This is a genomic window from Paraburkholderia strydomiana, assembly GCF_031456815.1.
Classification (GTDB): Bacteria; Pseudomonadota; Gammaproteobacteria; order Burkholderiales; family Burkholderiaceae; genus Paraburkholderia; species Paraburkholderia caledonica.
Window position 1 is genome coordinate 172,526 of the sequence record NZ_JAVDVL010000001.1, and the last position, 56,152, is coordinate 228,677.

Here is a 56,152-nt window from a genome sequence, read left to right on the forward strand (position 1 = left end):
CATTCTGGCTGTAGCGTGCGGAATTGCACTTCGTCGGTGATGATGTCGTAGCGCCGCGTACGATGCGTGGTCTCGTTCATGCGGTCTCACAGAGTGCCCGATACGGTTGGCGCTTTTGCACCCGTGTTGCTGAGCGCTGTACGGAGCGGGCGCAAGCGGCCATCCGGGCTCAAGCAGGTATGGCGGTTATGGCGGGTATCGCGCTGGTATTGCGAGCATGCACCGCACGCCTCGCAGCGTGTGTGCGGGGCCGCACGCTGCGTGGGTCGTGAGTGCGCCGCGAGCATGGGGACTACGCGAACCATCAGGACGAGTACGGACCATACGGGCCATGCAGCAGGAATGCGACCGATCCATTTCTCTCCCGCTGCTAAGAATCGGCCAAATGCTTCGTTGCTCGCAGCGCGTGTCATGCCGTACCGTTGACGGATTGCGCATTGCGCGCCTCACTACGGAGAATCCATGTCCGCGCCCACATCGCATGCCGAGCCGGCCTCTGCGGCCGGCATTGCCGACGCCGCCCAGCTTTTCGACGACAACGCGCTGACCCGCCGTTTCGCGCCGGTCTTCGCACGCATCGCGCAAGGCGCGGTGCATCGCGAACGCCATCGCGAGCTAGCCTACGAACCCGTGCAGTGGCTGCGTGAAGCCGGCTATACGAAGCTGCGCGTGCCGGAACAATATGGCGGCGAAGGCGTGTCGCTGAGCGAATTTCTCGCGCTCGTCACACGCCTTGGCGAAGCCGACTCGAACCTGCCGCAGATTTTGCGCGTGCACGGCGGCTTCATCGAATCGCTGCTGGAATACGGCGACGACGCGCTACGCGACCGCTGGCTCACCCGCGTCGCGCAAGGGCAGATAATCGGCGGCGCAGTGGCCGAGCGCACGGCCGGCACGAACAACAGTGTGCGGTTGACGCAATCCGCCGGCGCGTGGCATCTGGACGGAGAGAAGTACTACACCACGGGCACGCTATACGCGGATTGGGTGGACGTGACCGCGTACGACGGACAAAGCGACGTGCGCGTGCTGGTCGCCGCCGACACGCCGGGCCTCGAGCGTATCGACGACTGGGACGGCTTTGGCCAGCGTCTGACGGGCAGCGGCACCGCACGCTTCAATCATGTACCTGTCACGCGAGAAAACGTGTACCGGCGCTACGACGCGTCGGCGCCGCGCCGCAACAGTGTGCTCACCTCGTACTACCAGGCCCTGCACGTCGCGAATCTGGCTGGCATCAGCCGTGCCGCGCTGCGCGATGCAGTGGCCTTTACGCAGGCTAAGACGAGAACCTTCGGTATCCCAGGCGAATCGAGTCCGCGCGACAATCCACTCGTGCATCGCGTGGTCGGCCGGCTTGCGAGTCTCGCCTATTCGACGCAAAGCGTTAGTGCGTCGCTCGCGCGGGCCATCGACGAAGTATTGGTCGCGCGACAGGAAGGACGCACCACCGAAGACACCTACATTCGCCTCGACATTCAGACCTTTCAGGCGCAGCAGATCGCGATCGAGCAGACCTTGCAGGCCGCCACGCTGCTGTTCGAAGTAGGCGGCGCATCCGCGACCAGTGAAACGCGGCGCTTCGACCGCTACTGGCGCAATGCGCGAGTGCTCGCGTCGCACAACCCGGCGATCATTCGCGAGGCCGCCATCGGCGACTTCTACCTGAATGGCAACGCGCACAACGAGCGCTTCGCCGTTGCCCGGCCGACAGCCGTGGCCGCATGACCGGCAGCGCGCCAGGCCGCGCTTTCATGTGGCACAGTAGCGTCAGTGCATGCGCGCGGCGCGCGGCACGCAACTGCCCTGACGAGCCCCATGAAGAATCTGCCAGCCTATGAGCCGCCAGTCGATGAACAGCAACTGTTGCTGAAATGGATCCGGCGAGCGCGCGAATCGCAAATGAGCCACTACGACATGGCCGATCTGTTGTCCGCACGCGACCGTAAGCTGGGCTGGCTCGTTACCGTGCTGGCCGCGTTCGTGGGCACGGCGGTGTTTGCATCGCTGAACACGAACGCGGTCTCACTGGAGATCAGGATTCTGGTCGGCCTCGTGAGCGTGATCGCCGCGGTGTCGTCGGCGTTGCAAACGTATATGCGTTATGCGGAGCGCGCAGAAAAACATCGCGCCGCAGGCGCGCGTTATGGCGCGGTGCGGCGGCGGCTCGAATCGGTTTTTGCAGGCGACGCCGACGCGCGCGACGGCCACTATCTGACCGCGATTCGCGACGAACTCGACCGGCTTGCGCAAGACTCGCCCAATGTGCCGCCGCGCAACTTCTACCGTACTCAGCGAGCGTTATCCGCAGATCCGCGGCGCGGCGCCGAAACCTGAACGGCCGGCGTCAGGCGTCGAGATCGTTCGCGTCGATGCCTAGCTCGGCTGCCATGCGCCGTACCACTCCCTGGAGACGGTTGACCTGATCGGCAAGCCGTTTCTGCTCGGCCTTCACCGCTTCGAACGTGGACAGCGGCACGGTTTCGTCCTCGCCGCCGCCCGACTGCGCGAACTCGCTCAGGTTCACTTCGCCGCATAGCAGATGCATCCATCTGTTTTCGCGCTCGCCCGGCGTGCGAGGCAGTTTGACAACACGCGGCGGATCGTTCGCGGCGAGTTCGTCGAGAAACGCCTCGACCGACGAGATATCGGCAAAGCCATGCAAGCGCGCGCTGTTCAGGCGCAACTCCGCCGCCGTCTGCGGGCCGCGAAGCAACAATGTGGTCAGCAACGCCGCGGACTGGCTCGGCAGACCGAGCACGCGATTCATGTTGTGCTCGAAGCGCGGCACACGGCTGCTACTGCCTTCCATCACGAGGCTTAGCCGTTTCAGACCGTCGAGCGCCGTTAGTACTTCTGCCTCGGTCGCGTTCATGACGGGCGAGCGGCCGGTCTTCTGATTGCAGCCCAATGTCAGCGCATTGAGCGAGAGCGGATAACTGTCGGGCACCGTGTGCTGTTTTTCGACGAGCACGCCAAGCACGCGCCCCTCGAGCAGGGTCAATGCGCGGATGGCAGGACGGGACGGAGCGTCGGGAGTCGAGTTCATTTGATGTAGCGGCATGTGCCGGTGTGGTCGTGGATAACACGCCTTACCATCGCTCTGCGAGGCGGCACTTTTCTCCTGGTGGGCACTATGATAAACGGCCCGCGCCTTGACGGCGTATGGAATCGCCGCGACGGACTGCGGCGCGTAAGCGGGCGCTGGGCACGAGGCCTGCTTTCTCATCGTCTTTCTCGACACGGAGTGTTTAATGCCAATGCGTTCACAGTCGGTCCTGCGCGTGAGCGCTATCTCCCTCGCGGTGGGCGCCGTGTGCCTGCTCGGCGCCTGTGCGCTAAACCCAGGCGGCAAGAGCGGCAATGCACGTGTGCCCGAGCCCGCCAAGCCGGTCGACCTCGGGCGCTATCTGGGCCGCTGGTACGAACTGGCGCGCTACGAAAACCGCTTCGAAAAAGGCTGCGAGGCGGTGACCGCCGACTACGCCGCGCGTGAAGACGGCCTGATCGACGTAACCAACAGTTGCCGCAAGGGTGGCGTTGAAGGCCCGCTCGACGCCTCGAAGGGGCGCGCCAAGGTGGTAGCCGGATCGAACAACGCGAAGCTGAAGGTGTCGTTCTTCGGCCCGTTCTTCGTCGGCAATTACTGGGTGCTGGATCACGCCGACGACTACAGCTGGTCGATCGTCGGCGAACCGAGCGGACGCTACCTGTGGATTCTGACGCGTGAAGCGAAACCGGCCGCCAGTGTGAAAGACATGTTGATCGAGCGAGTGCGTGCGCTTGGCTACGACACGTCGATGTTGCGCATCACGCAGCATACGTAACGCGCCAGAAAACACTTGCCGGAAGAAATTTTGCCCGGTATCGTCGTGGCGTTCTGCAAAGCAGCGCGGGAGAGATCGTCTGAAGCCAGGGCGACGCCGACGGAGCAACCGCCCCGGAAACTCTCAGGCAAAAGGACCGCGCAGCAGGAACATCTGGAGAGCGGCGCCGCGCGCGCCCACCGAAGGGGATTCCCGCGCACATACAGCGCTTTCGCGCAGCGCGGGAAGAAACTCTCAGGTACATGGACAGATGGGGCATCGGCACCGGTTTCGCACGAAATCGAACCCGGTGATGCTCAACTACTCTGGACCATGTCATGTCACGAATCGCCATTATCGGCGCCGGCATTACCGGCGTCACGACCGCGCACGCCCTCGCCCAATGCGGCCACCACGTCACCGTGTTCGAACGTCACCGCTATGCAGCGATGGAAACCTCGTTCGCCAACGGAGGCCAGCTGTCCGCCAGCAATGCAGAAGTTTGGAACAGCATGGCCACTGTTCTGAAAGGCCTGCGCTGGATGTTCACGCGCGACGCCCCGCTGCTGCTCAATCCCGTGCCCACGTGGCACAAGTATTCGTGGATGGGCGAATTCCTGCGGCAGATTCCTCACTACCGCGCTAACACCGTCGAAACGGTGCGGCTTGCCATCGCCGCGCGCGAGCATCTGTTTTCGATCGCCGAACAGGAAGGCATCGACTTCGATCTCGAACGGCGCGGCATTCTGCACATCTACAAGACGCGCAAGGAGTTCGATGCGGCGGCCAAGGTGAATGACCTTCTGCGCGAAGGCGGACTCGAACGCAGCGCGGTGACGGCGAGCGAAGTGCAGCGCATCGAGCCCACGCTGCACGGCGATTTTTACGGCGGCTTTTTCACGCCGTCCGATTCGACTGGCGACATCCACAAGTTCACGCGCGGTCTCGCCGATGCATGCGTTCGCCACGGCGTGCAGTTTCATTACGATGCGGAAATCATGTCGATCGAGCAACCCGCCGAAGGTCGCTTCTCGCTCACAGCCCACCTCGAAGGCGAGACACAGCGCTTCGGATTCGAGCGGATCGTCGTGTGCGCGGGCGTGAAAAGCCGTGACTTTGCTGCGATGCTCGGCGATCACGTGAACGTGTATCCGGTCAAAGGCTATTCGATCACCGTGTGTCTCGACGATGCAACGAGCAGGCAGCGTGCGCCGTGGGTCAGCCTGCTCGACGACAGCGCGAAGATCGTGACGAGCCGGCTCGGCGCCGACCGTTTTCGCGTCGCGGGCACGGCGGAGATCAACGGCTTCAATCGCGATATCCGCTCCGCCCGGATTGCTCCGCTAGTAGACTGGACGCGGCGGCATTTCCCCGAGGTATCGACCGCGCGTGTCATTCCGTGGGCTGGATTGCGGCCGATGCTGCCGAGCATGTTGCCCAAGGTCGGACGCGGAAAACGGCGCGGCGTGTTCTACAACACGGGGCACGGCCACCTCGGCTGGACGCTGTCGGCCGCAACGGCACAGGCGGTGGCGCGCGCGATTGAGTAGCGTGCCGCCACGAAGACGCGGCATCTGCTAGTGTTGTGCAATCCGCGTCTTGACCTTGAAAACCATGGCTCATTCGGGCTTTCCCAATCCGGACAGCGCCGTCCCCGACGGCGCGGACGGCGCGCGTCTGAGCGACGAGCAGATTGGCGCAGAGGCGACGCGGCGGCTCGCATGGGACGCCGCGGTTCCTGAACGTACGATCACGGTGGAAGTCAGCAACGGGCGCATCGTGCTCAACGGCGAACTCGAACACGACGCCCAGCGAATCGCGGCGCTCGAAGACGTGACGCGCCTGTTCGGCGTCGCAGGCGTATGCGATCGACTGGTCGTGAAGCATTCGTGAGCAGATCAAGATCCAACCCGCTCAACCTCGATCTGCACGCAGCAACGCGCGGCAATGCCTCGCAATCTGCTTCTCTTCTTCGGTATGAAGCACCCTCACCTTGCCCGAGGCGTCGCCTTCATGAAGGCCAAGAAACGACAGCCCTTCGCAGATCCGTTTGCGCATCTGCACGCTGTGTTCGCCGATGCCGCCGGTGAACACCAGCAGATCGATGCCGCCCAGCAAAGCCGCATATCCGCCAATGGTTTTGCGCACCGCGGTCGCGAACGCGTCGAGCGCCAGTGACGCATGCGGGTCGCCCGCCGCCGCGCGTTGTTCGAGCGCCTGCATGTCGCTCTCGCCATCGGCGTAACCGGCCAGGCCGCTGTGCCGGTTCAACAGCGTTTCCAGCCCCTTTGCGTCCAGTTTCTCGACTCGCATCAGATATAACAGCACGCCCGGGTCGAGGTCGCCGCAACGCGTTCCCATTGGCACGCCGCCGGTCGGCGTCATGCCCATCGACGTATCGACCGAGCGGCCGTCGCGCAATGCGCACACGCTCGAACCGTTCCCGAGATGCGCACACACCACCCGCGCCGGCAACGTGGCGCCAAGCTGGGCGACGAGCGATTCATACGACAGCCCGTGAAATCCGTAGCGAATCACGCCGGCTTGCGCATAGCGCCGCGGTAACGCGAGTTGCGCGGCACGCGGAGGCAGCGTCGCATGAAAAGCGGTGTCGAAGCAGGCGAAGTGCTGCGCGCCGCCGAAAATCTTCTGCGCTTCATCGATCAGATCGAGCGCGGGCGGAATATGCAGCGGCGCGAAATGCACTGCATCCTGCAAGCGGCGGCGGACCTCCGGCGTCAGCCGCTGATGCGAGCGTAAGTGCGGGCCGCCGTGCACCACACGGTGACCCACCGCCGTGGGCTGCTCATGACGTTGCTGGGCGAGCACGGTGGAGAGCTTTTGCAATGCGTCGGTTTGCGACTCCAGCACATGCTCCTCCTGGACGAGCACGCGCCCGTCGGGAGCCGCGATCCGCAAGCGGCCGTCGCGGCGGCCGATGCCTTGTGCGCTGCCTTCGAGCAGCAGCGATTCGTCGCCGCCGGAATGTTCGAACAACCCGAACTTCAGCGACGACGATCCGCTGTTCAGCACGAGAATGGTATGCGGCGAAGCGCCGTCCTGAGTGGTCATAACGGGCCTCGCTCAGCTTTTCCAGGTCCAGTTGCGGATCTCTTCCTTGTCGATGCCCTCGGCATGCGCGTAATTCAGATGCTCGATAATCTGGCCGCGCAGCCATTCCTTCGCATGGTCGCCGACACCGCGCAGCTTCGGCACACGGTCGATCACGTCGATAGCCAGCGAAAAACGGTCCACCTGATTGATGATCGCGAGTTCGAGCGGCGTGTTGATGTTGCCCTTCTCGTGATAACCGTGCACATGCAGGTTCTCGTGGTTCGTCCGGTTGTAGGTCAGCTTGTGAACCAGCGACGCGTACGAATGGAAATTGAAGATCACCGGCTTGCTCGTCGTGAACAGCGAATCGAAGTCGCGGTTCGTCAGCCCATGCGGATGCGCATGCTCGGGCATCAGCCGGAACAGATCGACCACGTTGACGAAACGGATTCTCAGATCGGGGAAACGCTCCTTGAGAATCTCCACGGCGGCGAGCGCTTCCATCGTTGCGATGTCGCCCGCGCAGCCGATCACCACATCCGGCTCGGCACCCTGATCGGTCGACGCCCAGTCCCAGATGCCGATGCCCTTCGTGCAATGCGTAACGGCTGCATCCATGTCGAGATACTGGAGGTGCGGCTGCTTGTCGGCGACGATCACGTTCACGTAGTCGCGCGAACGCAGGCAGTGATCGGCCACGCTCAGCAGGCAGTTCGCGTCGGGCGGCAGGTAGATTCGCACCACGTCCGGGCTCTTGTTCGTCACCACGTCGAGAAAACCGGGGTCCTGATGCGTAAAACCGTTGTGATCCTGGCGCCATACGAGCGACGTGATCAGCAGGTTGATCGACGGCACCGGCTGACGCCAGGCCAACTCGCGCTTCGCTTTTTCCAGCCACTTCGCGTGCTGGTTGAACATCGAATCGATCACGTGCACGAAGGCTTCATAAGTGGCGAAGAGCCCATGCCGCCCTGTCAGCACGTAACCTTCGAACCAGCCTTCCAGCGTGTGTTCGCTGAGCATTTCCATCACGCGGCCGTCCGCCGACAGCGCGCCGCCGTCCGCGTCGCCGGGGTCGCCCGCCGCGAGCCACGTCTTGCCCGATGCTTCGTAGATGGCAGTCAGCTTGTTGCTTGCGGTTTCATCCGGCCCGAACACGCGGAAGTTCGTCATGTTGTTGCGCATGACATCGCGCAGAAACTCGCCCAGCACCTGAGTCGGCGACGTGTATGCGGACGCGGGCTTTTTCACGGCGACCGCATAGTCGCGAAACGCGGGCATATCGAGCGTCTTGCATAGCGCGCCGCCGTTCGCATGCGGATTGGCGCTGATGCGGCGCGCGCCCTTCGGCGCGAGTTCGCGCAATTCTTCAACGAGGCGGCCGGAAGCGTCGAACAGCGCTTCAGGCTGGTAACTGCGCAGCCAGGCTTCTACCAGTTTGAGGCTCTTGCTGTTCGTCACGGGATCGGCAATCGGCACCTGATGCGCGCGCCATGAGCCTTCCACCTTGTGGCCATCGACTTCCTTCGGACCCGTCCAGCCTTTCGGCGAGCGCAGCACGATCATCGGCCAGCGCGGCCGCGTCGGGTCGTTGTTATCGCGTGCATGCTGCTGGATCGCGCGGATTTCGCCGACGCACTGTTCGAGCGTGGCTGCCATCTGCTGATGCATGACCTCGGGATTGTCGCCTTCGACGAAATACGGCTTGTGTCCGTATCCGGTAAGCAGCGCTTCGAGTTCTTCGCGTGGAATCCGCGCGAGCACGGTCGGGTTCGCAATCTTGTAGCCATTCAGATGCAGAACCGGCAGCACAGCGCCGTCGCGGATCGGATTGAGGAACTTGTTCGAATGCCACGACGTGGCGAGCGGACCGGTTTCGGCCTCGCCGTCGCCGACCATTACCGCGACGATCAGGTTCGGGTTGTCGAATGCGGCGCCGTAACCGTGCGACAGGCTGTAGCCCAGTTCGCCGCCTTCATGGATAGACCCGGGCGTTTCGGGCGTGCAATGCGAGCCGATGCCGCCGGGAAACGAAAACTGACGAAAAAAGCGCCGCATTCCGGCTTCGTCTTCACTGCGGTCCGGATAGATCTCCGAATAGTGTCCTTCCAGATAACAATTGGCGAGCGTGGCAGGCGCGCCATGGCCTGGACCCGAGATGAAGATCACATTCAGGTCGAGCTTCTTGATCAACCGGTTCAGATGCACGAGCAGAAAGCTCTGCCCAGGGTCTGAGCCCCAGTGTCCGAGCAAACGATTCTTGATGTGCTCGGGCTTCAGCGGCTCGCGCAGCAACGGGTTGTCGCGCAAATAGATCATGCCGGCGGACAGATAGTTGCACGCGCGCCAGTAGCGATCCATGTTGCGCAACGTATCGGGGTCTAGCGTTTGCGGCGGGGTGGGACGGGAGGTTGTCTCAGCCATGGCGTCACTCCTCGTAAGGACTGTCAGGCAGGTTGACGGAGGTTGCGAAGCTTCGCGGATGAGCGTCATGCGTTTGACATGACAGCCGCGTGGTGCGTAGAGCGCTAATGGAGGATAGTTTGCCGTTGCGCGCCGGTCGCCAGCGGTGTGACCGGATGCACGCATCATCGTTCGGGACTCTTTGCGAAAGCTTGATGCTGGTCAAGACTCGCCGTCGCCGCGCATCGCGCTGCAAGTCTTACGCCAGCCTTGCTGCAGGTATTGCGCGAAACGCTTAAGCTGTGGACCGCGACGACCACATCTCGTTGTTCCCGTCACACTGCAGTGTCGTCTGTTCGCTTATTCGTTCTTAACCATACACATTGATCATGCCGACACCCAACCGTTTTAAAGCGCCGCTCGTTCTTCTTGTGACGCTTGTGCTGCTGTGCGCGGGCGTGGCCGTTCTGGTTGGCGTGTTCGGCTTGCTGGTCAAACTTTTCGGCGCCGTTTAGCAACGCGCCGTGCCTGCACAATCTGTGTATGCTGCCGATGTTCATGCGCCGAGGCGCGCGGCATTTTTGCAAGGAGATTTCATTGACTAACCCAGCCGACCCGTCCCCTCCTTCCCCGCAACCCATCGACCCGCAGTTGCTCGAAGTCGCGCAGCAGGTGTTTGATCTTGCCCGTGCCGGCGACGCCGCGATGCTCGCAGCGGTGATCGAAAAAGGCGTGCCGCCGAATCTGCGCAATGACAAAGGCGACAGTCTGTTGATGCTCGCGAGCTATCACGGACATGTCGATGCCGTGCGCACGCTGCTCGAACGCGGCGCAGATCCCGACCTGCGCAACAATAACGGGCAGACCCCTCTCGCAGGCGCAGCTTTCAAGGGCTTCGACGCTGTGGTCGAAACCTTGCTCTCGCACGGCGCCGACGTCGAAGGTGCATCGCCCGACGGACGCACTGCACTGATGGTGGCCGCGATGTTCAACCGCACGGCGATCATGGACATGCTGATCGCGCACGGAGCAAACCCCAATGCACGCGACGCCAGCGGAACGAGCGCACTCGATGCGGCCGGCAGAATGGGCGCCGCGGATGCGCAAGCGAGGTTGAAAGCGCAAGACTCGTGATGCTCGATTAACCGCGCTTCACGATATCCGCGGTGCGCCGCGCGCGATCGCTGACCAGATAACGGACAGCGCATTCGCGACGCTTAGGTCTTCCCGGCCAGCAGCGTTTCCACATCGAGTTGCGCGAGATCGCCGATCCGCTCGATAGTCACATCCGCGGGCGGGTTGCTCGATATCTCCTTGGGGTCAAAAGCGTAATGCCCCTGGCGCGGGAACACCGTGGTCAATCTGCTGCCCCAGACTTTCTTCATTGCCGTGAGAATGCGCAACTTGTCGTCGACCATTACGTAGTGGCGCGCCGGGTAGCACTCCATCACCTGATCGAGCATCAGCTCTTTGTGGATGTAGATCAGCACGCGGCCCTCCACCTCTTCCCACAAGCCGGAACGCGCGACCTTGCGCGGCTGGAACACAACGTCGCCATCCGACAGAATCACCGTGGGCCCGCGTTTGGCGACGTGCTGCAAGGCATCCAGCGCGCCTGGATAGAGCCGGTTGGCGAACGGATAGTCGATCAGGAACGACGACATCAGCAAGAGTCGTGTGTCTCTTGGATGCTCGGTGCGGTAACGCTGCAACGCGCCAAGATAGTCCGCGTAGCCGAGCTCGCCGCGCAATTGCTCGAAAATCTCCCAATAGCGGCTACTGTTCTCAGTGCCGAACTCGCGCATCATGTGGGCGCGCAAATCCGATAGCACGTGGTCGTTGTCGAGCAACGTGTTGTCGCAGTCGAACAGGAACACGACGTCGTGCGGCGCGCTTTCAGTGGGTTGTGTGGCTTGCATGTGCGGCTCCATGAGATCGGCTGTGCTGTGAGCCGGAGGGTCGGGACGATCAGCCCTGCTGGCTGCCCGACGGCGCAGGCGGTTTTTCGGCGTGACCGCCGAAGTCGTGGCGCATGGCCGACAACACGCGGTTTGCAAAGTCCGCTTCGCCGCGCGAACTGAAACGCCCGAAGAGCGCCGCGCTCAGCACCGGCGCAGGCACGCCCTCGTCGACGGCCGCCGCCATCGTCCAGCGTCCTTCGCCCGAATCGGATACGCGTCCTGCGTAGTTCTTCAGATCGGCGTCGCCAACCAGCGAACCGGCGATCAGGTCGAGCAGCCACGAGCCGATCACGCTGCCGCGCCGCCACACTTCGGCAATATCGGCCAGGTTCAGATCGTACTGATAAAGCTCCGGACGCCGTAGCGGCGAAGTCTCGGCATCTGCGTCGCGAGCGTGCTTACCGGCGTCGGCATGACGCAGAATATTGAGGCCCTCGGCATAGGCGGCCATCAAGCCGTATTCAATGCCGTTATGAACCATCTTGACGAAGTGCCCCGCGCCTATCGGGCCGCAATGCAGAAAGCCCTGCTCGGCCGTGCTGCTGCCCTCGGTGCGTCCCGGTGTGGCAGGCGCGGCCCCTGCGCCTGGCGCAAGCATCGAGAAAATCGGCTGGAGCCGTTGAACGACCTCCGCTTCGCCGCCGATCATCAGGCAGTAGCCGCGCTCGCGTCCGGCGACGCCGCCACTGGTGCCGACGTCCACATAGTGCAGTTTGCGCTCGGCCAGCTGGGCGCCCCGGCGGATGTCGTCGTGGTAATAGGAATTGCCGCCGTCGATCACGATGTCGCCCGGTTCCAGCAACGGCAGGAGCTTGTCGAGCGTGCCGTCGACCACGGCGGCGGGCACCATCAGCCAGACCGCACGCGGCTTCTCGAGTTTCGCCACGAGATCTTCGAGCGACGATGCGCCCATTACGCCTTCCTGCCCGAGCCGCTCGACGGCAGCGGGCTGTACGTCGTAGGCGATGCATTGTTGACCGCCCTTGCTCAGCCGCCGCACCATGTCGGCGCCCATACGTCCCAATCCAATCATGCCTAGCTGCATTTCACCGCTCCCGAAAGTGCTTCGTGACGCTGCCTGGTTCAGTTAGATGATCATGATGCGATTGCTGCAAGTTCCGGCGATTCCGCATTGACTGATCCGGTTGCGGTAACGACAGCAACCGCTGTCCATCGCAAGAACGATACGCCTCATTGCAGAGGTTTTGTGCGGCGTAAAGTTCCTCGCGTTCAGCTCGATGCAAGCTTCGGCTGCGCGTGCGATGCGTGGCACCGCAGATCAACGCTCACGGCCGCCGCGCAGCGAGCGCGCAGATTGAAGCTTGCCGTATTGCGTACGAGCGAAACGCCGCACCGCTCGCCACATCAGCGGATAGCGATAACCGGGTACGGCAAACAGCACGAGCGCGCACAACGCCAGCAAGCCGCAGAAAAGGAAGGTTCCTCGATAGCTGAAAGCCTGCACCAGCAAACCGGACAACACGCCCGACAGAATCGAGCCTACCCGCGCCGCGTTGAAGAAAAGCGCCGTGGCACGTCCCGGCGAATGCGGCATCAGATCCTGCACGTACGTCATGCCGAGGCAAGAAGTCACGGCCACCACGAACGCGTTGAGAATCTGCATCGGTATCAGCACATGCACGTTTCCAGCGAGCGACATCGCGACGAAATACAGAGCGTGAACCGCCGCGCATGCCGCCAGCCAGTTCGGCTTGTGCAAGCGGGAAGACTTCGCGCCGAGCGCGAGCATCATCGGAATTTCGGTCAATGCGCCGAGGCCGAGCATCACCGACACGTCCAGATGCGTGCCGCTCAGACCATGCACGATGTAAAGCGGCAACACGATCATCGTGGCGTTTGCGGCGAGCCCCAGCAACGTCAGCGCCGCGACCGCGCGGCCAATATCGTTCGCCGATGCTACGCCCGGCAAGTCCTCGTGCGCGTCTTCGCCCGGCTCGGTCAGCGGCGGTACCGTGATCGACGAAGACGGCTCCGAGGCCGTGTCCTGCACCGTGTGATCGCCGAGATGGCCCTGCGGCTCGCGCATGCGCCAGACAATGGCGGCGCACGCGGCGAAGCTGGCTGCGGCGAACAGGAAGAGCCCGTAGAAACTCGTTGCCGCCAGCACCAGCGCGCCCACCGACGGCCCGAACACCCACGCCGCCGAGAGAATCGTGCGTAGCGTCGCGCTGGCAAACACGCGCTCGGCCGCGTCAGGCACGGGCAGCGCGGCGCGGCTGAACGAGAACACCATTGAAATGGCCGAACCGCCCGCGCCTATGAAGACAATGCCGACGACGAGCAACAGCCGGTAGTCGCGCACCACGCATAAACACAGGTAACCGAGGGCGGCGAGCACCAACGCCGCCAGCAGCAAAGGCCGATGCCGGCCGCTCGCGTCGCTCCAGCGGCCGGCGAAGGTACTCGCCAGCACGCCGCTTGCCGCGATTAGCGTCATGAACACGCCAAGGCGGAACGGCGTCATACCGGCGCGCTCGACACCGAATAGCGACAAATACGGAGCGGTGAACGACATGGCCACGCCCAGCATCAGCGTGGCGGCGGCGAGCGGCTTGAAGCCGGGAATGTGCAGCAGGCCAAAAAAACGTGAGGTTTTCAACACGGGCGGCTGTGGGCTCAGAGCAAGCAAGCCTGCAAGGCGCGGCGCGCGCGACAGGCTTCGTGGCGGGAATGACGGGGCATTATCGGCCGCGCGTGAGGGCGCGTAAAGGCGCGGGGATGTATCCCAAATTTGTGACAGCGACCGTTATGCCGGATAGCGAGCTTACCGGGCCGCCCGCGCAAGTTACTTGCCGTCGTTCGCGCGCATCTGCTGCGCGAGCGCCTTGTAGTCGTAGGTCGGATAGAACTCGGTGCGGTAGCCGCCCCACGCCGTCGTCTCAATCGCGCGATTGACCTCGCGCAAGCGGCTCGCGGGCACACGCAGGGTAACCACCTGACCGATGCCCATCATCACGTACCACGACACCACTTCTATGCCGGGCGGCGGGAAAGTCTTGAAGAAACCCTGTGCGCGCAATTGCTCGTTGATCTTGGGCAGCGGCCTGGATTCGTCGTGGCGCAAAAAGATCGTCAGCAGAAAAGTGTCGTCGGGTGCGTTGGCGGCGCGCGCGGCGGAGGCTGCAGCCGGTGTCTCCTGCGACGCGGCCGAAGGCGCAGACGTTACATCCGCGCCGTAGCCTGGCAGCGCGGCCGCGAGCGAGCATGCGAGCATCGCGCACTTCACGCCGCGGCGTAACTTTGCAGGGAGTCCGACGGACCGCTTGACGATCAATGCTGATGGCATGACATGCCTCCATGACGGTTGAACCTGCGCGTCCACGCGTTGGCGGCCGCTCACCGGCCCCATGCGTGGTAGTCGAGGCCAGACGGTAGCAATATCTACTCCCGCAGGACCCCCTCACCCGGTTCGGAGCATGACATAGCCAGCTTTTGGGGCGCCCGCCCAGCTTGCGCGGTTGTGCCAATGCCCGCCCCGCCGACTCCCGAACCAATAGCTGGTACTCTTATCAAAATCAGAGTGCGGCGCGTGTCCGCGGCAGCGGAGGCGCCTTTCCAACCCTGTAGCGCATATTTGAACCCGCAGCGGAGCATGCATGGCAATCCGGACGCCTTATTCCACCAAAGCCCCATCAAGAGCCGAACTCGACGCGCTGCCAGGCGCCACCGTCATCGAATTCGGCACGGACTGGTGTGGCTACTGCCAGGGTGCGCAGCCGTCCATTGCAAAGGCGTTCGAAGCGCATGCCGGCGTCAGGCACCTGAAGATCGAGGACGGTCCCGGCCGCCCGTTAGGCCGCTCGTTCAAGGTCAAGCTATGGCCCACGCTGATTTTCATGCGCGACGGCACTGAAGTAGCGCGCGTCGTTCGCCCGGGGAGTGTGGAACAGATCGCCGACGCGTTCGCGTCGCTCTGAACCGGAGTCGAGCGCTTTCATCATGCGACAGGCCATCCACCATCTGAGCGTCAAGGCGCCCACTCGCGGACTCGTCGAATTCACCGATGAAGCCCGCCGCTTCGTCGCGGCGCAGGACATCGACACCGGACTGCTGACGCTGTTTTGCCGTCATACGTCGGCATCATTGCTGATCCAGGAGAATGCCGACCCGTCGGTGCAGCGGGATCTCGAGCGCTACTTCGCGAACCTCGCGCCCGAAGACAAGCAACGCTACGAGCACGACGCCGAGGGCCCCGACGACATGCCTGCGCATTTGCGCACCGCATTGACACAGGTTCAATTGAGCATACCGGTCGAGCATGGGCAGATGGTGCTCGGCACGTGGCAAGGGCTGTATCTGTTCGAGCATCGGCGTCACACGCAGCATCGCGACATCGTGCTGCATCTGATAGGCGAATAACGCAGGTCATGCAGCGGCCGCCAATGCGCCGCGGCCGCAGTTTTCCTTCCGCAACCGGAACAAAGGGAGCACATCTCATGGACACCCGTAGCGAACTGCAAGCCACCGTCGACGCAATGGTTCCGCCCGGCAAGGGCCTGCTCGCCGCCGACGAAAGCGGCCCCACCATCGCCAAACGCTTCAAGACGATCGGACTCGACTCCACCGAGGAAAACCGCCGTGCGTATCGCAATCTGCTGCTCACCACGCCGGGCCTCGGCGAATTTGTGAGCGGCGTGATTCTCTACGAAGAAACGCTCGGCCAGAAAGCGGACAACGGCACGCCGTTCCCCGAGGTCGCCACGAAGAACGGGATCGTGCCGGGCATCAAGGTGGACCTCGGCAAGGTCCCGCTTGCTCATGCTCCAGGCGATGAAATCACGGAAGGCCTCGACGGCCTCGCGCGCCGCTTCGTCGATTACAAAAAACAAGGCGCGCGCTTTGCAAAGTGGCGCGCGGTCTACAACATCACGGCCAATCTGCCCAGCCGTCTCGCGATAGAAGCGAATGCGGACTCGCTCGCGCGTTACGCCGCGATCGCGCAGGAAGCGGGCATCGTGCCGATCGTCGAACCGGAAGTGTTGATGGACGGCGACCACACGATCGAGCGCAGCGCCGAAGTGACCGAGGCGGTTTTACACGAGGTGTTCGTCGCGCTGCAACGGCATCGCGTCGTGCTCGAACATATGCTGCTGAAACCGAGCATGGTGATCGCCGGTTCGGAGAGCGCGCGGCAATCGTCCACTGCGGATATCGCCGCTTACACGGTGCGGATTCTGAAACGCACCGTGCCCGCGGCCGTGCCGGGCATCGTGTTTCTGTCTGGCGGGCAGTCGCCCGAAGAAGCGACCGCGAACCTCGACGCAATGAATCGCCTCGGGCCGCTGCCGTGGAATCTGAGCTTCTCGTATGGACGTGCGTTGCAGGAGCCGCCGTTACAAGCCTGGAAAGGCGCAGCGAGCAACGTCGAGGAAGCGCAGCAGGCATTACTGAAGCGGGCGCGCCTGAACAGCGCGGCGGCACTCGGCAAGTACGACGCGTCGCAAGAAAAAAATTAGTCAGTCAGGCCGCGCCGGTAAAGCATTCGATTCGTGAGGCGCCCGTAGCGCATTCGCGCCACGGGCCCTCATTCTGAACGCGGCGGGTTATTGCCCTTTCGTGTCGCTGCTTGCGTTCGCGCCCGGCATGTTGGTCGTGTCGGTCGCGGGCTTCGTGGCCTTCGACTTCGACGAGTGCTTCTTCGACTTCGAATGCGACATAGCGCCCGATGACGTAGCGTCGCCGCCTTCGCGCGTGGAAGCATTCGCGCCGCCGGTCGTGGCCGGGTCGTTGCCGGCCGGCCCGCCGCCAGCCCCACCCGAGCCGCCCGCACCTTGTGCCATGGCAAGCGTGGAAGCCGTGAGCAATGTGGAAATAAGCAGTGCCTTCTTGATCTTCATGACTGTTCTCCTGTCGGAATGGACGCGAAAAAGAAGCGGATTGCGCGCGTAGGCGAGCCAGGCGCGCATGCCTCGTCAGGAGTTCAGCAAGGTGTGTGCCTCAAGATTGCAACGCATTACGGTTCGCAGGCCACCAGCGCGTGCAGTTCCTCGATGTTGAATGGCTTCGCCAATATGGCTACGCCCAGGCGCCGCGCGCGTTCGAGTTCGTCCGCGTAGCCCGTCATTAAAGCGATCTTCTGCGTGGGCCATGCACTGCGCACTTTTTCAGCCAGGTCGATGCCGTTCAGCTTGCCTGGCATCTGAATGTCCGACAGCACGAGTTCAAAGCGCTCGCCACCGGTCAGTACGTCGAATGCCTGATCGGCGGTGGGCTCGTGACGCACTGCGCAGCCGAACGTTTCCAGCACGGCTGCGACGCCCGCCGCGACGTCTTCGTTGTCTTCCACGAGGAGCACCATGCCCGCGTGCTGCAGTGCTGCCTGTTCCACCACCTCTTCTTTCACGGCGCGCGCCTGGCGGCGTTCGCGATAGCGCGGCAGATACATGCGCACCGTCGTGCCGCTGCCGGGCACACTGTCGATCTTCGCGGTGCCGCCCGCCTGTTCGCACATTGACAGAACCTGCGCCAAGCCGAGGCCCGCTCCCGAGCCGCTCAGTTTGGTTGTGAACAGCGCCTCGAACGCGCGCCGCGCGACTGATTCGGGCATGCCTTCGCCGTCGTCGGAACACGCGATCAGCACGTACTCGCCATCGGGTAGCAAGGTATCGCTGCCAACCAGCCGATTGTTCTGGCAACGAATCACGAAGCGTCCGCCGCGCGGCATCGCGTCGCGTGCATTCACCGCCAGGTTCATGATCGCGAGTTCGAGATCGGTCGGATCCGCGAGCACGTCCCATACGTCGTCGACAATGCTGAGCGCCAGTTCGATCTGATCGCCGAGCGCCGCCTCGATGAGCGGCGCCGCGCCCGGAATCCACTTTTTCAGGTGGATCGGCTCCTGCTTCAGCGGCTGCTTCTTTGCGACGCTCAAAAGCCTGCGCGTGAGCGATTCCGCAGTCGCGGTGGCGCGCTGAACCGCCGTCATTTCCTTTTCGAGGTTGTTGAACCGCTTGAGACGGGCAAGCTCGATATTCGCGGAGACGACCATTAGCAGATTGTTGAAATCGTGCGCGACATTCGCGACCAGATTGCCGAGCGCGCCCATGCGCTGCAATTGCCGGCTCGAAGCTTCCGCCGAAAGCCGCATCGCAACCTCGCCCTGCCAGCGCTCCCATGCGACGCGCTCGCCGTCGAGTTGACGCAGCGAGTAAAGCACGAGGATCCAGATCGCGATACACGGCACCGCGGTCAACGCGGCGATCACCATGAAGTGCTGGCGCCACGCGTCGACGATCGCGCCTGTTGCATAGGCGCTGGACACATACAACGGATAGTCGCCGACCCGGCGAAACGCGACGAGCCGCTCGCCGCCGTCTTCCGCCGATTTGACGCGTACGTGGCCGGACAACTGCTTGTCGCGCAACGCGGAGGCAAATGCGTCGGACGCACTATCCGCCACGCCTGCCGGCAACGGCGGATAGCGCACGAGCAGATTGCCGTCCTGACGATAGAGCGCCAACGCGAGCGATGAGTCGCCGTTAGTGAGCTCGCGATAAAAGCGCGAGAAGTACTCGTTGCGCAACGCGACCGACACGACGCCGAGGAAGTTACCGTCGGTGTCCGTGCGGGCGATGGTGGTGTTGAACACGTCCGTTTGCGATAACGGACCGAACATGGGCAACGAAAAGTACGGATGCGGGCGCATCGCTCGCGCGGAGACGAAGTCTTCGCGATGACCGATGGAGATGCCGGTTGCCGGATACGCGCGGCTCGACACGAGCAGATCGCCGTTCACACCGATCAGGTTGATGGACGCCACTTGCGGAAAGTCCCCGCCGATTTCGCGCAGGGCTTTGTGCAACTGCGCGTCACGCGCACGAAGCTGCTGATCGTCTTCGTCGCCGATCAGCTCGACGATGCGCGAAGCCATCTGCTGGTTCAGGTCGAGCACCTTGACCGCCTGTTCCTCGGTCACACGCACTAGCCGGTCGATCATGTCATTCGAATCGGCTATGCGCCGCTGGTAATCGAAATAACCGTAGCCGGCGAGGCATGCAAGCGGGAAGAGAATCGAAACAGCAAGCACAACAAGTAACACACGCCGCGTCGCCGCAAAATTGCGCGACGGCATTGGGACATCAACTGCAACTCGCTCCGCACGCTGCACGGCCAACATCTCCACAAAAGTCTGGGGAAGTCATCTGATTCGTCGCACGTATCGTGCCTTCTGATCGTGCGCTATTTCCTCAAAAGGAATCTAGCGTACTTTCCGACCATTCACATAGCGAGAAGCGAAGAAACGAGAAATGTTTTTGCACGGCCTGGATTTAGCCGATGTCGGGCACGGCAATTGCTCATTCATGTAGCACTTTTCTCATTCTGGTCCTGCGGCCTCGGCGCGCGATCCCTACCGCTGCGGGCCGCATCAGACAACGCCTCAAGGAACCCGCATGCCCACGACCGCAGTACACGTCGCCCAGCTTTCGCAGCTACGCGAGGACCGGGCACAACGCGTCGTAGTGGGTGACGAAAAAATCCTGCTGGTCCGCGACGGCGACACCGTGCGCGCCTATTCCGCCGATTGTCCGCACGCAGGCGGACCGCTCGAGAAAGGCGCGTTGTGCCGCGGCCGGATCATTTGTCCGTGGCATAAGGGCACGTTCGACGCATCCACCGGCCAGGTGCTGGAGCCGCCGCCGCTCGTGCCGCTCGAACGCTATGCGGTGATCGTCGACGGCGATGACGTGATGGTGACACCGGGCAAGCTGCCGAACGAAACAGAGCTTGCCCGCACACAGGAGCCGCATTTCGCGGTAATCGGCGCGGGCGCGGCCGGCGCCGCGGCTTGCGCGGCGCTGCGCGAGTATGGCTTTAGCGGTCGCATCACGCTGATCGGCGACGAACCGCACGCGCCCTACGATCGCACGTCGCTCAGCAAGTTTGTCCCTTCCGCGGAGATGTCCCCCGCCGATGTGCCGCCGCTTCTCGCTCACGAGTGGTTCGAGCAGCACGGCGTGGAACGGATCGTCGCAAAGGTGGTGCGCCTCGATGTTCCCAACCGCACCGTTCATCTGGAACCCGGTGGCGCATTGACCTACGACACCGCATTGCTCGCGACCGGCGGTGTGCCGAAGGTCCCTTCTATTCCTGGCTGCGAGCTTGGCGGCGTGTATGTGCTGCGCAATCTTGCCGACGCCACGGCGATCGTCGACGCGCTTGGCGACGGGCCGACCGACGAACTCGCGACCGACGCCCCGTCTACCGCCGCGACCACCTCCACTCGGGTAGCGATTATCGGCAGCGGTTTCATCGGACTCGAAACCGCCGCATCGCTGCGCAAACGCGGCGTCGAAGTCGCCATTATTTCGCCGGACAAGGTGCCCTTTGCGAAGCAGTTCGGTGAAAGCATGGGCGCGATGTTCCGCGCGCTGCACGAAAGCAATGGCGTGAAGTTTTATCCGGAAGCGAAGGTCGCCTCGCTCGAAGGGGAAGAAGGCAGCGTGCATGAAGTAATGCTGGAAAGCGGCGAGCATATCGCCGCCGATGTCGTGCTGTTAGGCACAAGCGTGACCCCGGCCACCGGCTTTGTCGAAGGATTGCCATTGCAAAAGGACGGCGGCGTGATCGTGAATGCAGGTATGCAGGCCGCGCCCGGTCTTTACGCCGCCGGCGACATTGCGATGTTCCCGCTGCGCGAGAACGAGGAGCCGCTGCGGATCGAGCATTGGCGAGTAGCGCAACAGCACGCGCGCATCGCCGCGCAAAACATGTGCGGTGCACGCAACCGTTATGACGGCGTGCCGTTTTTCTGGACCTACCACTTCGGCAAGACGTTTGAATATCTCGGCCATGCAAGCGACTGGGACGAGCTGGTGATAGACGGCGACCTGGACAGTTACGAGTTCGCTGCGCTTTACGTGAAGGACGACAAGGTTCTCGCCGTGCTCGCGTGTGAACGCGACGCGCAGACCGCGCACCTGATCGACGCCATGCGCCGAGGTCCGCTCACGCGGGCCGACGCATTGCAGATTGTCGGGCGCGAGTCGTGCGGGTCAGTCTGACGCGAGCCGATGTTTAGCTCATGGAGCGCTCACCTTTCATTCAACTCTACATGCCGATGTAAAAAGCACCCCAAGCAGGCCGTGCGAACAGCATGGCCGTCCACCCATCACATCTATCAGCTCAAGGAGAAGCGTCATGGCAGAACCCAAGGAACAGCATCCGAATGCCGACAAGACCGAGAAGCAGATCGACAAGGAAGTCGAGGACACGTTTCCGGCGAGCGACCCGCCCTCTACCGGCGGCACGACGAAAATCGTGACTGACGACGAAGGCAAGACCTCAGAAGGCGGAGCCACCGGCAAGTAAGCACTGCTCCAACGACAAACGCCCGACGCGCAAGCGCCGGGCGTTTTTTTGCCTGCTTTTCCGGTGCTTTTCTAGACGTCGGCGACTGCGAGCGGTTCACCGCTTGTCGTGCTTGCGCACATGCGGCAAGCCGCCAGCATCTCCTGCAATGAAGTGACATAGCATTCGGCGCCCATCGCGTTTTGCAGATCGACGCTCCACTTCTCGAGATCCTCGCGCGCCCACAGTCCGACGATAATCGACGCGTTCGGCAAGCGTGCGCGAATGCGCCGCACCATGTAGCGCAAATGCGAGGGAACACCGTCGATCCGCAAATAGACGATGCAGACGATGCCCACGTCGTCGGCATCCATCTGCTCGATCGAGGCGCGTGAAGCGGCCTCATGCGGTAACGCGCGTGCCGCGAAACCATGCTTGCCGAGCAGTTGCAACAGAATGGTCGCCGCCAGAGGATCGAGCGGGCCCCGCCCGGGAATGCACAAGACACGTTGATTCGCTGCGCGCGGCGGATCTTGAGCTTCCTCCAGCGCATCTTCAGCGGCTTGTTGAGCGCTATCGTCGCGCGGCCCTTGCGCGGCACCGCGCGACATATGGTTTGCAAACAACGCATGCATGCCCGCCGATGCAGCCGGCGCGATATGCGACGGCGCCACCGGTCCGATATCGGTGCCCGCATCCTCTGCCATGAGCCGCGGCGGCTGCTCGTCCGGATAACCGTCGAGTCCATCGATCAGATCGTTCGTGGTGGACTCGATGCGCGCGAGCTGCACCGAGGTGACGCTGCCGCGCACGACGTCGTTGGCGGCGAGTTGCAGGCCTGGGATCGTCACTTCGTCGTAGTATGCCGACAGCGACCGCTCGCGCAGCAGCAGCTCCGCTTGCGCGAGCGCTTCGTCGGGGTCGCCTGCGAGCACACGTTGATAAAAATTTTCGACGGGCGTGAGCGCGGGCTGGTCGCCCAGCATCACGTCGAGAAATTCCAGACGCCTGATATGCCGACCGAGCACGAGCAGGCAGAGCGTCAAAGGCGTCGACAAAATAAGCCCGATTGGCCCCCAGATCCAGCTCCAGAAGATCGCCGCTACGACGACCGAAAACGGCGAGAGTCCGGTGCTGCGTCCATACAGAAGCGGCTCCACGACCTGGCCCACCAGCAGTTCGACCGTCACGAAAAGCGCTATGGACCAGATCGCCATGTCCCACCCGGGACTCACCGCGGCGGCGAGTGCGGTAGCAAGGCCGCCCGCGATCCAGATACCGACATACGGCACGAGCCGAAGCAACGCCGCGAGGATGCCCCACAAGATCGGACTCGGCACACCAATCAGGAAAAGCCCCGCGCCGATCACGACGCCGAGCCCCGCATTCAATCCAAGCTGCGAAACGAAGTAGCGGCTCAGGCGCCGCGCTGCTTCGTCCATCACAGTAGTGGTGCGATGCAGATCGCGCGAGCCGAATAGCCTGATCGCGCGATCGCGGAGATCGTCGCGTTGCAGGAGGATCACCACCATTACGACGAAGACGATGAACGCCGTCTCCAGTGGACTGATTGCCGGCGACAACACGCGGCGTGCGAGTTCCAGCGGCGTCGGCACCGGCTCGCGCACTTCGACGGGAACGGCGGCAGGCGCGCGGCCATCGGAAGAAGACGCATCCCGCCGCGGCGCGGGCGGCGTCGGTTCAACGGTGGCGCGCTGCAGCGCCTGACCTGCGGCTTTGGCGAAGCGATCGAGCTTGCCTACGGTCAGCGTATGCGCGGCTTCCATCTTATGCTCGATGGTTGCCTGATAGCGCGGCATGCCGGCCGCCAGATCGGTCAGTTGCATGGCGATCACCGCGCCGAGCACGCCGATCACCGACACCGAGATCACCACAGCGGCGAACACCGACGCGACATGACCGAGCTTCAAACGGCCCAGCGACTTCACAAGTGGCGCGACGAGAAAGCTCAACAGAATTGCGAGCGTCATCGGAATCAGGACCGCTCGCGCGAAGTACAGGCACGCTACGAGACCTGCGCCGACAGCCAACGCGATCAGCGCATCCAGACCGAACGCGGCAGGCGGCGCGTCGATGCGCGTGGGATGCCTGCCGCGTGACGGTTCAGGAAAGTCCTTCATGGCGATGCGTGCCGCTTGTGGTTATCTGTTGTAGTGCTCCCTTGCATGTGCTTATTTTTTCGGCTCTTCCGCAATCGGCCCGCTTTCCACTGGCGGCGCTTCCTTCTCAATCTCGCTGCGGGCCTGCTCCCAGTATTCGTCGGGTGTGCCCTTCGGCTCCGACGCCTGCTCCCACAGGTAATAAGCACGCATGCGAATCTGTTCCTCCTGAGAGGTCTGCTCCTGTTCCATTTGGTCACCTACAGTAAAGGTCAAGCGGATGCCGGCATGGCGAAAGGCCGCGCGCAATCACTGAGTGAATACGCGCGGCCTTGAAGCAAACAGCAAGTGCTATTCCCGAAGTGCTATCCCCGATCAGGGTGCAGGCGGGACTTCGCTTTCATCGGAAGTGAGCTGCTCTTCCAGCCGGTCGAACACGCGTTGCGTCGCGCGACTCGGTGCCTCGAGCGCGAACAGCAGGAGTGAGCGCGCTGTCACCTGATAGTCGTCGCCGGCGCTGAACTGGGGCAGTTCCGCGCGCACCGGCATGTTCGTGTCGAGCAGGCAGGTCCAGCGTTCGCCTTCGGGCACCTCAGGCAAGGTGAAGTTGACGACATCGTGATGCGCGTTCAGCACCAGCAACAGCGTGGCGTCCGACGCGGGACGGCGAATGCCGCTTGCCTGCGCGCGGCCGTCGATCACGAGACCGAAGCAGCGCATCAGCGGATCGGCCCATTGTTCAGGCGTGAGATCGGTGCCGTCGGGCGAGAGCCAGCGCGCGTCGGTTACGTCGAGCGCCTCGTTGTACTCGCCGGTGAGAAAGCGGCTACGACGCAGCACCGGCAAACGGTGACGCAGTGTCGTGAGGTTTCTCACGAACTCGGTCAGCGCGCGGCCGTCTTCGTCGATACCTTCCCAATCCACCCAGCTGATCTCGTTGTCCTGGCAATACGCGTTGTTGTTGCCCTTCTGCGTGCGACCGAACTCGTCGCCCGCAAGAATCATCGGCGTGCCTTGCGAAAGCAGCAACGTGGACAGCAGATTGCGCTTTTGACGCTCACGCTGCTGACGAATATCGATGTCGTCGGTCGGACCTTCCACGCCCATGTTCCAAGACTTGTTGTCCGAGTGTCCGTCCTTGTTGTCTTCGCCGTTCGCCTCGTTGTGCTTGTCGTTGTACGAGACAAGATCGTTCAACGTAAAGCCGTCGTGAGCGGCAATGAAATTCACGCTGGCCCAAGGGCGCCGACCGCGATGGTTGAACTTGTCCCCCGAGCCGGTCAACCGAGCAGCGAGATCCGCAACCATGCCCTCATCTCCCTTCCAGTACGCGCGCACGGTATCGCGGAAGCGGTCGTTCCATTCGGCCCAACCGGGCGGAAAGCCACCCACCTGGTAGCCGCCGGGGCCGCAATCCCACGGTTCCGCGACGAGCCGCACGCTGGAGAGAACCGGGTCTTGCCGGCAACTGTCGAGAAACCCGCCGCCCTCGTCGAAGCCGTGCGGCTCGCGGCCGAGAATCGTCGCGAGGTCGAAGCGGAAACCGTCGACCTTCATTTCCGTCACCCAGTAACGCAGGCTGTCGGTCACCATTTGCAATACGCGAGGATGCGACAGATTGAGCGTGTTGCCGGTGCCGGTATCGTTGATGTAATAACGCGGCTCGTCCGGCATCAGCCGGTAGTACGACGCGTTGTCGATGCCCTTGAACGAGAGCGTCGGCCCGCGTTCGTTGCCTTCGGCGGTGTGGTTGTACACCACGTCGAGAATGACTTCGAGGTTCGCGTTGTGGAAGCTGTCCACCATTCCCTTGAACTCGCTGACGGAATCCGTCGACGAAGCGAAGAAACGCGGGTCGGCCGCAAAAAAGCCGATGGTGTTGTAGCCCCAGTAGTTGGTGAGACCCTTCTCCAGCAGATAGCTGTCGTTCACGAATGTCTGGACCGGCATCAGCTCGACCGACGTCACGCCGAGGCTCTTGATGTAGTCGATCACCGGTTTCTGTCCGAGCCCCGCGAAGGTGCCGCGCAACTCCTCGGGCACTTCCGGATGTCGCTTCGTGAAGCCGCGAACATGCGTTTCGTAGAAGATCACGCGGTCCCACGGCAACGGATTGCGCTCCGGGTGCGACCACGAAAAGGTTGCGTCCACCACCTTGCACTTCGGCACGAACGGCGCGCTATCGCGCTCGTCGAACGACAGGTCGCCCTCTTCGGAACCAAGCGTATAGCCGAAAATTTCAGGCGCCCATTTCAGCTCGCCGATGTGCGCCTTCGCATAAGGGTCGAGCAGCAGCTTGTTCGGATTGAAACGATGGCCCTTCTCGGGCTCATACGGACCATGCACGCGATAACCGTACACGGCACCGGGTTTCAGGTTCGGCACGAACACGTGCCAGACCTCGTCGGTATATTCGGGCAGTTCAATGCGTTCGATTTCATGCTGACCGGTTTCATCGAACAGACACAGTTCGACCTTGGTCGCGTGCGCTGAGAACAGCGCAAAGTTCACACCGTTTCCATTCCATGTCGCGCCGAGCGGAAAAGGGGTGCCCTCCGCGATGCGCGTGGAGTAATTGGCCGGGGATGACATAGGGATTCCTGTGAGAAGCAAAAGCGCTTGCGCGCGGTTCCTGTGTAGGCAATATGAATAGCAGGCTCGCTCCTGTAGCAATCCTTGGGCCTGAGACTGGGCGGAGCGCCAGACGCGGCACGCAATTTGCGGTAACGGGTTTGAAAGCTACTGGACGCGCCACGAACGGCGCCGTACATAACAAGGAGAAACGATCATGGGAAGCACGCAAGCCAGACCGCTGCTTGCAGCAGCAGTGCTGCTCAGCACACTCGCGTCGCAAGGCAACGCTTATGCGCAGGGCGCTCCGCAATCCATTACCGAAAGGCGCACCGATGTGGTTCAGCTTGCGAGCGGCTATCGCGCGTCGAAGCTGGCCGGGGCCGACGTCTTCAACAAGAACAAGGACACCATTGGAACAGTCGACGATCTGATCGTCTCGCCAGGCGGCGACCGCGGCACCTACGCCATTCTGTCGGTGGGCGGTTTTCTAGGGCTGGGCAAGCATCTCGTGGCGGTTCCGTTCAACGATCTGCAGATCACCAATCGTCGCGTGGTACTGCCGGAGGCGACCAAAAAGTCGCTCGAAGCGCTGCCGGAATTCAAATACGCCGACTAACACTGTGTCTTGATGTTTGGGCACGTTTCGTCGTGCCTCGCGCTGCGCGAATACGCACAGCGCGAAGATTGATCCGCAGCGCAATGGACGAAGCAGAGCGCGGCTAACGAGCCCCGCTCTGCCTCTCCCGGCGTTTCGACACTTCCTGCCGCGCGCTGATCTGCATTGACCCGCTTCGACCCGCGCGACAACCGGTCTTCACGCGACCAGCTTGTCCAACGTAATCGGCAATTCCCGCACGCGTTTGCCGGTCGCATGCCAGATCGCGTTGCACACTGCGGCGGCCACACCCACCACGCCGATTTCACCTACGCCCTTCACGCCAAGCGGATTGACGATATCGTCGTGCTCCTCGACGAACAGCACGTCGATGTCATGAATGTCCGCGTTGACCGGCACGTGATAGTCGGCAAGGTTGTGGTTCATCTGCCGGCCGATATCGTGGTCGAACTGCCCTTCCTCGTGCAGCGCCATGCTGATGCCCCACACCACGCCGCCCGCCACCTGGTTCGCCGCAGTCTTCGGATTGACGATGTGACCTGCGGCCACGGCACTCACCACACGAGTCACGCGCACGGTGCCCAGCGCTTCGTCCACGCGCGCTTCGACAAACACCGCCGAGTGTGTGCCCATCGAATACGCCTGCTGCTTCTCGTGCGGCTTCACGCTGGCTTGTTCTTCGAGCGATTCGAGGCCGGCGCGCCCCAGCAGCGTGTCGATTGCGATGGCGTCTTCGGTACCTGATCCGCACACCATCTGCTTGCCCGCACGCCTGATGTCCTCGCGCGCGACACTCGCGAAACGCGCGCCGCCATGTTGCCGCGCAAGTTCAACGAGACGGTTGTGAAGCCGCTTGCACGCGACATCGACCGCGCTTCCCACCGACGACACGGTCCATGATCCGCCTTCGAGCGGCGCCTTCGGCAAGCGTGTATCGCCGAGCTCGAACACCACGTCGTGAAGCGGCACACCGAGCGCGTCCGCCGCGATTTGCGTCATTGCGGTGTAGGTGCCGGTGCCGATATCCGCAGTCGAACTCGACACAGTCACCTGGCCGTCGCGCGTGAGCACTGCGCGCGCGGACGCTTCGTTTTGCATCGCGTCCCATGCGCCCGTCGCCATGCCCCAGCCGACAAGCTCAGTGCCCTCGCGTCGCGCGCGCGGCGCAAGCGGCCGCTTGTCCCAGCCGAAGCGGGCGGCGCCTTCGCGATAGCATTCGCGCAGCGCCTTGCTGGAGAACGGCAGATTCTTGTTCGCATCGCGTTCGGCGTAGTTGACGAGGCGCAGTTCGAGCGGGTCCATCTGCAATGACTCGGCCAGTTCGTCCATTGCCACTTCGAGCGGGAAAAGACCTTGCGCGGCGCCCGGCGCGCGCATGTCGGCGGGCGTCGGCACGTCGAGCCTCACGACCTTGTAGCCGAGCGTTACGTTCTCGCATTGATATAGCTGGCCGGCCCAGTTCACCACCACGTCGCAGTAATCCTCGTATTGGGATGTCTCGGAGACGGCTTCGTGAATCACCGCCTGCAGCCTGCCGTCGGCGCCCGCGCCCAAGGCGACGCGCTGAATCGACTGCGGCCGATGCGCGAACGTGAACATCTGCTGGCGCGTCAACGTCACTCGCACGGGGCGCTTCAATTCGAGCGCCGCCATGACCGCAAGCGCGAGGTGATATTGCGGCCGCAAGCCCGAGCCGAATGCGCCGCCGACAAAAGGCGACACCACCTGCACCTGATCGTCGCTCAAGCCGAACACTGCCGTCAGATACGACTTGGTGTTGACGACGCCCTGAGTCTTTTCATACACGGTCAAGTGTCCGTGCTCGTCGGGTACGACTGTGCAGCCATGCATTTCCATCGGGTTGTGATATTCCGCCGGCGTGCTGTAGAACGCATCGACACGCGCCACGGCGCTGGCCAACGCAGCGTCGGCGTCGCCTCGCGGCGGGGGCGGCGGGTCGAAGCCGCCCTTCTCCGTCGAAGGCGGCTCGGCGTCCATGAGCGCCTCGCCCATATCCGTTCGATGCGGCGCCGACTCATAGCGCACGTCCACGAGCGACGCCGCATGACGCGCGAGTTCGAGCGACTCCGCAAGCACGAGCGCAACGGGCTGACCGCTGTACCACACACGGTCGTCCCACAGCGGCCTGAGCGGGCTGCCGCCGGGCGCAACCATGTCTTTGTAGGGTTTGTCCTCGCGAGGCAACTCAGGGCGATTCTGATACGTCAGCACATGCAGCACGCCCGGCAACGCAAGCGCGGCCGACGAATCGATCGACACGATACGCCCCGCCGCGATCGTGCTCGACACGACGAAACCATACGTGAGTCCATTGGCGGTGAAGTCGGCCGCGTACTGCGCGGCGCCAGTCACCTTCAGTCTGCCGTCGACTCGCTTGTGCGGCACGCCGCTCGCGCGCAGAGCAGGCAAAGATTCAACACGGTTCATAGCCCAGACTCCTCGAACGAACGTTGACTCGCGCCCAGAAATGCGCGCTCGATTGCACGCGCCGTCAATTCGACCTTGAACGCATTGCCGCGGCGGCCCTGCGCGTCGCGCAGCAGGTCGGTAGCGAAGTTGCGTACCGTCTCCGCGCTCAACGTCTTGCCCTGCAGCGACGCTTCAGCGTCCGTATTGCGCCACGGCTTGTGCGCAACGCCGCCGAGCGCGCAACGCGCATTCACTATCACGTCGCCGTCGAGTTCCAGTCCCAATGCCACGGAGACAAGCGCAAACGCATAGGACGCCCTGTCACGCACCTTGATGTACGCATGATGCTGCGCGAAGCCCTGCTTCGGTAACTCGACCGCAGTGATCAATTCGTCGTCACGAATATTGGTGTCGATGTGCGGCGTGTCGCCCGGCAAGCGGTGAAAGTCGGCGAACGGCAACACGCGCGAACCGTCGGGCCCGGACAGATGCACCGTTGCGTCGAGCGCGGCCAATGCCACGCACATGTCGGACGGGTGCACCGCAATGCAGTGTTCGCTTGCGCCGAGAATCGCATGCATCCGGTTCACGCCTTCCAATGCTGGGCAACCCGTGCCGGGTTCGCGCTTGTTGCAGCGCGTGCCCGCATCGTAGAAATAGACACAACGCGTGCGTTGCAGCAGGTTGCCGCCCACGCTCGCCACATTGCGAATCTGCGGCGAAGCGCCCGCGAGAATCGCTTTGGAGAGCAACGGATAGCGCGCGGCAATCTGCGGGTCGTAAGCGGCCGCGCTGTTGGTCACGAGAGCGCCGATTTTCAGTCCGCCCGCTGCAGTCGGCTCGATCTGCTTAAGCGGCAAGCGGTTGATGTCGATCACGACCTGCGGATGCGCGACGTTCACGCGCCACAAATCAACCAGATTGGTACCGCCCGCGATAAACGCTGCGGCTCCTTTTGCACGATGCTGTTCGATCGCTTGCGACACTTCATTCGCGCGCGTGTACGAGAAGCGGTTCATGGCTTCACTCCCTGGTGATCCTTATCCGCAAGCTCCGCTGCGTCGAGAATCGCGGCGACGATATTGGTGTAAGCGCCGCAGCGGCACAGGTTGCCGCTCATCAGTTCACGCACGTCGTCCGCGGTTTTAGCATGGCCTTCCTGCAGCATTGCCACGGCCGAGCAGATCTGTCCTGGCGTGCAGTAGCCGCACTGAAATGCATCATGGTCGATGAACGCCTGTTGAACCGGATGCAGCGTTTCGCCGTTCGCGAGTCCTTCGATTGTCGTAATCGACGCGCCGTCGTGAACCACCGCGAGCGCGAGACATGTGTTGATACGTTGACCGTTCACAATCGCGGTGCACGCGCCGCATTGCCCGTGATCGCAGCCCTTCTTCGTGCCGCTCAAATGGCAGTGTTCGCGCAACAAGTCGAGCAGCGAGGTCCAGGCTTCCACTTCGAACTCATGCTTTTTCCCGTTGATGTCGAAGCTCACCGGCACGCGCTGGACGTCGCTCGGTGCAACGTCCAGCAGCGTTTCCGCTGTGGGTGAATTCATGGGGGTTTCTCCTGACGATGGGTACGTACGGCGAGCGCAAGACGAACCCATGACGCGCGCAAGCGGCGTGCCCGGCAGCACAGCGTTGCAATACTGCGCGCCGCTCATCCAGCGTGGCGTCGATAAAGATTTGACGCGCAACTTTGAGAGCCGCTGCTTGCGCTTAGTCGCGCAAGCAGCGGCCAGTCGGCGCCCGCAGAACAGGCCTAGATAATCGGCGAACCGCCTGTAACGGCGATCGTCGCGCCAGAGATGTAACTCGCTTCGTCGGACGCCAGCATCACGTAGGCCGGCGCGACCTCGGCCGGTTGGCCCGGACGCTTCATCGGTACCTGCTCTCCGAATTTTTCGACTTTTTCCGGCGGCATCGTCGACGGAATCAGCGGCGTCCAGATCGGACCCGGCGCGACGCAATTCGCGCGGATGCCCTTTTCAGCCAGCAGTTGCGCAAGGCCGCCCGTAAAGTTCTGGATCGCGCCCTTGGTCGTCGCGTACGCGATCAACCCGGGATTCGGATGGTCCGCATTAATCGACGTGGTGTTGACAATGGCGCCGCCCGGCTTCATGTGCCTGACTGCAGCGCGTGTGATCCGGAACATCGCGCCGATGTTGGTATCGAACGTCTTATCCCATTCCTCGTCGGTGATTTCGTCCAGCGACGGATAGGTCATCTGGTATGCCGCGTTGTTCACGAGCACGTCGAGCCGGCCGAACGCCTCGATCGCCTTGTCGACAATCGCGTTGCAATGCGCCGGATTCGCGATGTCGCCTGGCACCAGCACCGCTTTCCGGCCGGCCTCTTCGACCCAGCGCGCGGTCTCGCGTGCATCGTCGTCTTCGTTCAGATAGGAGATCAAAACGTCTGCGCCTTCACGCGCGAATGCGATGGCGACCGCGCGGCCAATGCCACTGTCGCCGCCAGTGATGATGGCTGCCTTGCCAGCGAGGCGTCCCGAGCCCTTATACGATTTCTCGCCGTGATCGGGTTGCGGGTTCATCTCCGCAGTGCGGCCCGGCGTCTGATCTTGCTGCTGTCCTTTGAACGGCGGCGTGGGACGTTCTGTGTCGCTCATATAAAACCTCCAGAAAGCTGTTTAACCTGCGCGGCGTGCAAAAAGCACGGCGGTGCGACAGGTTCAGCAACCCTCGGGCCCGCGCATAACGCGGTTTTCTGGTGCATTGCCGCTGCACAATGGGACATGAGTCGCGCATCGACGAAGCAAACGCGCAAGAAAATGCGATGCGCTGCGCGGCAATTCGAGCGAAAAGGAGGGAGTCGGCAACACGTAGAACACGGCGGAACATAGGTCGGAAACTGCGTCTTGCACACCGCAGTTTTTTCAAACGGCGCGCACGCTTTACGGCGCCCCCACCGCATGCAGCGCCGCAGCCGACTCCAGCACGCGCAGCAGACGCTCCGGCGTCAACGGCTTCGCGCAGTGCGCGTCGAAGCCGACGGCGCGCGCGCGAGCGCGGTCGTCGCGTGATGCAAACGCCGTACAGGCGATCAGCAGCATATGCGCGGTGGACGGATGCGCGCGCAGGCGCCGCGCCAGTTCCAGGCCGTCAAGGCCGGGCATCTTGATGTCGAGAACCACGGCGAACGGTTGCCATTGCGACGCCATTTCGCAGACCGCGTGCGGATCTTCGAGCGCACGGCATTCGAACCCGTCCGCGTTCAACAACATTTGCAGCGCGTCCGCCGCCTCTCGGTAGTCGTCCACGACGAGTACGCGCCGGTGCGACGCCATTGCGTACTGGATTGGCCGCCACACGACTACGTCTTCGCTGTCGTCGAAGTGGTTGTCGAGCTGGTTGTCGAGCTGGTTGTCGAACTGGTTGTCGAGCATCACTACGTTCTCCCTGGTGCATGCGCGCGCCGCATCACGGCACCCGCCGCCCGGTTGCAAGATTCGCTCCCGCGCTGCACTGCATCACTGGTGACATGCTTTCTGAATGAGCCGCGATCTCGCAGCGGCGGTGTTTGCCGTCGATGTGTCTTGATTGCATCGTTGCCGATGCGTCTTACGGATTCGTTGCGTGTCTGTTGCTTATGCGCCACCGCGGCAGTCAGGCCGCGCGATCGTCGATGAAACCCTTGAGCATCGCGAGCGTATCCGCGTCGTCGATATGCTTGTCGGTGCGCCAGCGCAGCATGCGAGGGAATCGCACGGCCACGCCGGACTTGTGACGCGTGCTCGCCTGAATGCCCTCGAAGCCGATTTCGAATACGAGCGTCGGCGTCACGCTGCGCACCGGCCCGAACTTCTCGATCGTAGTCTTGCGTACGATGGCGTCAACCTGGCGCATTTCCTCATCGGTAAGACCCGAATACGCCTTGGCGAACGGCACCAAAGTGCGCACGCCATTGGCTTCGTCCCACACCGCGAACGTGAAATCAGTGTATAGGCTCGCACGTCTGCCGTGTCCGCGCTGCGCGTAAACCAGTACGGCGTCGATTGCATACGGATCGATCTTCCACTTCCACCATGTGCCCGAAGCTTTCGTGCGGCCAACTCCGTACATCGACTCGCGCTCCTTCACCATGAAGCCCTCGACACCCCGCGCGCGGCTCTCTTCGCGTAGCGCTGCCAACGCGCGCCAGTCGGCTCCGGACACCTGCGGCGATACACGAAGCAAGTCGCCCGAAAGCGTGCCGTCGAGCGATGCAGCCAACGCATCAAGACGCGCGCGCCGTTCGGCCAGCGGCGTCATTCGCAAGTCTTCGCCGTGCGCTTCCAGCAGATCGTAAGCAAGCAGCGCGGCGGGTGAATCGGCGAGGATCTTCTTCGTCAGGGTCTTTCGTGCGATGCGCGGTTGAAGGCGCGCGAACGGCAACGGCGCGGCGGCGCCCGGCTCCCAGGCAAGGATTTCGCCGTCTATCACAAAACCGTCGGGCAAGGCCTCGCCCAGCGCGGCCACTTCCGGAAACCGGTCGGTGATCAGATCCTCGCCGCGGGACCACAACCACACACGGCCGCCGCGTTTGACGAGTTGCGCGCGTATGCCGTCCCACTTCCATTCGATCAGCCAGCGCGACGGATCGCCAAGCGTCTCGGGATCGGTCTGCAACGGATGCGCGAGAAAGAACGGATAAGGCAGGCCCAGATCGCTGTCGTGCCGATCCGCAGATTGCTGCTCGCCCGCGTTGCCGGCGTCGGGCGCGTCGGGTGCGATGAGACGCAGATAACGCGCGGCGTCCGGCTTCTGCCGCGAATCGGTCCATCCGACCATGCGCTGTGCAATCCGCTTATGATCGACTCCGGCGACCTGTGCGAGCGCACGCACCACCAACTGCCGCGCCACGCCGACGCGAAAGCCCCCACCAATCAGCTTCGTGAGAAGAAAGCGCTCGCCCCAATCCAGTTCGTCCCAATAGCTGAACAAACGTGTGCGCAACTCCTCAGGCGCAAGACCGCGCAACGTCAGCACACGCTGCTCGATCCATTGCGTGAGGCCGAGTTCGGAACTGCGCTGCGCGGGCGGCAGAATATGCGCGATGGTCTCCGCAAGATCGCCGACTGCGTGATACGACTCTTCGAAAAGCCACGCGGGCAATCCCGCGCGTTCGCGGGCGAATTCGGTCAAAAGACGCGTGGGCACCGATTGCCGCGGCTTGCCGCCGGCCAGGAAATACGACGCCCACGCGGCGTCTTCGGGTTCCGCTACGGCGAAGTAACTCGTCAGCGCTTCGAGTTTGTCGTGCGTGGACGTCGTCGCGTCGAGCGCGGTGTAAAGAGCAGCGAAGCGCTTCATGAACGGCTCGCGGCATCGTCGAACTCATGCACGGGCGCAACATCGCCTGGCGGGAGCGGCGCATTGCCCGGCACGGCCTCGTCGCCGCCCAATGCATCCGCTTCGACCGTATCGTCGCCGTATTGGGTCACGAAGGCGCCTGCATCCAGTCCCTGCTCGCGCAGCCAGCGCACCATCGGTTCGACCGAGCCGTGTGTGACGATCACGCGGCCCGCGCCGGTCGCGCCAATCGCCGTTTGCAGCGCCGGCCAATCCGCATGATCGGAAAGCACGAACCCACGATCGACGCCGCGCCTGCGGCGCGCGCCGCGCAAGCGCATCCAGCCCGACGCGAACGCGTCGCTATAGTCGCCGAAACGCTTGAGCCACGCGCTGCCTTGTGCGGACGGCGGCGCAACGATCAGCGCCTGGCTGAACGCCGCCTTGTCCTTGAGTGCAATCTCGCTGACGAGACGTACTCGCGGCAACCGCACGCCCGCCTCGCGATAAGCCCGATTGAGCGGTTCGACCGCCCCATGACAGAAGATCGGGCCGATGCCCGCGTCGACGCTTGCCAGCACGCGTTGCGCCTTGCCGAACGAATAACAGAACAGCACGGACGCGCGCCCTTGCGCCGCGTTATGGCGCCACCATGAATCGACGCCGTCGAATATGGTTTGCGGTGCGTCCCAGCGGTAGATCGGCAGACCGAAAGTCGACTCGGTGATGAATGTATCGCAGCGCACGGGCTCGAATGCGTCGCAGGTCGGATCGGGGTCGAGTTTGTAATCGCCGGATGCGACCCACACGCGCCCGCGGTGCTCGATGCGCAATTGCGCGGACCCGAGCACATGTCCGGCGGGATGCAGGGACACGGTCACTCCATTGATATCGAGCCGTTCGCCGTATGCAAGCGTTTGCAGCGAAATGTCAGGCAGGCGCGACAGCAGCACGTTTGCGCCCGCGCGCGACGCAAGATAACGCCGATGCCCGAAGCGGGCGTGATCGGAGTGCGCATGCGTGATCACCGCGCGCTCGACGGGCCGCCAGGGATCGATATGGAAGTCGCCGGGCGGACAATACAGACCCTCGGGCCGCGCGATAACGAGGTCCCCGGAGTCCGCATTTTCCGGTGCGATGTTCGATGAGCTGGATGTGTTCGAGGTCGATTCGGATGCCATGTTGCACCTCGACAGCAAGGCGTATTCCTGCACACTTTTCTTCGCGGTCGCGATGCGCGTGGCGGCTTTCTTGCTTAACCTATGCAGAAGCGCACCGGCATGCGCCGTCCGTCGGCGGCCCGCCACGCGCATGGCGAGGCCCCATGTACTCCATCATCGATCAACGCACACTCAATGTCGCGAAGCATCCGGGCAGATTCCTCCTCGAAACGATGAAGGCGTTCCGTGCCAATCAGGGTTTGCTGCTCGCCGGCGCGGTCGCGTACTACGCGTTGCTTTCCATCGTGCCGCTGATGATCCTCATTGTCATCGCGCTGTCCCGCATCGTGCCGCAACACATTCTGCTTCCGGCGCTGGGGCACTTGCTGCAGTGGCTCGTGCCGGGCCAGTCCGCAGCACTCGTACGTGAGCTTGCCAACTTTCTCGCTCACCGTGCGGTGATCGGCTGGGTGCTGTTCGTGACGATGCTGTTCTTCAGTTCGCTCGCATTCACGGTACTCGAAAACGCGATGTCGCTGATCTTCGTACACCGTGTGGTCATACGGCGGCGGCATTTTCTACTCTCGGCGCTGCTGCCCTACTGTTACATCCTGTTCCTCGGCGTCGGCGCGTTGATCGTCACGCTCGTGTCGAGCGGGTTGGAGGCCGTGGGCGCCGAAGGCATCGACCTGTTCGGGCTGCATGTGTCGCTGCAGGGCGCTTCGCGCGTTCTGCTGTATCTGCTGGGTCTGGCCGGCGAAGTCTTTCTGCTGACGTCGATCTATATGGTCATGCCGGTTGGACGGCCATCGCTCAAGCATGCGCTGTTCGGCGGCATCGTCGCTGCGCTGTTGTGGGAGATCACACGGCATGTGCTGGTCTGGTACTTCGCGACGCTTTCACAGGTCAGCGTGGTGTATGGTTCGCTCACCATGGCGATCGTCATTCTCTTCAGTCTGGAATGGCTCGCCACGTTGCTGCTTTTCGGCGCACAGGTGATTGCACAATACGAGCGCTTCGGCATCGAGCCGCAGAACGCGCCAAAGCAGCCGATAAAGACCGGATGAAACCTTCAGGCCGCAGCGCGGCGAATCGGCGCGGACGTGCAGTGGCGGCGCCGCCGCGAGACTGCGGTAACATTCTGTCGGAGGCCGGACCGAGCGCACCCGCCGCTTCTATCCCGGCACGCTCCAGGACTCGACAATGAGCATCATCCAGCGCAACAACGTGAATATTTCCGGGCGCGGCGCGAGCACCATGGTGTTCGCGCACGGCTTCGGCTGCGACCAGAGCATGTGGCGCCGCCTCGCACCGTCGTTCCATGACGACTACCGCATCGTGCTGTTCGATCACGTGGGCAGCGGCTCGTCGGACCTCGCCGCATACGACGTCGACAAATACGATTCGCTGCACGGCTACGCGCGCGATCTGATCGAAATCGTCCGCGAAGTGTCCGACGGGCCGGTCGTGTTCGTCGGCCATTCGGTGAGTTGCATGATCGGCCTGCTCGCCGCGCTCGAAGCACCGCAACTTTTTTCCGCTCAGGCGATGGTGACTCCCTCGCCCTGCTATGTGAACGACGGCGATTACATCGGCGGCTTCACGCGCGAGGACATCGACGACCTGCTGCTCACGCTCGAGCACAACTACCTCGGCTGGTCCAGCGCAATGGCACCCGCTATCATGGGCGTGCCAGATCAGCCGGAACTCGGCGCTGAATTAATTAACAGCTTTTGCCGGACCGATCCGCGGATCGCCGCTCAGTTTGCACGTGTCACGTTTCTCTCCGATCATCGCGGTGTGCTGCCTTTGAACGTCACGCCCACGCTCATTCTGCAAGCAAGCGAAGACGTCGTCGCGCCGCGCGCGGTCGGCGAGTACATGCATCGCACGATGCGTAACAGCACGCTTCGCGTCGTCGAGAATAATGGACACTGTCCGCACGTAAGCGCGCCTGTCGCCACTGCGGAGGCCATCAGCGCTTTCCTGCGGACGACCCCAACTTAACGCAATGCAAAGTACCGACCGCCACTTGCCGCTCGCCGATGCGTTGTTCGAGCACGCCGCCTGCGGCCTCGTCGTGACCGATACCGACGGGCGCATCGTGCGCGCCAACGCAACGTTTTGCGAATGGATCGGCTATGGCGCCGCAGAGCTTACGAGCGGCATCAGCCTTCAGGACCTGCTGACAACGGGCGGCAAGGTCTTTTATCAGACGCATTGGGCGCCGCTGCTGCAAATGCAGGGCTCTGTCGCCGAGGTCAAGCTGAGCATGCTGCATCGCGACGGCCACACGGTGCCGACATTGCTCAATGCAGTGCGCCGCGTGCACGGCGACCAGAGCTACATCGAAGTCGCAGTGCTCATCGTCGCCGATCGTCATAAGTACGAGCAGGAACTCGTGCTCGCACGGCGTAATGCGGAGGCTTCGGTGGCCGCGCATCAGCGGGCACAACGGGAATTGCAGGAAAGCCGCGACGTATTGAGTCTGGCCATGCGCGGCGCGCGCATGGGCGCGTGGTCACACGAACCGAAGACCGGCAAGTTCTGGTGGAGCCGCGAACTGGAAGCGCTCGCGGGTTACGCCGAAGGACGCCTCGCCATTACAACGCGCGGTTTTTTCGAACTGATTCATCCGGGCGATCTGCTTGCGCTCAACGAAGCCGTCGATCATGCGGTGCGAACTCGCGACGACTACGTCGCCGAATTCCGCTTCCTGCATGCAAGCGGCGACTGGTGCTGGATGGAAGGCCGCGGCCGCGCCACTTACGACGAGCGTGGCGAGCCGCTGACGGTCTACGGGCTCGGCATCGACATTACCGAACGCAAGCAGGCGCAGACGGTGCTGCTACGCCAGGCCGCGATCTTCGAGCACTTGAGCGATGCAATCGTGATCACCGATCTGCGCGGCAACATCACCGACTTCAATGTCGGCGGCGAACGCATGCTCGGTTACCGGCTGCGCGAAATTCTCGGCAAGCACGTCTCGATCTTTCATCCGCCAGAAGATGCGCTGCGCATTCGACGCGAAGTTTTCGCGAGTCTTGGCGCGTACGGCACATGGCGCGGCGAGTTGCCGTTCGTGCGGCGCGACGGTTCGCGCGGCGTTTGCGAAACCGTGGTCAAACCGCTCGCCAACGAGCGCGGCGACATCTACGGCGCGGTGAGCATCAATCGCGACATTACCGAGCGGCGGCATGCCGAGCAGCAACTCACGCGGCTTAACGCGGAGCTTTCCAACGCGGATCGCCGCAAGGACGAATTCCTCGCGACGCTTGCGCATGAGCTACGCAATCCGCTTGCGCCGATGCGCAACGTCCTCGAAATTCTGCGTGCGAAAGAATTCAGCGATCCGCAACTGAACTGGTCGCGCGACGTGTTCTCCCGTCAATTGCAGCACATGACCCATCTTGTCGACGATCTGCTCGAGGTCTCGCGTATTACCCAAGGCAAACTGGAACTGCGCAAGCAGCGGCTCGAACTCGCGCGCGCGATGCAATCCGCGGTGGAAGCCGCGCGTGCAATCGTGCAGGCGTCCGACCATCGTCTGAGCGTGACGCTATCTCCCGAGCCGCTTTTTCTCGATGCGGACCCTACCCGCCTTTCGCAGATGATCCTCAATCTGCTGAACAACGCAGCGAAATACACGCCGCCGGGCGGCAGCATTTCGCTCACCGCACATCGCGAAGGCAACCAGGCCGTGATTGCGGTGCGCGATTCGGGCATCGGCATTCCTCGCGAACATCTGAACAGCGTCTTCGAAATGTTCTCGCAACTCGCACCCGCGCTCGATCGCTCTCAAGGCGGACTCGGCATTGGGCTCGCCCTCGTGCGCGGTCTGGCGGAATTGCACGGCGGCACAGTCGCGGCATTCAGCAACGGGCCCGGCGCCGGCAGCGAATTCGTGATCCGGCTGCCGCTGTCCAGTTCCGCCGATGCGCCCGCTGACAGCACGGAACCCGACAAGCCGCCGGCCGCCGGACTGCGGATCGTGATTGTCGACGACAATGCGGACGCCGCCGACAGCCTCGCAATGGTGCTCGAACTGGAGGGTCACCAGGTGCGCACGGCAAGCGACGGAGTCGCGGGACTTGCGGTGATCGCCGAATTCGCCCCACAGGCGGTCATTCTCGACATCGGTCTGCCGCTCCTGAACGGCTATGAAGTCGCTCGACGGGTTCGCAACGACTATCCGGACGCCGGCATCCGCCTGATTGCGGTAACGGGCTGGGGGCAACAGCAGGACAAGCAGACAGCGGTGGAAGCCGGCTTCGATCATCACTTCACGAAGCCGGTGGACCCGAGTGAACTGCAGCGCGTGCTCAGCGGACATCAGGTCAAATGAGCGCGCGCATGTTCGAGGAAGCGGAGATTACCAGCAGTCTCGCCGCGCGCGGCATCGTGCCGGATGCGAGGCAGCGCGATGCAATCGCGGCGCTCTCCGCATTGGCTGGGTCCACAGCCAGCCGCGTCGAATCGCGTTATCAAGGCGTGTATTGCCATGGACTGCCTGGACGCGGCAAAAGTCTCGTGGTCGATACCGCGTTCGAAATCGCGGATTGCCGCAAGCGGCGCCTGCATTTTCACGAGTTTCTCCGCGAGATGAATCAACGCCTCGTGAACGAACCGCGTGGCGACGACAGGCTCGGCTCCGTATCGATGCAATGGCTCGACGGCATTGAGTTGCTATGCTTCGACGAATTCCACGTGCACGATATCGCGGACGCGTTCCTGATGGGCCGCTTTCTCGACACGGCGATCAAGCTCGGCACGCGCATCATGCTGACGTCGAACTATGCGCCCGACGGCCTTTTATCCGACCCCGAGTTTCACGAGCGTTTCCTGCCCACCATCGAGCAGATCAAGCGGCATTTCCGCGTGATCCATTTCGACGGCGCGCGTGACTATCGGTTCGGCGGCGAACAGCATGACACGCCGCACTTCTTCGCCCCGCTCGATGCGGCCGCTCACGACGCGCTGCGTGAAATCTTCCTGCGTTACGACAGCAGCGGCGCATTCGAATCGACGAAGATCAGTGCCGCGGGACGTCCGCTTGCGGCACACGCGGTGGGCGCGGCGCTGCTGTGGGCCGACTTCGAATCACTATGTGTGGCAAGCCGTTCGCACCTCGACTATCTGGACCTCGCCGAGCGATGGCATGGACTCATAGTCGATAATTTACATACTGAATGGCTCACGAAAGCGCACACGTTGCAGCGGCTCGTGTGGCTGGTCGACATTCTTTACGACCGCAAGCGTGCGCTTTTCATCGCATCGGACGAGCCGATTCATGAGGCCTTGCGAGGACTCGAAGGCGCACATGATCTATCGAGAACGCTGAGTCGGCTCGCGGAGATGCAATCGCGCGCTTATCGCAGCACGCTCGAAGAAGCGACGGACGCGTCCGCCGCAACTGCGCCCGAGCGCTAGTTCAGCGGGTTTGGCTATGCGCAAAGCGCGGCTGCAAATCTTGCAAAGACTGTGCTCGTTCGCGTCATTCGCCTAACCGGTTCGCGAAGCGTTCCTCACCGCGTAGTGCCGCAAATCGCGCCGTGCAGCCTTGACGACACCCTTCTTCACGCACGCACGCCACGCGTCCGGGAATGCGGCATGCTACCGCCGTTGCGCACTCATTCTTCAGCGGATATGCACTCCGCCCTTTTGCCGACATGATCAGAACCGCTTCGGTCGCCGCCGCGCTTTGCGCGGCATGTCTTTCCTCCGCCTGCGTGCATATCGGACCCTCGCGCCTGAAAGCCGATCAGGTCGACTATGCGCGAGCACTCGGCGACGCGAAGAAACGCGAGATTCTTGCGGCCGTGGTCGGCCTCCGTTATGGCGACGCGCCTGCGTTTCTGACCGTCAGCAGCATCATTGCCGCCTATACGTTCGACGCGAGCGGCGGCGCAACCGCTAACGCGGGCTCCGGCAGCCAGCCGAACTACGCACTCGCCACCGGCAGCGTGTCGTATTCGAATCACCCTACCTTCACGTTCACGCCGACGACCGGCGAAGCGTTTGCCTCCGCTTACATCCGGCCGCTCGCGCCTGCACTCGTGCTGCCGCTCGCCGAAGGCGGCATTCCTATCGACCTGCTGTTGCGCATCACCGCGCAATCGGTGGGAGGCTTGCAGAACGGCAATGCGCTCGGCGGAGAAAACAGCGCGGGCGCGCCCGGCTTTTTCGAGTTGCTGCGTTCGCTGCGCCGCCTGCAACTCGCAGGCGAGTTGAACGTCGAGTCGCGCAACGTGGGCACCAAAAATGAGCAGATGAGCGTGTTTCTGGTGATGGGAGCAACCACGAGCGGCGAGTCGCCGCAAACGGCGGCCGATCTGGCCCGCGTGCGCAAGTTGCTGCATCTGTCGTCGAAAACGCGCAGCTATGAAATCGTCTACGGGCCTTCTTCCGCATGGCAGAAAGCGGACAAGATTCCGATGGTGACGCGCTCGGTGCTCGGCATCCTGACCGATCTCGGTGCACAGGTGCAGGTGCCCGTCGAGCGGATAGCAGACGGGTCGACGAAGCCGACCGTGGGCCTGATCGGCGGAGAAACGAGACCGACGATCATCATTCACTCGGGCGAGAGCGCGCCCGACAATGCGTACGTGATGATTCCGTACGGGACGTCGTCATACTGGGTCGATCGCAACGACTTCGACTCGAAATACGCATTCACGGTCGTGCAAAACCTGATGGCGCTCGCCGAGGCAGATACCAGCAGCAAAGCGCCCGTTGTGACGATTCCGGCGAATTGAATTGAACTGAAGCGGGTTGGACGCGGCGGTTTGCGCCGTCTCACAGTCAGCGCTGACGCTCGATAAAAAGCCGGCGGTTTTCATACCGCCGGCTTTTTTCGCTGCTGCTCAGGTTACAGCTTACGCACTACTCCTGGCTGCGCTTTCCCTGTACCCGCGCGATCTGCTGCTTCGCCGCTTCATAAACATGCTCGGGCGTGAAGCCGAATTTCTTCTTCAGATCGGAAAGCGGCGCGGACGCGCCGAACGTGTGCATCACCACTTGCGCGCCAAGCCGGCCGACGTATCGGTCCCAGCCCAGCGAGGCCGCCTGCTCGACGGCCACGCGCGCATCGATGTCGGGCGGAAGCACCGCGTCCTGATAGGCTTCGTCCTGCCGCTCGAACAGATCCCATGACGGCATCGACACCACTCGCGCGGCAATGCCCTCGCTCTTCAGTTTCTCGTACGCGTCGACGCAGATCGACAACTCGCTGCCCGTCGCGAGCAGAATGACTTGCGGCTTCTGTCCGTCGGGCGCATCGGCGAGCACATAGGCGCCCTTCTTCACACCCTCGGCGGATGCATAACGGCTGCGGTCTAGAGTCGGCAGCGCCTGCCGCGACACGACGATGCACGAAGGACGCCGCTTTTGCGTGACTGCGACTCGCCACGCTTCGGCTACTTCGTTTGCATCGCCCGGACGCAGCACCGTTAAGCCGGGAACGCCGCGCAGCGACGCCAATTGCTCGATAGGCTGGTGCGTCGGGCCATCTTCGCCGACGCCGATCGAATCGTGCGTGAACACATAGATCGACTCCACTTCCATGATCGCCGACAGGCGGATCGGCGGCTTCATGTAGTCGCTGAAAATCAGGAATGTCGAACCGAACGGCCGCAAGTTGGATAACGCGAGGCCGTTGACCACCGCGCCCATTCCATGCTCGCGAATGCCGAAATGCAGATTGCGGCCGCCGTAATTGTCATACTCGAAACTGCCCGCGCCCTCGAATTTCAGATTCGTTTTCGTGGATGGCGCGAGGTCGGCCGCGCCGCCGAGCATCCACGGAACGCGCGCGGCAATCGCGTTGAGCACCTTGCCCGACGACTCGCGTGACGCCATGCCTTTGGCGTCCGCGTCGAAAGTCGGAATGTCGCGGTCCCAGCCAACCGGCAAATCATGCGCCTCGATCAGCGCGAATTCGCGCGACAGTTCGGGATATTGCTTGCTGTAGGCGTCGTACTTCGCCTGCCATTCGGCGCGCGCCGCCTTGCCGCGCGCGCCGATGCCCGCGGCGAAACGTTCGTGCACGCCTTCGGGCACGTAGAAGAATTTATCTTCCGGCCAGCCGTAAAACTTTTTAGTGAGCGCGACTTCCTCGACGCCGAGCGCCTCGCCGTGCGCCGCTGACGTGTCCTGCTTGTTGGGTGCGCCCCAGCCGATGATGCTGTTTACCACGATCAGCGTCGGTCTGTCGGTAATGCTTTTTGCTTCGACGAATGCGGCTTCCAGCGCGGCGGCGTCGTTCGCATCGTTCACATGCAGCGTATGCCAGTTGTAACCGCGGAAGCGGCTTTCGACATCGTCGCTATAGGCGAGATCGGTATGTCCTTCGATCGTCACGCGATTGCTGTCGTAGATCCAGATCAGATTGGACAGCTTCAGATGGCCCGCGAGCGAGGCCGCTTCGTGCGAGATGCCTTCCATCATGTCGCCGTCGCCGCACAGCGCGTAGACGCGGTAGTCGAAGAGCGGCGCGTCCGGCTTGTTGAAGCGGTTCTCGTACCAGCGGGCCGCCATCGCCATGCCGACGCTATTGCCGAGGCCCTGGCCGAGCGGACCTGTCGTGGTTTCGACGCCGGTCGTCATCCTGTATTCAGGGTGGCCCGGCGTCTTGCTGTCGATCTGGCGGAAACGCTCGATGTCTTCCAGCGAAACGGCGGGCTTGCCGGTCGGCTTGCCCTCTTCGTCCACTGCCTTCACGTTCGCCAGATGCAGCAGCGAATACAGCAGCATCGACGCATGCCCGACCGACAGCACGAAGCGGTCGCGATTGGGCCACAACGGCTCGTCCGGGTCGTAGCGCAAATGGTTCTGCCACAAATGGTAGGCGACCGGCGCGAGCGCCATTGGCGTGCCGGGGTGGCCTGAATTGGCCTTCTGGACAGCGTCCATCGACAGCGTGCGGATCGTATTGATGCACAACTGATCGAGGGCGGGATCGTTTTGCATGGGACACTCCTTGTTCGGCCGTTGGAAACATTGCCGGCGCGCGCTGCCGCGACGTCGCCGGCAAGCGGTGTTCAGGGGAAACAACGCATGAAGAGCTCAGCAAGCCTCATGGATGATGCGCCGATGCGCGCAAATCTGCACGCTGCGTGACATCGGGCTGGTTGCTGGAACTCTGTCGGACGTGCCGACGGGCGCGGCTAGGCCGCGTTCAGCCAATGCTCGCAAAGGGGGCCATGCTTGCCGTCCACAGGATCCATCTTCGGGAACGGCAGCGCATGCATTGCGGCAAGCTCCTGCGGGGTCAGCGCTTCGCGGCGGATATCCCACTGCTGGCCCGCGGGATAGGCCCCCACCACGCGGAAGCGGCCTTCGAACGATTGCAGGCAATGGCCGGTGCCGGCGGGCAGCAGCAGGACGTCGCCCGCGGACACGCTGACCACCTTGCCGCCCGGACCGCCGACTATCACATCCGCGGAACCGTCTGCGACGCCGAGCACTTCGTGCGCGGTCGAGTGAAAGTGGTGGTAGTCGAAGATGCCGTCGCGCCACTGCGGCGGCCATTCGTTGCGTGCGAACAGCAGTTCGAACGCCTTGGCGAGGTCGCCGATCGCGGGGTCCACTGCCTGCCTGTAGATCACGACCGGCAGCTTGCTGTTATTCGGTACCCAGTCGTGCGGTTCGAGCATGAAGGCTTCGTACTCGGTCTGCGCTGCGTCGAATCCGTGCTTCGAATGTTCCTGCATGGTTGGCTCCTGTGGGTAGCGGGGCGCGTCCGGCGTGCGTGTGCCGGAGGGCGCGATATTGCAGCGCCGCATAAAGCGCGCCCGCTCCGCGGCATGTCGCTGCCCGGGTTGATCCCACGACGCATTCAACTCGCACGAAGCTGCCGCGACGGGCGGCAGCCACGCCTTGGCCCGGCGATCACACCATCACAGCGACGCTCGAGCAAACCGCTCAACCGCCGCCAATGCCCTGCAGCACTTTGCCGGTGCCGCCACACACGGTGCACTGTACTTCCTCTACCTTGCCGGTTCCCTTGCATGCCGGGCAGATATCTTCGCCGACGCCGGGCGCGTCGGGGGGCGCTTCATCGCCGGGGTTCAGGGGTTGGTTGTCCTGTTGCATATGTCTCTCCGTTCGCTGTTGACCGCATCAGTTCTTGTGCGACGCGCGGCCGCCGCCGCCCGCAGGCTCGCCGTGCGTGCCGGTGCCGAGCGGCACCTCGGCGGTCTGCTCGGGACGTTCGTTCGAGCGCGGTGGATTGGTTTGCTTGTCGACTCCGGTCTGCACGACCGGTTCGATGCCGAGGGGACTCGGCTCCACGTACTGCGCGCCGCTCGGCTTGTTGCGTTCTTTCACTTCCGGCGAAACCTCGGGAGCGCCGGAATTCTCGCTGGGTGTGTCAGGCTGCATATCGCTCTCCTTTTATCGGCTACCTCGTGATTGCAGCAACATACGGACCCTGCCGGACTGCATCGGACCGCACCCCGAGGGGCGTCCCGTTACGGCTCGCAAGCGCCGCGGACATCGGTAAAGTGGGCACGTGCATTGCGTCGCCAGAACTGAAGCTTCGGTTCATTTTTGTAAAAAGGAGCACTTCATGACAGTGACGACAATTCGCATCTCCGACACGGAAGTTCAGGTCGAGCGAACGCTATACACCTTCGCGCAAAAGAGCGATGCCGACGCGTTCGCGCAGTGCGTAGTGAACGATTCGATAGACACCTGCTATCGCAGTCATCCGCCGCTCTCGGCGCGGCCCACCGTACCCAACGAACATCCGGACGATCCGAATCGCGGCAGCACGATCTCGCCGTCGCTCGGTGGCATGCCTTGACGAGCGCACACGCGCCGCAGTCAACGTTCCGGCGATTTGCGGTCGGCCGCGACGATCTGCTTGCCATACTCGATGGCGGCACGGCGCGCCTGGTCGGCCGTCTCGTACGGTCCGATTTCCGGCGCGCCGTCGAACGGAAAAAGAATCCTTCGATCCGCTCTGCGGACGACCTTCAGTCCACCTACGTAACGGCCGTCGCCTGTTCCGTGATAGCTGGCGAAAATCTCGAATTCGTCGTCAGCAACGTCGGCCTTATGTCGCGCCATTTGTGTATTCCCTATCCCTGTCGATGCTCGATGAGCACCCCACGCTTAACCGCGCAATGCCTGGTGCATTGCGCGATGAAACACAGCAATGGCCGTTCCACACGCGAAAGGCACTACGCAAAGGGCGACTGGGGTCAAAGGGACATGCGCGTTGCACGCAATGATCAGAGAGAAAAGTTGGAGGTAACGATGGCCGGTTCAAGCTCGCACGATGGGGCGGCGTTCGTCATGCATACGCCGATGCCGCCCGAGGTCGACCCGGAGGCGCCGCCGCCTCCGAACATCGATCCCGATCCACCCGCGACGCCCGACGACGACCCAGGCGGGCTGCCGCCGGCCGCGCCGGAGGGCGACCCGCCTGCGAAGCCGCCGCCAATGCGTGCCTCGTCACGGCTCGCGTGACGAGGCGGTCATTGAGCGGTGCTCAGCGTAGCCGGGCGACGTCCTTCTCGCTCACGCGCTGGGCTGCGGGGTTGCCGAACTGCGTCGTCACGTAGTTCGTGAGCGCGGCAATCTGCGCGTCGTTCAGTTGTGCGGCGAAGGCCGGCATGCCGACGTCGTTGCCTGCGGCTTTGCGTTGCACGCCGTGCAGAATGACCTGCATCAGGTTGCCAGGATTCGACGCACCCACCGTCGAGTTGTGCAGCAACGGCGGATAGTAGCCGTCCGGTGTGCCCTTGCCGCTCGCCTGGTGACAGGTCGCGCAGTTGCCCAGATAGAGCCGCGCGGGATCGAGCGTGCCGTCGTTCATCGCAACGCCTCGCAGGCGCGCCACGTCCGTCGACGGTTTGCCCCACGCGCTGCGCGAGCGCGAACCGCTCTGAGCGCCGCCGTCGTTGACCGGCGGCACCGTGCGCACATACGTCGCGATGGCGCCGATGTCGGCGTCGCTCATCTTCGAGAAGCTGTGCTCGACCGCCTCGGCCATTGGCCCCGCTGCCTGTGCCAGTCCGGGCACGCTGCCCGTTTGCAGATACTGCACGAGCTGCGTATGGCTCCATCCGCCAATGCCGCTATCGGGCGACGACGTGATGTTGTAGCCGTCCCAATCCGCGAGCACCGAGCCGCCGAGGAAGCCGCTGCCGGTTTCATCGAGCGCCTGCTCCTGCATCGCAAAGCCTCGCGGCGTGTGGCATGTGCTGCAATGCGCAAGCCCCTGCACGAGATACGCACCACGGTTCCACTCGGCGCTCTGTTGAGGCTTCGCCTGATATGGGCCACTCTTCAGGAACATCCAGTTCCATACGGTGAGCGGCCAGCGCATGTTGAGCGGCCATGCAATGTCGCTCGCGCGCGTAGCCTGCTGCACCGGCGCCACGCCGTAGCGAAAGTACGCGTATAGCGCCTTCACGTCGCCGTCGCTGACCTTCGCGTAGGAGACATACGGCATCGCCGGGTACAGGTTATGGCCGTCCTTCGACACGCCCTTGCGCAGCGCGCGGTCGAAGTCTTCGAGCGACCAGGTGCCGATACCCGTTTGCGGGTCGGGCGTGATGTTGCTCGAATAGATCGTGCCGAGCATCGGCACCTTGAGCGGCAGGCCGCCCGCGAACGGCTTGCCTTTCGCGGTGGTGTGACACGCCATGCAATCGCCGGCGGTGGCGAGATATTCGCCGCGTTTGATCAACGCCGCGTCGTTGCCGTCCACCGCTTTGGCGTCCTGCGCGAATGCGCAAACGGGGAGCGCCGAAGACAGCGCGAAGGCGCCGGCCAGCATCCAGAAAAAAGTCTTCTTCAACACGTTCACACTTCCTTCTTCAACTGGTCGGCCATGCGCAGTGCCAGCGCGGCAATGGTCAGCGTCACATTCACGGTGCCGACGGTCGGCATCGTCGCGCTGCTCGAAATGAACAGATTCGGGTGGTCGAACGTGCGGCAATGCTTGTCGACCACGGAATCGCGCGGATCGCTGCCCATGATCGTCGCGCCCGTGATGTGGTTGTTCGGCGCGAATTCGTCGTCAAACCGGATGTCGCTGCCGCCCAGTACCTTCGCCGCGTTCGCATAGACTTCGCGGGTGTGCGCGGCGCCGCGCTTCACGTAGTCGTCGATGCGATAAGTGATCTCGGGCCGCGCAATGCCGATCGCGTCGGTCTCGGTGCGGCTCGGCACGATGCGGTTTTCCGGTTGCGGCAGAATTTCATGGAAGCAGTCGAACTCGACGAAGCGCGCCGAGCGGTCGCGAATCTGCGCATCGAGCTCGGCGGGCTTGATGAGCTTGCCTTGCTTGAAGATTTTTTGGGTTTCCTGATCGACTCGCGACATGTTCGACAGGTGGATCTTCTTGGCCGCTTCCGTCGCGCGGAACGCGCCGTCGCGAAAGCCGATCAGCGAGGTCATTTCCTGCGGGCCGCGCCCCGGCCACAGTTTTTCGTCAGCGTAGAACGTGACGCCCGTGCCCGGATGGTCCATCAGGTTACGACCTACCATGTCGGAGCTGTTGCCGACGCCGTTCGGAAAGTCGTGGCTCTGCGACATCAGCATGATCTTCGGCGTCTCGATGCCGTTCGCGGCGAGCACGAAATACTTGCCTTCCACGCGATGCTCGTTGCCCTGCGCGTCTTTGTACAGGGCCGCCGTGATGCGCTTGTCCGTGCCGACTTCGAGTTTGTAGACCACCGCATTGGCGATCAGCCTGGCCCCGGCCTGCTCCGCTTTTTCAACGTGCACGATGCCGTTGTACATCGCACCGATCGGGCAAATCGGCATGCAGTTGTTATTGCCGCAGCAGGTCGGGCGGCCATCGTACGGACGGCTGTTGCGCGCGACCGGTTCCGTCACGACGTGATAGCGCGAGTCGAAAGCATTGAGCTTGCTTTTGATGGTCTGCTCGTTGTACGACAGCGGCAGCGGCGCCATCGGATAAGGCTGGCTGCGCGGCGAGCCGAGTTCTTCGTCAGTCGGGCCCCACACGCCGAGTTCTTCTTCGGCACGCTGGTAATACGGCTCCAGTTCCTCGTATTGCATCGGCCAGTCGCGGCCCACGCCATAGACGGTCTTCATCCTGAAGTCGTTCGGCATGAAGCGCCATGCCGATGCGGCCCAGTGCCATGTCGTGCCGCCGACCGCGCGAATGTACTGCGAGTTGAATTTATGCTCGCCCTTGAGGATCAGATAGTTGTTGGGCGGATAGTACTCAGGGTGCGGTGCCCATTTGCTCGGCGGATACGGCGCCATGAAATCCATCTTGTCCGCCTGATTGCGAAAGCGCTCGACGATCTCCCAGCGCGGCATGCGCGGCCCGGCTTCGAGCAGGATCACGGACTTGCCGGCCTGCGCCAGCTGATGCGCGACGATCGCCCCGGCGACCCCCGACCCGACCACGACGATATCGGCTTGCTCAGTGCTCTGTTGTTTATCGGCCATGGCTTATGCTTGCCTCTCGACGGGTTTTGCAGCCCAGAAGCCGGGCTTGTTCGGGCAATACGAGCGGATGATCAGCGTGTCGGATACCACGCCGAACATCAGCGCCTGCTCATAGGTAATGACGACGTCATCGACGGTGCCGAGATACCACGCTTCCATGATCTTCAGCGCAAGCGCCTGTTGAGCGGCATCGGCGGAACCGGCGGCGAGCGCGCCCGCGAGCTTCGGCAATTGCTGCGCGAGTTCGGGCGTGGACTTCTGCAGCGCGGCAAAGAGCCGGGTGCCGACGTCGCGATCGAGCGCGGACTTTTCGGTCAGCGATTGCGACAACGTCATGAAGGTGTCGATGGGAGCGGACGACGAGTCGTCGGCCAGTGCCTTGAGCGTGAGCGAGCCGGTCAGGCCCGCAGCCGTCAACGCGAGCGCGCCCTGCAGCCAGCGGCGGCGCGTCATGGTAGACGGCTCACCGCTCGCGGCGCGCTCGCCGAGAGAGTCTTGTGGAGTCAATGTTCTTATCCCTTGTGAGGCGTGGTTCAAAACTTGTTGATGCGGTAATGCCGGTAATGAAATGAAGCGTGCGATATGCGATTGAACGAAACGCCGCTGCCTGACAATCAGGCCGCGCGTCAGAACTGATGCAGCATGCCGACATAGGCACCCGTCTGCGATTCGCCGACGAGCGGGCTCGTGTTGCTGGTCGAATCGCGCGGCGAGGCTTCGAGCGAGAAGTTCGCGTTGCTGCTGTTGCGCACGTAACCCACCGTGCCGTAAAGGAATGTTCGCTTCGAGAGGTTGTACGTGGTGCCGAGTACGTACATCATCGCGTGGCCCGAGGGATCATGCGCGGCGTCGCCGCTGCCGTCGCCGACCTTCACGTAATAGCCGCCCGCGGTGACGGCCCAGCGCGGCTGGAAGTTGTATGTCGCGCCAAGCCAGTAGTGATCGGCGGTATCGGCGACGCCCGCCGGCGAGTCCGGCGCCGAGTAATGCGTATAGGCGCCCTGAATCTTGACCGCGTCGAAATGCACGTTCGCGCCCACGAAGTACTCGCGCGAACTCTGGAAAATGTTCGAGAAGCGGCCGTTGCTGTCGCGCAGTTCGTCGTAGATGCCGCGCACGTCGAAGAGCTGCGAATGGTAGGTCAGCATGATGCCGTACGAGCGGCCGAACTCGCCGCTCGCGCCGCTGTTGAAGGCACCCGGCTGATTGCCGAACGCGTACTGCGCCTGCACGTCGAAGCCCCAGAACACCGGGCTGTGGTACTCGACGTTATTGCTGGTCTGCTGCCAGTTGCGCCCCCGCACGAGCGACGCCGACGAAAACGCCTGCTGCACGAACGGATCGAATTCCCAAACGCCGTCGCTGTCGATGAAAAGATTACGCCCTGCTTGCAGCGTGCCCCATTGCTGGCTGCTGAGTCCGGCGAAAGCGCGCCGCGACCAGAGCCGTCCGCCGCTCGTCGTGCCGTCCATCACCTGCAGACCGGTCTCCAGTGTGAAGATCGCTTTCAGTCCGCCGCCCAGTTCTTCATTGCCCTTGAGACCCAGCATGCTGGTGCCCCAATCGCCGCCTTCGGCGCGCCAGCGGTTCGAGCTTCCGCCCGTGCCGTTGTTAATGTGATTCAGATATTCGACGCCGGCATCCAGACGGCCATATAGCGTTACGCTTGTTTGACCATATGCAAGCGGACTTGCCGCCGCAAGAGCGGCCACCAGTTTTGTGTGTAGTCTCATTGTATTGGCGTGAGTTCGTGTGACGCGGTATGGGGCAAAGCATGAGCACTGCGTGACGCAATGCGAACTGCGGACGGCTCGAAGTAATGCGGCTCGAAGTAATGCGGCTCGACGCCAGGTGCTGCCAGAGGAGATGGCACGCGCGATGTTGTAAAACTACACGCAGTGCCGCCGAACTATAGGCGATGCGCGCTCGGCGAACTACCCGTTTCGCGCAATAGACTTTTGCGACGCATGGACTCGACTGCAAGGCTGCCGTCTGAGTACCGCATCGATTACCGGTTCACCGCCGGCTGCATCGTCGCGATCGGAATGAGGAACTCCGAGAAACCGGTCAGCATGATCTGCACGCCGATGCACAGCAACAGAAAGGACGAAACGCGCATCGCTACCTTGGTACCTTCGACGCCACGGTACCGCGCGAAGATGACGGCACGGCTGTAGATCAGATAGACCGTGAGCGCGACCGCGAGTGAGATCACAACCGACGCGATGCTCGACAGCACGAACTCCGACAGCTTGTGCGTACGGTTCGCGGTCAGCGCGACGGCCGTGGCAATCGAGCCCGGTCCGGTGGTCAATGGAATGGTCAGCGGGAAGAACGCTCTCGCCTTCGCGTTCTCGGCATCCACGCGCTTGACGGTCGGCTGTTCGGCGGGCTGTGTATCGGGCGCATTCAGCATTTGCCAGCCGCCCACCGCCACAGCAAGTCCGCCGCCAATCCGCAGCGCCTGCATTGAAATTCCGAAGAAATGCAGAATGGGCGTGCCGATGAAAAACGCCACCAGTAGCACGCACACGACATTGACCGCGATCTTTCTTGCAAGTGCGGTGCGTTCCTCGGTGGTGAGTGAGGCGGTCCGGTCAAGAAAGACAAAAGCAATGCCGATCGGGTTGATGATGCTGATCAGCCCGGTAAAGCCGAACAGAATGTCCGAGATCAGACTTTCGACCATATGCGATCCGTGTCGAGCGGCGGCCCAGGCACTGCGACTGCTGCACACTGGTGCGCCGCGCCGTGTAGTTGAACTGAAGCGCCGAAGCCTCAGACCTGCGCGCGTTGCGTGGCGAGATCATAGCGCGGCGCGATATGAACCCGGTAGAACCCGAACCTATATAGAAAGGCGTGAATGTTCTGGATGCATCCCGACGTCCACTCGCGCGCGTCGCACATTGCGGCGCAACACGAGCTCACATTCGATGTGCCGATCGATGCGTCCGCAACTTTCGAAAAGCCTACACTTTTTTGACTTACTTTACGGGACCGAAGCATCCGGCATACAGTCGCCAGCGAAGCCGCACTTTCAACGAGACGTACTTACAGTTCGAGGAGTTGCCCCATGTTGCTTCGTGTACTCGCCGCGCTGCCGTTCATCGGCATTTTGCTCGGTGTCCCGTTTGTGAACCGGGTCGAGCCGCTTGTGCTCGGCATGCCGTTCGTGCTGGGCTGGATCGTCGCGTGGGTGGTGTTGAGTTCGATCATCATGGCGATCGTGTACCGGCTCGACGCTTCGAACCGGCACGTCGCCGCTGACGGCGAGGAGGTCCGGCCATGAGCGCACTCGTTATCATTGCAGCCATTACGCTCTTTGCGCTCTTTCTCGGCGTGCGCGCGAAGCATGGCCATGACATGAGCCTCGAACAGTGGACAGTGGGCGGCCGCAGCTTCGGCACCGCCTTCGTGTTTCTGCTGATGGCCGGCGAAATCTATACGACCTTCACGTTCCTTGGCGGCAGCGGTTTTGCCTATGGCAAGGGCGCGCCTGTCTATTACATTCTGGCCTACGGCACGCTCGCGTACATCCTTTCCTACTGGATGCTGCCGCCGATCTGGCGCTACGCAAAACAGCACCATCTCGTTTCGCAGCCGCACTTTTTCAGCCGCAAGTACGAAAGCCCCGCGCTCGGCACGCTCGTCGCGCTGGTTGGCGTGGCCGCGTTGATCCCCTACCTCGTGCTGCAGTTAAAGGGCTTGGGCATCATCGTCGCAACCGCTTCGTATGGCGCGATCTCGTCGACCGCTGCGATCTGGATCGGCGCCGCGGTGGTCACGGTGTATGTGATCGTGTCCGGCGTCCGCGGCTCGGCATGGAACTCTGTCGTGAAGGATCTGCTGATTCTCGCGATCGTGCTGTTCCTCGGCATTTATCTGCCGCTGCACTACTACGGCGGCCTCGGCGAAATGTTCCATGCAATCGACGCCGCCCGTCCCGGCTTTCTGACCTTCCCCGCCAAGGGTTCGAGCGTCACCTGGTTCCAGTCCACCGTTCTGCTCACTGCGCTCGGCTTCTTCATGTGGCCGCACACCTTTGGCTCGATATTCACGGCTAGGGACGAGCGCATCTTCCGCCGCAATGCGATGGTGCTGCCGCTCTACCAGCTGATCCTGCTGTTCGTGTTCTTCGTGGGCTTTGCCGCGACGCTGAAGGTGCCGGGTCTGAAGGGCGGCGACATCGACCTGTCGCTGTTCCGCCTGTCGCTGCAGACCTTCGACCCCTGGTTCGTCGGCGTGATCGGCGCGGCCGGCATTCTGACGGCGCTCGTGCCGGGCTCGATGATTCTCACCTCGGCATCCACGCTGCTCGCCAACGACGTCTATCGCGGCATGGTGAACCGCAACGCGACGGACGCCACGGTTGCCAATCTCGCGCGAATCCTGGTGCCGGTCGTCGCGCTCGTGGCGGTCGCCTTCACGCTGCACGGCGGCGAAACCATCGTCGCCTTGCTGCTGATGGGCTACAGCTTCGTCACGCAACTCTTCCCCGCGGTTATCTGCAGCCTTTTCCCGCGCAATCGCGCGACCAAACAGGGCGCGTTTTGCGGCATCGTTGCGGGCGTCGCCGTGGTGGCGATTACCACGACCATGCATCTGACGATCGGGCAACTAATGCCGTTCCTGCCCGACGCGCTGAAAGACGTGAACATCGGCTTCGTGGCGCTGGCGGTCAACATCGTCGTATTCATCATTGTCAGTGCGATGACGCAAAGCGGACGCGTCGAGCATACGCACGCATCGGCGCATTGAATCGAGCGCACCTTGCGCTTACTGAAAGCCGTCGCCTCGCGCGACGGCTTTTTTGTTTCCGCCAGGCAATTCAGGAGGTCAAAACTACATTCGCATGAAGAAAAGCCTGGCCCGAACGGACCGGGTGCGTCGGAGAGCGAACTTCACGCACTGCAGCATGGCCGTGAGCCAGCCGCAAACCAATGCAGGCGCTGGGCACACGGCTTGCTGTTAGTTGGCCCTGTGAATCCGCCGCACTGCACAAGTGCAAAAACGCGTCCTCTGGGGGCCACCTTGCCGCTTAACGTACTACTTGTCGCTTCCGAAGCCCTACCGCTCGCCAAGTCGGGTGGACTCGGCGACATGGTCAGCGCCTATGCCGCAGCTTTGCGCGATGCCGGCGTCGACGTCTCGATTCTCATGCCTGCTTATCCGGACGCCCTCGAGCGTGCCGTCGATGTCACTTACGTTGCGCGGATGACCGGTCTGCCGGGCGGCGACGCGCGTTTGCTGCGCGCCCGCATGCCCGATAGCGGCGTAACGGTGCTGCTGCTTCAAATGGATCACCTCTTTGCGCGCGAAGGCTTGTACCGTGACCCGCAAGGACACGATTATCTCGACAACCTCACGCGATTTGCGTCGCTGGCGGCGGCGGCCACGCGTGTCGCGCGCGGCGTTCGCAACCTGAAACGCCCTCACATCGTGCACGCGCACGATTGGCATGCAGGGCTCACGCCGCTTTACATGCGGCTCGCAGGCGTCGCCGCGAAAAGCGTCTACACGATTCACAACCTTGCGTTCCAGGGCAATCATCCGCTCGCGATGGGCGGCTGGATCGGTGTGCCGCCGGAGTTGCTCGCGCCTGCACTGAGCGACGAGCGCAGCATCGAGTTCTATGGTTCGCTCAGCATGATGAAGGCCGGGATCGTCCATGCGGATCGCGTGACGACCGTCAGTCAGCGCTATGCACGCGAAATTCTCACGCCGCACTTCGGCCACGGAATGGAAGGCGTGCTGCAGGCACAGATAGGAAAACTGAGCGGCATCGTGAATGGCATCGACATGTCCGTGTGGAATCCGGCCACTGACGAATACATCGCCCGCCCCTATTCCGTCGACGACACCGCCGGCAAGCAGGCATGCAAGCGCGAATTGCAACAGGCATTTGGTTTGACGCGCGACCCGTTCGCCCCGCTCGTTGCGATAGGCAGCCGTCTCACCGAACAGAAACTGGCCGACGTGGTGGTGCACGCG

Annotated in this window: 53 protein-coding genes and 1 riboswitch (2 of these 54 cut by a window edge); of the genes, 23 read left to right on the top strand and 30 right to left on the bottom strand. The window is 62.8% G+C overall.

Annotation, left to right across the window (positions count from 1 at the left end; all coding sequences use genetic code 11):
* Nucleotides 1-80, bottom strand: partial view of a GNAT family N-acetyltransferase gene (locus tag J2W46_RS00770; protein WP_310350507.1) — the 5' portion only. The gene continues 1,075 nt to the left of window position 1, outside the view; 80 of the gene's 1,155 nt are visible here — the first part of the coding sequence; the start codon lies at nt 78-80; its stop codon lies off the left edge, out of view.
* A gap of 382 nt (nt 81-462) precedes the next feature.
* On the opposite strand from J2W46_RS00770, the gene J2W46_RS00775 reads away from it, so the two are divergent.
* Nucleotides 463-1,728, top strand: a complete 1,266-nt coding sequence (locus J2W46_RS00775) for an acyl-CoA dehydrogenase family protein (RefSeq protein ID WP_310350510.1) — start codon at nt 463-465, stop codon at nt 1,726-1,728.
* Nucleotides 1,729-1,818: 90 nt separating this feature from the next.
* Entirely contained in the window at nt 1,819-2,337 is a 519-nt protein-coding gene (locus tag J2W46_RS00780) for an SLATT domain-containing protein (RefSeq protein WP_020067821.1), read from the top strand.
* A 10-nt stretch (nt 2,338-2,347) separates the two neighbouring features.
* Here the strand turns inward: J2W46_RS00780 and J2W46_RS00785 are convergent, their stop codons facing one another.
* Nucleotides 2,348-3,049 (bottom strand): YceH family protein, encoded by a 702-nt coding sequence (locus tag J2W46_RS00785; protein ID WP_027804597.1) that lies wholly within the window; start codon nt 3,047-3,049, stop codon nt 2,348-2,350.
* A gap of 205 nt (nt 3,050-3,254) precedes the next feature.
* On the opposite strand from J2W46_RS00785, the gene J2W46_RS00790 reads away from it, so the two are divergent.
* The 3 genes from J2W46_RS00790 (at nt 3,255) to J2W46_RS00800 (ending at nt 5,699) form a co-directional block, all read left to right on the top strand.
* The gene (locus J2W46_RS00790) at nt 3,255-3,827 is read left to right on the top strand and encodes a lipocalin family protein (RefSeq protein WP_310350513.1); all 573 of its coding nucleotides are present in this window, start codon (nt 3,255-3,257) and stop codon (nt 3,825-3,827) included.
* A gap of 56 nt (nt 3,828-3,883) precedes the next feature.
* Nucleotides 3,884-3,976, top strand: a riboswitch (glycine riboswitch).
* 168 nt (nt 3,977-4,144) lie between these two features.
* Entirely contained in the window at nt 4,145-5,356 is a 1,212-nt protein-coding gene (locus J2W46_RS00795; protein WP_131315664.1) for a D-amino acid dehydrogenase, read from the top strand.
* Between the two features lie 64 nt (nt 5,357-5,420).
* Nucleotides 5,421-5,699, top strand: a complete 279-nt coding sequence (locus J2W46_RS00800; protein ID WP_310067197.1) for a BON domain-containing protein — start codon at nt 5,421-5,423, stop codon at nt 5,697-5,699.
* A 21-nt stretch (nt 5,700-5,720) separates the two neighbouring features.
* On the opposite strand, the gene J2W46_RS00805 is transcribed toward J2W46_RS00800, so the two are convergent.
* Together J2W46_RS00805 and J2W46_RS00810 are read right to left on the bottom strand one after the other, a co-directional pair.
* Nucleotides 5,721-6,878 carry an acetate/propionate family kinase gene (locus J2W46_RS00805; protein ID WP_310350515.1) on the bottom strand — a complete coding sequence of 386 codons (1,158 nt, stop codon included), beginning with the start codon at nt 6,876-6,878 and terminating at the stop codon, nt 5,721-5,723.
* 12 nt (nt 6,879-6,890) lie between these two features.
* The gene (locus J2W46_RS00810) at nt 6,891-9,284 is read right to left on the bottom strand and encodes a phosphoketolase family protein (RefSeq protein ID WP_310350516.1); all 2,394 of its coding nucleotides are present in this window, start codon (nt 9,282-9,284) and stop codon (nt 6,891-6,893) included.
* Between the two features lie 368 nt (nt 9,285-9,652).
* Between J2W46_RS00810 and J2W46_RS00815 the strand changes: the two genes are divergently transcribed.
* Nucleotides 9,653-9,778 (top strand): hypothetical protein, encoded by a 126-nt coding sequence (locus tag J2W46_RS00815; protein WP_020067828.1) that lies wholly within the window; start codon nt 9,653-9,655, stop codon nt 9,776-9,778.
* Nucleotides 9,779-9,860: 82 nt separating this feature from the next.
* Entirely contained in the window at nt 9,861-10,397 is a 537-nt protein-coding gene (locus J2W46_RS00820) for an ankyrin repeat domain-containing protein (protein WP_087754922.1), read from the top strand.
* Nucleotides 10,398-10,480: 83 nt separating this feature from the next.
* On the opposite strand, the gene J2W46_RS00825 is transcribed toward J2W46_RS00820, so the two are convergent.
* The 4 genes from J2W46_RS00825 to J2W46_RS00840 form a co-directional block, all read right to left on the bottom strand.
* Nucleotides 10,481-11,182: an HAD family hydrolase gene (locus J2W46_RS00825; protein ID WP_131315671.1), complete on the bottom strand. Its 702-nt coding sequence runs from the start codon at nt 11,180-11,182 to the stop codon at nt 10,481-10,483.
* 49 nt (nt 11,183-11,231) lie between these two features.
* Nucleotides 11,232-12,269, bottom strand: a complete 1,038-nt coding sequence (gene gnd / locus J2W46_RS00830; RefSeq protein WP_310350518.1) for a phosphogluconate dehydrogenase (NAD(+)-dependent, decarboxylating) — start codon at nt 12,267-12,269, stop codon at nt 11,232-11,234.
* A gap of 234 nt (nt 12,270-12,503) precedes the next feature.
* Nucleotides 12,504-13,847 carry a sugar efflux transporter gene (locus tag J2W46_RS00835; protein ID WP_087754811.1) on the bottom strand — a complete coding sequence of 448 codons (1,344 nt, stop codon included), beginning with the start codon at nt 13,845-13,847 and terminating at the stop codon, nt 12,504-12,506.
* Nucleotides 13,848-14,030: 183 nt separating this feature from the next.
* Nucleotides 14,031-14,531 carry a hypothetical protein gene (locus J2W46_RS00840; RefSeq protein ID WP_310350520.1) on the bottom strand — a complete coding sequence of 167 codons (501 nt, stop codon included), beginning with the start codon at nt 14,529-14,531 and terminating at the stop codon, nt 14,031-14,033.
* Nucleotides 14,532-14,841: 310 nt separating this feature from the next.
* Between J2W46_RS00840 and J2W46_RS00845 the strand changes: the two genes are divergently transcribed.
* The 3 genes from J2W46_RS00845 to J2W46_RS00855 all read left to right on the top strand — a co-directional run bounded on the left by J2W46_RS00845 (nt 14,842) and on the right by J2W46_RS00855 (nt 16,701).
* Nucleotides 14,842-15,162, top strand: a complete 321-nt coding sequence (locus J2W46_RS00845; RefSeq protein WP_310350522.1) for a thioredoxin family protein — start codon at nt 14,842-14,844, stop codon at nt 15,160-15,162.
* Between the two features lie 22 nt (nt 15,163-15,184).
* Nucleotides 15,185-15,604, top strand: coding sequence for a secondary thiamine-phosphate synthase enzyme YjbQ (locus J2W46_RS00850; RefSeq protein WP_131315677.1), 420 nt, complete (start codon nt 15,185-15,187; stop codon nt 15,602-15,604).
* Between the two features lie 77 nt (nt 15,605-15,681).
* Nucleotides 15,682-16,701 (top strand): class I fructose-bisphosphate aldolase, encoded by a 1,020-nt coding sequence (locus J2W46_RS00855; protein WP_310350523.1) that lies wholly within the window; start codon nt 15,682-15,684, stop codon nt 16,699-16,701.
* A gap of 87 nt (nt 16,702-16,788) precedes the next feature.
* Here J2W46_RS00855 and J2W46_RS00860 read toward each other — a convergent pair whose 3' ends face one another.
* Together J2W46_RS00860 and J2W46_RS00865 are read right to left on the bottom strand one after the other, a co-directional pair.
* Complete coding sequence (locus tag J2W46_RS00860; RefSeq protein ID WP_020067838.1) at nt 16,789-17,082, bottom strand: hypothetical protein; 294 nt, start codon at nt 17,080-17,082, stop codon at nt 16,789-16,791.
* A 116-nt stretch (nt 17,083-17,198) separates the two neighbouring features.
* The gene (locus J2W46_RS00865; protein WP_027804601.1) at nt 17,199-19,352 is read right to left on the bottom strand and encodes a hybrid sensor histidine kinase/response regulator; all 2,154 of its coding nucleotides are present in this window, start codon (nt 19,350-19,352) and stop codon (nt 17,199-17,201) included.
* 283 nt (nt 19,353-19,635) lie between these two features.
* Here J2W46_RS00865 and J2W46_RS00870 point away from each other — a divergent pair, with 283 nt between their 5' ends.
* Nucleotides 19,636-21,246: an FAD-dependent oxidoreductase gene (locus J2W46_RS00870; RefSeq protein ID WP_310350525.1), complete on the top strand. Its 1,611-nt coding sequence runs from the start codon at nt 19,636-19,638 to the stop codon at nt 21,244-21,246.
* Nucleotides 21,247-21,382: 136 nt separating this feature from the next.
* Nucleotides 21,383-21,553 carry a hypothetical protein gene (locus tag J2W46_RS00875; RefSeq protein WP_020067841.1) on the top strand — a complete coding sequence of 57 codons (171 nt, stop codon included), beginning with the start codon at nt 21,383-21,385 and terminating at the stop codon, nt 21,551-21,553.
* Between the two features lie 71 nt (nt 21,554-21,624).
* On the opposite strand, the gene J2W46_RS00880 is transcribed toward J2W46_RS00875, so the two are convergent.
* The 3 genes from J2W46_RS00880 to glgX form a co-directional block, all read right to left on the bottom strand.
* Nucleotides 21,625-23,673: an AI-2E family transporter gene (locus tag J2W46_RS00880; RefSeq protein WP_310350527.1), complete on the bottom strand. Its 2,049-nt coding sequence runs from the start codon at nt 23,671-23,673 to the stop codon at nt 21,625-21,627.
* 51 nt (nt 23,674-23,724) lie between these two features.
* Nucleotides 23,725-23,904: a DUF2934 domain-containing protein gene (locus J2W46_RS00885; protein ID WP_020067843.1), complete on the bottom strand. Its 180-nt coding sequence runs from the start codon at nt 23,902-23,904 to the stop codon at nt 23,725-23,727.
* A 123-nt stretch (nt 23,905-24,027) separates the two neighbouring features.
* Nucleotides 24,028-26,244, bottom strand: coding sequence for a glycogen debranching protein GlgX (glgX, locus tag J2W46_RS00890; protein WP_020067844.1), 2,217 nt, complete (start codon nt 26,242-26,244; stop codon nt 24,028-24,030).
* A 196-nt stretch (nt 26,245-26,440) separates the two neighbouring features.
* Here glgX and J2W46_RS00895 point away from each other — a divergent pair, with 196 nt between their 5' ends.
* Entirely contained in the window at nt 26,441-26,842 is a 402-nt protein-coding gene (locus J2W46_RS00895) for a PRC-barrel domain-containing protein (protein WP_310350529.1), read from the top strand.
* A gap of 198 nt (nt 26,843-27,040) precedes the next feature.
* Here the strand turns inward: J2W46_RS00895 and J2W46_RS00900 are convergent, their stop codons facing one another.
* From J2W46_RS00900 to J2W46_RS00930, 7 genes are all read right to left on the bottom strand, one after another.
* On the bottom strand, nt 27,041-29,290 hold the full coding sequence (locus J2W46_RS00900; RefSeq protein WP_310350533.1) for a xanthine dehydrogenase family protein molybdopterin-binding subunit: 2,250 nt from the start codon (nt 29,288-29,290) through the stop codon (nt 27,041-27,043).
* Complete coding sequence (locus J2W46_RS00905; protein WP_087754819.1) at nt 29,287-30,291, bottom strand: FAD binding domain-containing protein; 1,005 nt, start codon at nt 30,289-30,291, stop codon at nt 29,287-29,289. The genes J2W46_RS00900 and J2W46_RS00905 overlap by 4 nt, the downstream gene beginning before the upstream one ends.
* Nucleotides 30,288-30,830, bottom strand: coding sequence for a (2Fe-2S)-binding protein (locus J2W46_RS00910; RefSeq protein WP_088173693.1), 543 nt, complete (start codon nt 30,828-30,830; stop codon nt 30,288-30,290). Before J2W46_RS00910 ends, J2W46_RS00905 begins: the two co-directional genes overlap by 4 nt.
* A gap of 206 nt (nt 30,831-31,036) precedes the next feature.
* On the bottom strand, nt 31,037-31,903 hold the full coding sequence (locus J2W46_RS00915; protein ID WP_087754821.1) for an SDR family oxidoreductase: 867 nt from the start codon (nt 31,901-31,903) through the stop codon (nt 31,037-31,039).
* 285 nt (nt 31,904-32,188) lie between these two features.
* The gene (locus J2W46_RS00920; RefSeq protein WP_310351978.1) at nt 32,189-32,680 is read right to left on the bottom strand and encodes a response regulator; all 492 of its coding nucleotides are present in this window, start codon (nt 32,678-32,680) and stop codon (nt 32,189-32,191) included.
* Nucleotides 32,681-32,900: 220 nt separating this feature from the next.
* Complete coding sequence (locus J2W46_RS00925; protein WP_020067852.1) at nt 32,901-34,586, bottom strand: ATP-dependent DNA ligase; 1,686 nt, start codon at nt 34,584-34,586, stop codon at nt 32,901-32,903.
* Nucleotides 34,583-35,746 (bottom strand): ligase-associated DNA damage response exonuclease, encoded by a 1,164-nt coding sequence (locus J2W46_RS00930; RefSeq protein WP_310350538.1) that lies wholly within the window; start codon nt 35,744-35,746, stop codon nt 34,583-34,585. Before J2W46_RS00930 ends, J2W46_RS00925 begins: the two co-directional genes overlap by 4 nt.
* 143 nt (nt 35,747-35,889) lie before the next feature.
* Between J2W46_RS00930 and J2W46_RS00935 the strand changes: the two genes are divergently transcribed.
* From J2W46_RS00935 to J2W46_RS00955, 5 genes are all read left to right on the top strand, one after another.
* A complete protein-coding gene (locus J2W46_RS00935; RefSeq protein WP_020067854.1) occupies nt 35,890-36,792 on the top strand; it encodes a YihY/virulence factor BrkB family protein in 903 nt (300 codons plus the stop codon).
* 136 nt (nt 36,793-36,928) lie between these two features.
* Nucleotides 36,929-37,732: an alpha/beta fold hydrolase gene (locus J2W46_RS00940; protein ID WP_310350540.1), complete on the top strand. Its 804-nt coding sequence runs from the start codon at nt 36,929-36,931 to the stop codon at nt 37,730-37,732.
* Between the two features lie 4 nt (nt 37,733-37,736).
* Nucleotides 37,737-40,070 (top strand): PAS domain S-box protein, encoded by a 2,334-nt coding sequence (locus J2W46_RS00945; protein WP_087754823.1) that lies wholly within the window; start codon nt 37,737-37,739, stop codon nt 40,068-40,070.
* A gap of 8 nt (nt 40,071-40,078) precedes the next feature.
* The gene (gene zapE / locus J2W46_RS00950; RefSeq protein ID WP_310350543.1) at nt 40,079-41,155 is read left to right on the top strand and encodes a cell division protein ZapE; all 1,077 of its coding nucleotides are present in this window, start codon (nt 40,079-40,081) and stop codon (nt 41,153-41,155) included.
* Nucleotides 41,156-41,394: 239 nt separating this feature from the next.
* Entirely contained in the window at nt 41,395-42,480 is a 1,086-nt protein-coding gene (locus J2W46_RS00955) for a hypothetical protein (RefSeq protein ID WP_310350544.1), read from the top strand.
* A 127-nt stretch (nt 42,481-42,607) separates the two neighbouring features.
* Here J2W46_RS00955 and tkt read toward each other — a convergent pair whose 3' ends face one another.
* From tkt to J2W46_RS00975, 4 genes are all read right to left on the bottom strand, one after another.
* Nucleotides 42,608-44,692, bottom strand: coding sequence for a transketolase (tkt, locus tag J2W46_RS00960; RefSeq protein ID WP_310350545.1), 2,085 nt, complete (start codon nt 44,690-44,692; stop codon nt 42,608-42,610).
* A gap of 197 nt (nt 44,693-44,889) precedes the next feature.
* The gene (locus tag J2W46_RS00965) at nt 44,890-45,435 is read right to left on the bottom strand and encodes a cupin domain-containing protein (protein ID WP_310350548.1); all 546 of its coding nucleotides are present in this window, start codon (nt 45,433-45,435) and stop codon (nt 44,890-44,892) included.
* Between the two features lie 211 nt (nt 45,436-45,646).
* Nucleotides 45,647-45,817, bottom strand: coding sequence for a hypothetical protein (locus J2W46_RS00970; protein WP_020067861.1), 171 nt, complete (start codon nt 45,815-45,817; stop codon nt 45,647-45,649).
* A 27-nt stretch (nt 45,818-45,844) separates the two neighbouring features.
* Nucleotides 45,845-46,105, bottom strand: a complete 261-nt coding sequence (locus J2W46_RS00975) for a hypothetical protein (RefSeq protein ID WP_020067862.1) — start codon at nt 46,103-46,105, stop codon at nt 45,845-45,847.
* 187 nt (nt 46,106-46,292) lie between these two features.
* Between J2W46_RS00975 and J2W46_RS00980 the strand changes: the two genes are divergently transcribed.
* Nucleotides 46,293-46,529, top strand: a complete 237-nt coding sequence (locus tag J2W46_RS00980; protein ID WP_310350549.1) for a hypothetical protein — start codon at nt 46,293-46,295, stop codon at nt 46,527-46,529.
* Between the two features lie 20 nt (nt 46,530-46,549).
* On the opposite strand, the gene J2W46_RS00985 is transcribed toward J2W46_RS00980, so the two are convergent.
* Entirely contained in the window at nt 46,550-46,795 is a 246-nt protein-coding gene (locus J2W46_RS00985) for a DUF6723 family protein (protein ID WP_020067864.1), read from the bottom strand.
* Nucleotides 46,796-46,984: 189 nt separating this feature from the next.
* Between J2W46_RS00985 and J2W46_RS00990 the strand changes: the two genes are divergently transcribed.
* Nucleotides 46,985-47,197: a hypothetical protein gene (locus tag J2W46_RS00990; protein ID WP_310350551.1), complete on the top strand. Its 213-nt coding sequence runs from the start codon at nt 46,985-46,987 to the stop codon at nt 47,195-47,197.
* 22 nt (nt 47,198-47,219) lie between these two features.
* Here J2W46_RS00990 and J2W46_RS00995 read toward each other — a convergent pair whose 3' ends face one another.
* The 5 genes from J2W46_RS00995 to J2W46_RS01015 all read right to left on the bottom strand — a co-directional run bounded on the left by J2W46_RS00995 (nt 47,220) and on the right by J2W46_RS01015 (nt 52,850).
* The gene (locus J2W46_RS00995) at nt 47,220-48,536 is read right to left on the bottom strand and encodes a c-type cytochrome (protein WP_374726794.1); all 1,317 of its coding nucleotides are present in this window, start codon (nt 48,534-48,536) and stop codon (nt 47,220-47,222) included.
* 2 nt (nt 48,537-48,538) lie between these two features.
* A complete protein-coding gene (locus J2W46_RS01000; RefSeq protein WP_020067867.1) occupies nt 48,539-50,161 on the bottom strand; it encodes a GMC family oxidoreductase in 1,623 nt (540 codons plus the stop codon).
* A gap of 3 nt (nt 50,162-50,164) precedes the next feature.
* Complete coding sequence (locus J2W46_RS01005; protein ID WP_088173701.1) at nt 50,165-50,614, bottom strand: sugar dehydrogenase complex small subunit; 450 nt, start codon at nt 50,612-50,614, stop codon at nt 50,165-50,167.
* Nucleotides 50,615-50,787: 173 nt separating this feature from the next.
* Nucleotides 50,788-51,894 (bottom strand): porin, encoded by a 1,107-nt coding sequence (locus J2W46_RS01010; protein WP_310350553.1) that lies wholly within the window; start codon nt 51,892-51,894, stop codon nt 50,788-50,790.
* A 275-nt stretch (nt 51,895-52,169) separates the two neighbouring features.
* Complete coding sequence (locus J2W46_RS01015; protein ID WP_310350556.1) at nt 52,170-52,850, bottom strand: MarC family protein; 681 nt, start codon at nt 52,848-52,850, stop codon at nt 52,170-52,172.
* 384 nt (nt 52,851-53,234) lie between these two features.
* Between J2W46_RS01015 and J2W46_RS01020 the strand changes: the two genes are divergently transcribed.
* From J2W46_RS01020 to glgA, 3 genes are all read left to right on the top strand, one after another.
* Nucleotides 53,235-53,450 (top strand): DUF3311 domain-containing protein, encoded by a 216-nt coding sequence (locus tag J2W46_RS01020; RefSeq protein ID WP_020067872.1) that lies wholly within the window; start codon nt 53,235-53,237, stop codon nt 53,448-53,450.
* Nucleotides 53,447-54,919, top strand: coding sequence for a sodium:solute symporter family protein (locus J2W46_RS01025; protein ID WP_088173702.1), 1,473 nt, complete (start codon nt 53,447-53,449; stop codon nt 54,917-54,919). Before J2W46_RS01020 ends, J2W46_RS01025 begins: the two co-directional genes overlap by 4 nt.
* A gap of 273 nt (nt 54,920-55,192) precedes the next feature.
* Nucleotides 55,193-56,152, top strand: the 5' portion of a protein-coding gene (gene glgA / locus J2W46_RS01030; RefSeq protein ID WP_288824263.1) for a glycogen synthase GlgA. 642 nt of this gene lie beyond the right edge of the window; only the first 960 of its 1,602 coding nucleotides appear in the window; the start codon lies at nt 55,193-55,195; its stop codon lies beyond the right edge, outside the window.

What these genes read in the sequence shown, in the direction of transcription:
- J2W46_RS00885 (WP_020067843.1), bottom strand. Translation starts at nt 23,904, where the DNA reads ATGGAACAGGAGCAGACCTCTCAGGAGGAACAGATTCGCATGCGTGCT.
- J2W46_RS00920 (WP_310351978.1), bottom strand. Translation starts at nt 32,680, where the DNA reads ATGCTCGACAACCAGTTCGACAACCAGCTCGACAACCAGCTCGACAAC.
- J2W46_RS00985 (WP_020067864.1), bottom strand. Translation starts at nt 46,795, where the DNA reads ATGGCGCGACATAAGGCCGACGTTGCTGACGACGAATTCGAGATTTTC.
- J2W46_RS00775 (WP_310350510.1), top strand. Translation starts at nt 463, where the DNA reads ATGTCCGCGCCCACATCGCATGCCGAGCCGGCCTCTGCGGCCGGCATT.
- J2W46_RS01000 (WP_020067867.1), bottom strand. Translation starts at nt 50,161, where the DNA reads ATGGCCGATAAACAACAGAGCACTGAGCAAGCCGATATCGTCGTGGTC.
- glgX (WP_020067844.1), bottom strand. Translation starts at nt 26,244, where the DNA reads ATGTCATCCCCGGCCAATTACTCCACGCGCATCGCGGAGGGCACCCCT.
- J2W46_RS00935 (WP_020067854.1), top strand. Translation starts at nt 35,890, where the DNA reads ATGTACTCCATCATCGATCAACGCACACTCAATGTCGCGAAGCATCCG.
- J2W46_RS00860 (WP_020067838.1), bottom strand. Translation starts at nt 17,082, where the DNA reads ATGAAGATCAAGAAGGCACTGCTTATTTCCACATTGCTCACGGCTTCC.
- zapE (WP_310350543.1), top strand. Translation starts at nt 40,079, where the DNA reads ATGTTCGAGGAAGCGGAGATTACCAGCAGTCTCGCCGCGCGCGGCATC.
- J2W46_RS01020 (WP_020067872.1), top strand. Translation starts at nt 53,235, where the DNA reads ATGTTGCTTCGTGTACTCGCCGCGCTGCCGTTCATCGGCATTTTGCTC.
- J2W46_RS00990 (WP_310350551.1), top strand. Translation starts at nt 46,985, where the DNA reads ATGGCCGGTTCAAGCTCGCACGATGGGGCGGCGTTCGTCATGCATACG.
- J2W46_RS00815 (WP_020067828.1), top strand. Translation starts at nt 9,653, where the DNA reads ATGCCGACACCCAACCGTTTTAAAGCGCCGCTCGTTCTTCTTGTGACG.
- J2W46_RS00875 (WP_020067841.1), top strand. Translation starts at nt 21,383, where the DNA reads ATGGCAGAACCCAAGGAACAGCATCCGAATGCCGACAAGACCGAGAAG.
- J2W46_RS00940 (WP_310350540.1), top strand. Translation starts at nt 36,929, where the DNA reads ATGAGCATCATCCAGCGCAACAACGTGAATATTTCCGGGCGCGGCGCG.
- J2W46_RS00870 (WP_310350525.1), top strand. Translation starts at nt 19,636, where the DNA reads ATGCCCACGACCGCAGTACACGTCGCCCAGCTTTCGCAGCTACGCGAG.
- J2W46_RS01025 (WP_088173702.1), top strand. Translation starts at nt 53,447, where the DNA reads ATGAGCGCACTCGTTATCATTGCAGCCATTACGCTCTTTGCGCTCTTT.
- J2W46_RS00780 (WP_020067821.1), top strand. Translation starts at nt 1,819, where the DNA reads ATGAAGAATCTGCCAGCCTATGAGCCGCCAGTCGATGAACAGCAACTG.
- gnd (WP_310350518.1), bottom strand. Translation starts at nt 12,269, where the DNA reads ATGCAGCTAGGCATGATTGGATTGGGACGTATGGGCGCCGACATGGTG.
- J2W46_RS00955 (WP_310350544.1), top strand. Translation starts at nt 41,395, where the DNA reads ATGATCAGAACCGCTTCGGTCGCCGCCGCGCTTTGCGCGGCATGTCTT.
- tkt (WP_310350545.1), bottom strand. Translation starts at nt 44,692, where the DNA reads ATGCAAAACGATCCCGCCCTCGATCAGTTGTGCATCAATACGATCCGC.
- J2W46_RS00915 (WP_087754821.1), bottom strand. Translation starts at nt 31,903, where the DNA reads ATGAGCGACACAGAACGTCCCACGCCGCCGTTCAAAGGACAGCAGCAA.
- J2W46_RS00845 (WP_310350522.1), top strand. Translation starts at nt 14,842, where the DNA reads ATGGCAATCCGGACGCCTTATTCCACCAAAGCCCCATCAAGAGCCGAA.
- J2W46_RS01005 (WP_088173701.1), bottom strand. Translation starts at nt 50,614, where the DNA reads ATGACGCGCCGCCGCTGGCTGCAGGGCGCGCTCGCGTTGACGGCTGCG.
- J2W46_RS01010 (WP_310350553.1), bottom strand. Translation starts at nt 51,894, where the DNA reads ATGAGACTACACACAAAACTGGTGGCCGCTCTTGCGGCGGCAAGTCCG.
- J2W46_RS00880 (WP_310350527.1), bottom strand. Translation starts at nt 23,673, where the DNA reads ATGAAGGACTTTCCTGAACCGTCACGCGGCAGGCATCCCACGCGCATC.
- J2W46_RS00910 (WP_088173693.1), bottom strand. Translation starts at nt 30,830, where the DNA reads ATGAATTCACCCACAGCGGAAACGCTGCTGGACGTTGCACCGAGCGAC.
- J2W46_RS00840 (WP_310350520.1), bottom strand. Translation starts at nt 14,531, where the DNA reads ATGCCATCAGCATTGATCGTCAAGCGGTCCGTCGGACTCCCTGCAAAG.
- J2W46_RS00810 (WP_310350516.1), bottom strand. Translation starts at nt 9,284, where the DNA reads ATGGCTGAGACAACCTCCCGTCCCACCCCGCCGCAAACGCTAGACCCC.
- J2W46_RS00975 (WP_020067862.1), bottom strand. Translation starts at nt 46,105, where the DNA reads ATGCAGCCTGACACACCCAGCGAGAATTCCGGCGCTCCCGAGGTTTCG.
- J2W46_RS00785 (WP_027804597.1), bottom strand. Translation starts at nt 3,049, where the DNA reads ATGAACTCGACTCCCGACGCTCCGTCCCGTCCTGCCATCCGCGCATTG.
- J2W46_RS00900 (WP_310350533.1), bottom strand. Translation starts at nt 29,290, where the DNA reads ATGAACCGTGTTGAATCTTTGCCTGCTCTGCGCGCGAGCGGCGTGCCG.
- J2W46_RS00980 (WP_310350549.1), top strand. Translation starts at nt 46,293, where the DNA reads ATGACAGTGACGACAATTCGCATCTCCGACACGGAAGTTCAGGTCGAG.
- J2W46_RS00945 (WP_087754823.1), top strand. Translation starts at nt 37,737, where the DNA reads ATGCAAAGTACCGACCGCCACTTGCCGCTCGCCGATGCGTTGTTCGAG.
- J2W46_RS00855 (WP_310350523.1), top strand. Translation starts at nt 15,682, where the DNA reads ATGGACACCCGTAGCGAACTGCAAGCCACCGTCGACGCAATGGTTCCG.
- J2W46_RS00790 (WP_310350513.1), top strand. Translation starts at nt 3,255, where the DNA reads ATGCCAATGCGTTCACAGTCGGTCCTGCGCGTGAGCGCTATCTCCCTC.
- J2W46_RS00970 (WP_020067861.1), bottom strand. Translation starts at nt 45,817, where the DNA reads ATGCAACAGGACAACCAACCCCTGAACCCCGGCGATGAAGCGCCCCCC.
- J2W46_RS00795 (WP_131315664.1), top strand. Translation starts at nt 4,145, where the DNA reads ATGTCACGAATCGCCATTATCGGCGCCGGCATTACCGGCGTCACGACC.
- J2W46_RS00925 (WP_020067852.1), bottom strand. Translation starts at nt 34,586, where the DNA reads ATGAAGCGCTTCGCTGCTCTTTACACCGCGCTCGACGCGACGACGTCC.
- J2W46_RS01015 (WP_310350556.1), bottom strand. Translation starts at nt 52,850, where the DNA reads ATGGTCGAAAGTCTGATCTCGGACATTCTGTTCGGCTTTACCGGGCTG.
- J2W46_RS00850 (WP_131315677.1), top strand. Translation starts at nt 15,185, where the DNA reads ATGCGACAGGCCATCCACCATCTGAGCGTCAAGGCGCCCACTCGCGGA.
- J2W46_RS00905 (WP_087754819.1), bottom strand. Translation starts at nt 30,291, where the DNA reads ATGAACCGCTTCTCGTACACGCGCGCGAATGAAGTGTCGCAAGCGATC.
- J2W46_RS00895 (WP_310350529.1), top strand. Translation starts at nt 26,441, where the DNA reads ATGGGAAGCACGCAAGCCAGACCGCTGCTTGCAGCAGCAGTGCTGCTC.
- J2W46_RS00805 (WP_310350515.1), bottom strand. Translation starts at nt 6,878, where the DNA reads ATGACCACTCAGGACGGCGCTTCGCCGCATACCATTCTCGTGCTGAAC.
- J2W46_RS00825 (WP_131315671.1), bottom strand. Translation starts at nt 11,182, where the DNA reads ATGCAAGCCACACAACCCACTGAAAGCGCGCCGCACGACGTCGTGTTC.
- J2W46_RS00965 (WP_310350548.1), bottom strand. Translation starts at nt 45,435, where the DNA reads ATGCAGGAACATTCGAAGCACGGATTCGACGCAGCGCAGACCGAGTAC.
- J2W46_RS00800 (WP_310067197.1), top strand. Translation starts at nt 5,421, where the DNA reads ATGGCTCATTCGGGCTTTCCCAATCCGGACAGCGCCGTCCCCGACGGC.
- J2W46_RS00930 (WP_310350538.1), bottom strand. Translation starts at nt 35,746, where the DNA reads ATGGCATCCGAATCGACCTCGAACACATCCAGCTCATCGAACATCGCA.